Raw genomic sequence first — 56032 nt, forward strand, 5'->3', positions numbered from 1 at the left:
TGCTCACGAACTGCAGCAGGCCCAGCACCAGGCCGACGTTGATGTTGCCCCACAGCTTGGTGGACATGAATGCGTGCGCATAGTCGGCCAACAGCACATAGGCGAAGTACCACAGCAGGAAGGCCACTGCCATCGGGAACACGAACGAACGGTGGCGCCTGCGGAGTTCGGTGAACTCCGGACTGCTCTGGACCACCTGGAAGTCCACGGCCGCGGCGGTGCCGGCGTCCGGGTTGGGGTCGTTACCCATTTTTTCCTCCTCATCGGGCACACGCGGGGTGTGACTGCGATCACTCTGCTAGCTCGCGGTTACGGAGGCCAGCAGCCGGGCGGGTCGGGTCGCCCAACGGTCCACCGGCTGCGGTGAACGGCGCTCCCCTGCGCCGAGCTGCACCCGGCCGGTCGGCCCGGAGGCTAGGCTGGAGGGCATGCTCAGCCCGGCCGTGGACATCGCGCTCATCGCCGCCCTGGCCGCGGCGGCGGTGGCGGTGATCGCGCTGGTGGGCTTCAAACTGACCCGGTCCTACCGGGACCTTGGCTCCGAGGCCGACCGCGCAACCTACGCCACGCTGCATACCGCGGGGCTCGCGGGCCAGTACCTGCGTGCCGGCCTGACGCCGGCCGGCGCGGGCAAGGCGAGCAAGCACCTGCGCGGCCTGTTGGGCTCCGAGGTGCTGGTGTTGACCGGGTTGGAGGACGTGCTCGGCTGGGACGGCGCCGGCCAGCCGCCGGAGTCGGCCCTGCGCCTGGCTGGCAAGACCATCGGATCGGGCCGCACCCAGGTTTTCCGCGGCGACCAGTTGCTGCCGGAGGGCCGGGTCCCGCGGGGGGCCGCCGCCCGGGACGGCGGCCCGACGGAAGCGGTCTTCGCCCCGATCCGGATCCGGGACCGGGTGGTCGGCACCGTCGGCGCCTACACCGGACACGTAGCGGCGTCGCTCGTGCGGGCCACCAACGAGGTTGCGGCCTGGGTGGCCACGCAGATCGAACTGGCCGAACTGGACACTTCGCGGACGTTGCTGATGGAGGCCGAGGTGCGCGCGCTCCGGGCCCAAATCAGCCCGCACTTCATCTACAACGCCCTGAACGCCATCGCCTCCTACATCCTCACCGACCCGGCGCGGGCACGGGAGCTGGTGATCGAGTTCGCCGACTTCACCCGCTACTCCTTCCGACGGCACGGAGATTTCACCACCCTGGCGGAGGAACTGAAATCGATCGACCGCTACCTGCTGTTGGAACGGGCCCGGTTCGGCGACCGGCTCAGGGTCAGCCTGCAGATCGGCCCCGAAGTCCTCAGCACCGTCATCCCGTTCCTCTCCCTGCAGCCGTTGGTGGAGAACGCGGTGCGCCACGGGATCGAAGCCAAGGAAGGGCCGGGGCAAATCACCATCACCGCCCACGACGCCGGCGCCTACGCCGTGGTGACCATTGAAGACGACGGCGTGGGCATGGATCCGGAGCGGCTGCGCACCGTGCTGGCCGGTCGCGCCGAAGGCGACCATGTGGGTTTGCGCAACGTGGACGTGAGGCTGCGGCAGGTCTACGGCGATGAACACGGCCTGGTGGTCGACACGGCGCCCGGTGCCGGCACGCTGGTCACGCTGCGGCTACCCAAGTTCCAGCCCGGGAACCTGGTGGACTGAAGCGGCCCGCGCGAAGCTTCACCCTGGGGCCTAATAGACTGTGGAGCATGGTCAATGTGGTTGTCGCCGATGACGAAGCCCCTGCCGTCGAGGCCCTGGCGTACCTGCTCGCCCGGGATTCCCGGATCGGGGAGGTCCACAAAGCCACCAGCGGCGCCGAAGCGCTGCGTGCCCTGGAGCGCCACGACGTGGACGCGCTCTTCCTGGACATCCATATGCCGGCCCTGACCGGGCTGGACATCGCCAAGGTCATTTCCCGCTTCAGCCGCCCGCCCGCCGTCGTCTTCGTGACCGCCGATGAGGACAAGGCGCTGCAGGCCTTCGAGCTGGCCGCCGTGGACTACCTGCTCAAGCCGGTGCGGGCAGATCGGCTGGCGGAGTCCGTGCGCCGGATCTGCGAACTGATGGAAGACGGCGGCGCGGCCAAGCCGGAAGTCGTCACCGTCGACCAGGGCGGCATCACCAAGATGATCCGGCGGGACGAGATCCAGTACGTGCAGGCCCAGGGCGATTACGCCCGGCTGCACACGGCCGACGCCAGCTACCTGATCCGGGTGCCGCTCAACGACCTGGAGCGCCAGTGGGCCGACGCCGGCTACCTCCGGATCCACCGCTCCTACCTTGTGGCGATGGACCGAATCCAGCAGATGCGGACCAGCGCCGGCAGGGCCAGCCTCCTGGTCGGCGGTGCCGAACTGCCCGTCAGCCGGCGTCACCTGCCCGCCGTCCGCGACCGGCTGGAGGCCACGCGGGTGAGGCCGCGCGGATGAGCAGCGGTCCCGGCCGCGGCGAGGTTCCCCCAGGTGACGACGGCGGCATCCCGCTGCACCACGGCGGCATACCGGTGAACGACGGTGGCGCTCCGCTGCCCGACGGCGATGCACAGGTTCCGTCGGCCGGTTTCCGGCAGCGGGTCCGCGTCACCGCGCCGCGTTCGGCCGCGCCCCGGCCGGCGGGCGGCTACACCTTCTCCCGCGAGGTGGCCGAGCAGTCGGAAGTCGGCGAGCTCTTCGTGCGGTCCCTGGTCCGTTCCCAATTGCGCCTGGCCGTGGTGGTGGCGGCCGGTTTCGGGCTGATCCTGCTGGGCATGGCCGTGCTGATCGCGCTGGTACCGCTCACGGGCACGTTGACCGTGTTCACGGTCCCGCTCCCCTGGCTGCTGCTGGGCATAGGGATCTACCCGATCATTTTGGCCTGTGCCGCGCTCTACAACCGTGCGGCCGCCCGCAACGAGCGCCGCTTCCGCGAGTTGACGGCCGACCGGGTTAACCCGGGGACGAGGCAGTGAACGCGGCCGCCGGGCTGGCGGCGGTAGCCGCCGTCTGCGCCGCCACCGTGCTGATCGGCATCTACGGGCTGCGGATTTCCCGCACCACCGGTGATTTCTACGTCGCCTCGCGGACGGTCAAGCCGTGGTGGAACGCGTCGGCCATCGGCGGCGAATACCTCTCGGCCGCAAGCTTTTTGGGCGTGGCAGGGCTGATCCTGGTCTCGGGCATCGACGCGCTCTGGTTCCCGGTCGGATACACCGCCGGCTATCTGATGCTTCTGCTGTTCGTGGCTGCCCCGCTGCGCCGCTCCGGCGCGTACACGATTCCCGACTTCGCCGCGGCCCGGCTCGATTCCACTGCCGCGCGACGCGTCACCAGCCTGTTGGTGATAGCGGTCGGCTGGCTTTACATCGTGCCGCAACTGCACGGGGCCGCCCTGACCATGCGCATCGCCACGGGTTTGCCGGGCTGGGCAGGCGCCCTCGCCGTCGTCGTCGTGGTGGTGCTGTCCGTGGTCACCGGCGGCATGCGCTCCATCACCTTCGTGCAGGCCTTCCAGTATTGGCTGAAACTCACGGCCCTGGCCGTCCCGGTGGTGTTCATCCTGCTGGTCCTCACCGGTTCGGGCCAGTCGGCCACCGGCGGCGGCGCGGCGTTCGACCCGTCGCTGGATGTCGTCGGCGATGCATCCCTGTACCGGAATATCTCGCTGATCATCGCCCTGCTTTTCGGGACGCTGGGGCTGCCGCACGTGCTGGTGCGTTTCTACACCAATCCCGACGGTGCCGCCGCCCGCCGCACCACGCAACTGGTGCTGGGGCTGCTGGCGCTGTTCTACCTCTTCCCCACCATCTACGGCGTGCTCGGCAGGCTGCACACCCCGCGGCTGGCCGGCGGCACCCAGTCCGACGCCACGGTGCTGCTGCTGCCGGGGCGCATTGTGGACGGCCTGGCCGGCGATCTCTTGAGCGCCTGCGTGGTGGCGGGCGCGTTCGCCGCGTTCCTTTCCACTACCTCCGGGCTGGTGGTTTCCCTGGCCGGGGTGGTCAGCCAGGACCTGTTCCGCGGCAGCGTCAGGGGCTTCCGGCTGGCCGCCGTGCTGTCGGCCATCGTGCCGCTGGGCATCGCCCTGGGCACCGAATCGCTGGCCCTGGCCGGCAGCGTGGGCACGGTCTTCGCGTTTACCGCCTCGACCATCTGCCCGCTCTTGCTGCTGGGCATCTGGTGGCGGGGTCTCACCGATGCCGGCGCCATTGCCGGCATGGTGTCGGGGGCGGTGCTCTGCGGCGGTTCGCTGCTGGCGGCTGCCGTGGCGGGACCGAAACTGGGCGCCTGGGCCGAGCCGTTGGGACAGCCGGCGGCCTGGACGGTTCCGGCGGCGTTCCTGGTGACGGTGGCCGTTTCCCGTGCGACGGCTTCGCGCAGGCCGGCCACCACCGCCCGGGTCATGGCACGGCTGCACACCCCGGAGCGGGCGGACAGTCCGGAGCCGGCCGGTTGGCCCCGTCCCGGAGACTGAACGAGGTCGGGCCCCGTCAGTCGATCGCGGCCATTAACTCGACGACGCGGTCCAGGAACGCGTCCACCTGGTTTTCCTCGTAGCCGTCTTTGCCCTTGGCCTCGCGGAACACGGCCCTGCGGACCACGTCCACGCTCATCGGCTGGTCGTGCTCGAAATAGCCCAGCAGTTCCACGCACAGCGCGTCGACGTCCTCCACGTTGTAGCTGACGGCGTTCCGCTTCGTCGGCCGGCGGAAGCGTTCGCCCGGGGCGCGGTGCAGGCGGGCGCGCAGCATCGCCGACACGCGGCCGATCTGCGTCAGCCAGGCCTGTTCGCCGTCCCTACTGATCAGCGCGTCGCGCTCCCGCTGGGCGAAGACGTCCTCCAGCCGGTCCAGCGCGGCGTCGACGGCCCGCGGGTCGTAGCCGCCCTTGGCCGGATCGAACGTCATGGCCCGGACATCGCGGCTGGTGATGGGAGCGTCGTCGGGCTCGGGGTTGTTGTAGTACTCCCGCGCCCGGCTTAGGAAGTCGTCCACCTGGCGTGCGTTGTAGCCGAAGTTCCGCCGGTCCACGTGGTCGAACGGGGCACTGCCCTTGCCGGCATCAATGGTTCGTCGCGCCATGGTGTCCTGTGGTTCCTGTTCCGTCAATACGTTCCGCTTGTCTACGGTGCCCAGTCTATGCGGGCCGCCGCGTGGCCCCGGGTATCCGCGGCCGCGCGCCTACACGGCCCCCGGGGCCAGCAACGAGGCGAGCACGAAGGCCACCGGGGCGGCAAACACGATGGAATCCAGCCGGTCCATCACCCCGCCGTGGCCCGGCAGGAAGTTGCTCATGTCCTTGATGCCAAGTTCCCTCTTGACCATCGACTCGGCCAGGTCGCCCACGGTGGAGGCGGCCACGGTGGCCACGGCCAGGACCAGCCCGAACCACCACTGAAGGTCCAGCACCAGCACCGAGCACAGGACGCCGACCAGGACGGCTCCGCCGACCGAACCGGCAAACCCTTCCCACGACTTCTTGGGGCTGATCTTCGGTGCCATCGGGTGCTTCCCGAAGAGCACCCCGATCAGGTACCCGAAGGTGTCGTTGGAGACCACCAGCAGCAGCATGGTGGCCACCTTTAGGGCGCCGGACTCCTCCAGCAGCAACAGCAGCGAGAAGCTGATGAAAAAGGGAACCCAGCAGAGGATGAAGGTGCCGCTGAGCACACTGCTGACCGCGCCGTCGGTACTGTCCAGGCACTTCCAGACCATCAGTGCCACGCAGGAGGCCACCAGGGCGAAGGCCAACCCCTCCGGCCCGCCGTAATAGGCGGCCACGGGCATCGCGAGGGCCCCCGCGAACAGCGGCGGCAGCGGCACCTTGATGTTCTTGACCGTCAGGGCCCGGGAAACCTCCCACACGCCCACGGCCGCGAAACCGGCCACCAGCACCACGAAGGCATCTGGCAGGAGGAAAAGACCCACCAGGACAACAATGAGCAGCGAGAGTCCGACGACGATGGCTGCCGGCAGGTTGCGCCCGGCACGGGAGGGCTTGGCGGCGGCACGCAGCGCCCGCCGTCCGGGTTCTGCCGGCCGCTGTCCCGGACCAGCCGCCGGAGCCGGCGTATCGCCAGCCATGGGTTGAGGCTGGTCCGTACTCATCAGACCTCGAGCAGCTCGGCTTCCTTGCGCTTGAGGAGCTCGTCCACGTTGTCGGTGTGCGACTTGGTTTTGGCGTCCAGTTCCTTTTCGGCCCTGCTGCCTTCGTCCTCGCCGACCTCGCCGTCCTTGACCAGCTTGCCGATGGTGTCCATCGCCTTGCGGCGGATGTTACGGATCGAAACCTTCGCGTCTTCGGCCTTGCCCCGCACCACCTTGACGTACTCCTTGCGGCGTTCCATGGTGAGTTCCGGCAGGACCACGCGGATCACCACGCCGTCGTTGGCCGGGTTGGCGCCCACATCCGAATCGCGCAGGGCCTTCTCGATGTCGTTCAGCGCCGACTTGTCGTACGGCGTGATCAGCAGGGTGCGCGGTTCGGGGTTCTGGAAGGACGCCAACTGCTGCAGCGGGGTCGGCGTGCCGTAGTAGTCGACCGTGACCTTGGAGAACAGTGCCGGATTGGCGCGGCCGGTGCGGATGGTGGCGAAGTCTTCCTTGGCCACTTCGACTGCCTTGTCCATCTTCTCGGCAGCTTCGCGCAGCGTCTCGTCTATCACGGTCTCTCCTTCACGTCCTTCATTCACTCCGCGATGCCCGCGGTCCTGGCTCTGCTTTCCATCCTAGGCTATCCGGCGGACGGCCCGGCGCCAGTCAGGCGGTGACGTAGGTGCCGATCCGTTCGCCCAGAATCGCACGGGTCACGTTGCCTTCGCCCTCCATCCCGAAGACCACCATGGACAGCTTGTTGTCGCGGCACAGGCTGAAGGCGGTCTGGTCCATCACCCGGATATTCCGGCGCATGGCTTCGTCATAGGTCAGGGTGTCGAGCTTCTCCGCGGCCGGGTCTTTCTTCGGGTCGGCCGTGTAGACGCCGTCCACGCCGTTCTTCGCCATGAGCACGACGTCGGCGTGCACCTCGAGGGCGCGCTGGGCGGCCACGGTGTCGGTGGAGAAATAGGGCAGGCCGGCGCCGGCGCCGAAGATGACCACGCGGCCCTTCTCCATGTGCCGGATGGCCCGCCTCGGGATGTAGGCCTCGGCTATCTGCCCCATGGTGATCGCGCTTTGCACGCGGGTGTCCACCCCGGCCTGCTCGAGGAAGTCCTGGAGGGCGAGGCAGTTCATGACGGTGCCGAGCATGCCCATGTAATCGGCTCGCGAGCGGTCCATGCCCGACGTCGACAGTTCGGCGCCGCGGAAGAAGTTGCCGCCGCCCACGACGATGGCCACTTCGACCTGGCCGACCGTGGCGGCGATCTGCTTGGCGACGCCCCGGACGGTGTCCGGGTCCACGCCCAGCTTCCCCCCGCCGAAGACTTCGCCCGAAAGCTTCAGCAGGACGCGGCGGCGTTTGGCCCCGGTATCAGCGGTGGTCTGGGTGTTCTGGGATTCCATGGTGCCTCCCGGCGTGCGTGGTTCTGGGGAAAGAGGGTGTGACTGGCCGCGGCTGCCCGACGGTTGAAGCCGCGCGGCCGATCCGGACATGAAAAAGGAGTGGTCACCCGATGGTGACCACCCCCTTGTCATCTGAATCAGCCAGTTCGCCTAAACGTTGCGACCGAGGTTACGCTCCGACGCGGAAGCGGGCAATGGCGGTGGCGTTGACACCGGCCGCCTCCAGCACCTTGCCGACGGACTGCTTCGGGTCCTTGGCAAACGGCTGGTCCAGCAGCACGATTTCCTTGAAGAAACCGTTCAGCCGGCCCTCGACGATCTTGGCGAGTGCCGCCTCCGGCTTGCCCTCGGCGCGCGCGGTCTCGTCGGCGATGCGGCGCTCGTTCTCCACGGTCTCGGCCGGGACCTCTTCGCGGGTCAGGTAGGCCGGGGCGTAGGCCGCGCTGTGCACGGCGATGTCGTGGGCTGCCTCGAAGGCCGAGTCGCCTTCGCCGTCGACGGCGAAGAGGACGCCGACCTGTGCCGGCAGGTCCTTGGACGTCTTGTGCAGGTAGGCATCGACGGTCTTGCCTTCGACGCGGGCGACCCGGCGGACGACAACTTTCTCGCCCAGCACGGCGCCTTCCTCGACGACGAAGTCACCCAGCGGCTTGCCGTCGACGTCGGCGGCCAGCAGGGCGTCGAGCTCGGCGGCGCCGGACTCAACCGCCGTGGCCAGTACCTTGTCGGCGAGTTCGATGAACTTGGCGGACTTGGCGACGAAGTCGGTCTCGCAGTTGACCTCGATCATGACGCCGACGGTTCCGTCGATGACCTTGGCGGCCACCAGGCCTTCGGCGGTGGAGCGGCCTTCGCGCTTGGTGGCGCCCTTCAGTCCCTTGATCCGGATCAGCTCAATGGCCTTCTCGGCATCCCCATTGGCCTCGTCCAGGGCCTTCTTGACATCCATCATGCCGGCGCCGGTGCGCTCGCGCAGGGCCTTGATATCAGCAGCGGTGTAGTTCGCCATTTGGACTCCAGTCCTCCCGTATTAAGTAGTGTTCGGTGCCGCTGGCGGCCGGCCTGAGCCAGGCCGGGCCGCCAGCGGAAGTCCGGCGGCGCGCAAGGCGCCCCCGGTGAGTCGGATTTACTTCTCGGTGTCCGCGGCGGGTGCTTCGGCAGCCGGGGCCTCGGCGGCAGGGGCCTCAGCGGCAGGGGCCTCAGCGGCAGCTTCGGCGGCCGGAGCTTCGGCGGCGGGGGCCTCTGTCGAGCCCTCGAGCAGTTCGCGCTCCCACTCGGCCATCGGCTCGGCCGGCGCTTCGGTGTTGCCTGCGGCGCGGTTGTTGCGGGCGATGAGGCCCTCGGCAACGGCGTCGGCGATCACGCGGGTCAGCAGGTTGACGGAGCGGATGGCGTCGTCGTTGCCCGGGATCGGGAAGTCGACTTCGTCCGGATCGCAGTTGGTGTCCAGGATGGCCACCACGGGGATGCCGAGCTTCTGGGCCTCGTCGATGGCGAGGTGTTCCTTCTTGGTGTCGACAACCCACATGACCGAAGGAGTCTTGGTGAGGTTGCGGATGCCGCCCAGCGTGGTTTCCAGCTTGGTCTTCTCGCGCTGCAGCAGCAGCAGTTCCTTCTTGGTGCGGCCGGAAGCGGCGACGTCGTCGAAGTTGATTTCTTCGAGTTCCTTCAGGCGCGAGATGCGCTTGGAGACGGTCTGGAAGTTAGTCATCATGCCGCCGAGCCAGCGCTGGTTGACATACGGCTGGCCGACACGGGTGGCCTGCTCGGCGATTGCTTCCTGGGCCTGCTTCTTGGTGCCGACGAACAGGACGGTGCCGCCGTGGGCGACCGTGGCCTTGACGAACTCGTAGGCGCGGTCGATGTAGGACAGCGACTGCTGCAGGTCGATGATGTAAATGCCGTTGCGCTCGGTGAAGATGAAGCGCTTCATCTTCGGGTTCCAACGGCGGGTCTGGTGACCGAAATGTACGCCGCTGTCGAGCAGCTGGCGCATGGTAACGACTGGCATGTCGTCACTCCTTCCGGCAGCACCGGGCTGGGCCTGGGCTGCTGCCTGTAGACGGTTGTTAGCTTGTCGCCCGGCGGGCTAAGCTCCTGGCGTCTGTCGGCGCCGCCGCTCGGCGGCGCATGTGCCCGGACCGGTTTCCCGGACCGCCTGGGCACACTTCCATCGCTGAGATCAAGCCGATGGATTTCAGACACGCGTAGTCAGCCTCCGTCCGGACATGGGTCATGGACGGAAAACTGCTTCGTCCAGTGTACTACAGGCGGCACCCTGTTCCTGCGCGTTCCCGCCCTCCACAGCCGGCCGGGCCAAGGCGTTGCGCACACCGTCCGGCGCCGCCGCGGCACGGACCACGGGCAGCGGCGAGGATCGGTTGCATGACGCCGTCCGTGTTGCGCTTGGCCGCCGCCGCGGCCTCTGCTGTGCTGCTGGCCGCGGCCGGGTCACCCGAGCCGGCAGGCCGATCCGGTTATTCGCCGCCGTGGGGCTGGCCCGCCAGCCCGCAACCCGCCATCGTGCGCGGCTTTGACCCGCCGCCGAAGCCGTGGTTGGGCGGACATCGCGGCGTCGATCTGGCGGTTCCGGGCGGGGCGACGGTCCTCTCCCCCGCCGACGGCCGGGTCAGCTTCTCCGGCCGGGTCGTCGACAGGCCGGTGGTCACCATCGATCACGGCAACGGCCTGCGCAGCAGCCTGCTGGCCGTCGCGTCCGAACTGCAGGCCGGCGATACCGTCGCGTCGGGCGATCCGGTAGGAACGGTTGCCGCGAGCAGCCATTGCGCATGCCTGCATTGGGGCGTCCGTCGCGGCGACGTTTATGTCAACCCTCTGCAGTTCGTCATGGACCTGCGGCCTTCGGTATTGCTGCCGGTGCCGGATGGCTAAACGAACGCCGCCAAGCCGGTGATCGCCCGGCCTGCCACCAGGGAGTTGATTTCGTGGGTTCCCTCGTAGGAGTAGATGGCCTCGGCGTCGGCGAAGATCTTGGCCATTTCGTAGTCGGCCACGATGCCGTTGCCGCCCAGGATGTTGCGGCCCAGGGCCACACTTTCACGCATCCGCGCAGTGGTGAACGCCTTGGCCAAAGCGGACTGCTCGTCCTTGGCCTGGCCGGCGTCTTCCAGCTGCGCCAGGCGGACCATCATGCCCATTGAGGCGACGGTGTTGCCGAGGATCTGCACCAGCTGGTCCTGCACCAGCTGGAACGATGCCAGCGGCTTCCCAAACTGGTGCCGCTCCACGGCGTAGCGCCGTGCCACATCGAAGGCAGCCATCTGCTGCCCCACCGCCTGCCAGGCTACGGCAAGCCGCGTCACCTTCAGCACCTTGTTGGTGTCGCGGAAGCTGTTGGCGCCCTTGAGATGGAAATCATCGGGGACCAGCACGTTTTCCAGGGTGATGTCCGCGTTCTGCACGGTGCGCAGGCTGATCTTGTTCTCGATCTTCGTCGCGGCATAGCCGGGGGTGGCCGTGTCCACGAGGAAGCCCTTGACCTGGTTGTCGGCCAGGTCGCGCGCGTAGATGACGACCCAGTCCGAGAAGGTCGCGTTGCCAATCCAGCGTTTGGCCCCATTCAGCACCCAGCCGTTCCCGTCGCGCCGGGCCGTGGTGCGCGTGCCGCCGGCGACGTCGGAGCCGCCGAGCGGTTCCGTCAGTCCGAAAGCGCCGATCTTCTTGAGGGCGTAGATGTCCGGCAGCCAGGCCTCCTGCTGCTCCTTCGACGCGAGGACTTCGATCGATCCGGCGAACAGGCCGTCGTGGACCCCCAGGAACGTGGCGATGGATGTGTCGGCGCGGGTGAACTCCGCGTGGACGAGGCCGGCGAACAAGTTGGAGTATCCCTGCCGCCTGACCGGGCTGACCACGTCCAGGTCCGCCAGTTTCGGGATGATCTCCAGGGGGAACTCAGCCCGGTTCCAGCAGTCGACGGCAATCGGCCGGACTTCCTTGGCCAGCCAGTCGCGGATGTCGTGCAGCCGCGAGCGTTCGGGTTCCGAGAGCATCTCCTCGAACGAGTAGAAGTCTCCATCGGCGTAGGGAAGGTCGTTCGGATCGATGACGCGCTGGCCCATAGTGGCTTCCTTTTCTGTGAACAGGTCGCGGCCCCGGGCAGGAGGCGCCGGGGAGAAGATCAAGTTACTGATCAGTAACTTAGCGCAGAACCGGTCATCGGGCAACGGCCGAACGCGTGCGGCCGCAGCTTCGGCCGGGGTGCCGGGGCCGCCGCATCCCTGGAGTCCCGCGGGAGTCCGGCGGGCGGCATGACGAAGGCCCCGGACCATTCTGGTCCGGGGCCTTCTCTCGACGTAGGGCGGGTGGGGCTTGAACCCACGACCAAAGGATTATGAGTCCTCTGCTCTGACCGGCTGAGCTACCGCCCCGCGCTGCCGGGCGGCGCCCCGCAGCGCGGGGACCGTTACCGGCACCTTAGACATACTAAGTCCTCCCGACCGGCGGGCGCACGTTGGCCTAGTCGAGGAAGTCGTCCGCCGAGGCTCCGCGGTAGAGCTGCTCGAAAGTGTCCATCGTCTTGTCGATGCCGTGCCGCATCGCCTTCGCGTGGCTGGCTTCGCCCATGGCCTCGATCCGCTCGGGACTCTGGCCGAGTACGGCGTTGAGCTTGGCCGCCAGGTCGGAGGGATCGCGGGGGGCAAACAGGTAGCCGTTGACACCGTCCTCCACGAGGTGCGGCAGGGCCATCGCATTGGCCAGCACCACCGGCTTGCTGGCGGACATCGCTTCCAGAGACACCAGTGACTGCAGTTCGGCGGTTCCGGGCTGGCAGAACACAGCCGCGCGCAGGTACGCCCGGCGCAGTTCGGCGTCGTCCACATGGCCCAGGAAAGCGATCCTGCGCCCAAGCCCCATCGCGGCGACCCTCGCCTCGAGGTTCTTTCGCTCGTCGCCGTCGCCGATGATCTCCAGATGGACGTTGAGCGCCGGGTCCGTCATGGCCAGCGCCTCGATCAGCGTGTCCACGTTCTTTTCCACCGCCAGCCGGCCCACAAACAGCACCGTGGGGTGCTCCGGCCTCTCAATCGTTTCCCCGGGGGCCAGCTCATAGGCGGCGGCATCGATGCCGTTGGACAGCGGCATCACCTTGTGCAGGAACGCGTGATCACGCATCGCCTTGGCGGCCAGCGGCGTCGGCGTCGTTACCACGGCTGCCTTGCCCATGATCTTGCCCATGTCGCGCCAGGAGTTCTTCGCGACGATGTCCAGGAACCACTGCGGGAACGGCAGGAACGGCTCCAGGTTCTCCGGCATGAAGTGGTTGGTCGCTATGGTGCGGATGCCCCGTCGCACTGCTTCGGCGATGGTGGCCTGTCCGATCATGTAGTGGCACTGGATGTGCACGACGTCCGGCTGGACCTCATCGAAGATCCGTTTGATGTCGCGTTTGATCTCCCAGGGAAAGCAGATGCGCCACGTCTCGTGCGTCGGCACCGAGTGTGAGCGGAGCCGGTGCACCGTCGCCTCCGCACGGTGTTCCACGAAGGTCGGGCCCTTGTCATACCGCCCGGCGATGATGTCGACGCTGTGTCCGCGCTTGGTCATCGCGGTGGCCAACCGGTACCCGAAGACGGCCGCCCCGTTGACATCCGGCGGGTAGGTATCGGCTGCAATCAGGATCTTGAGGGGTTTCGGTCCGATGTCGTCGCTCACCTGCGGCAGGACTCCTTGTTTCGTGGTCACGGTATTGGTCATCGCGCCGGCCCTATGGTTTCTTGCCCGAGGCTTGGGCCCGGCGCCGGGCTTCTTCCTGTTTCTGCAACACGTCCGGATGGTGCCTCGAGAGGGCAATGACCCCAACAATAGCAACCAAACCTGCCCCCACCATGCCAATCGCAAACACCGGTTCGACGTCGGGCCTGAGTTCTCCGAGGATGAAAATGCCGATGGCGATGCCGACCAGCGGATCGATCACCGTCAGCCCCGCGATGACCAAATCGGGCGGGCCGCTGGCATAGGCACTCTGGACAAACCAAGCCCCCAGGCCGCCGGCCGCGGCGACCGCGATGACCGTGTAGATCGGTACGTTGGCTATGAAACCGCCGCCCGGCTCCAGCAGCCGCAGGCCGATAATCCTCACCAGCACGGCAACGAAACCGAACAACATGCCGGCTCCCAGAATGTAGGCGAAGGCATTCAGCCTGTGCCGGAACATCAGTTCCAGCGAGAGGAAGACGGCAACGACGACGGCCAGCAGCAGGACCGCTGAGAGTTCCTCCTCGGCCCGCACGCGATGGCTAGCGCCCGTGACGTTGACGGCCAGCAGTACGAAAACGGCGCTTCCTGCCACACACGTTGAGATCGCCACCACCGTCACGCGGTTCAGCCGGATCCCCTGGTCCTTGGAATTGATGATCGTGGTGATCACCAGCGCGATGGCGCCGATCGGCTGGACGACGGTCAACGGCGCGCTCACCAAGGCAAACACGTTCAATCCCATCCCGACGGCCAACAGCAGCAGTCCCAGGACCCAGCGGGGATTGCGGAGCATCCGCAGCAAACCGGCGACGCTCATCGCCAGGCCGCCCGTATTGGCTTGGACGGCACTGGCTTGGCGCTGGGTGCCGAGGGCGAGGAAGAAGGCACCGAGCAGGGCACAGAGTATGGCTAACCAGACCATGGGGTCCCGTCAGAAAATGTCCGTTTCCGCCCGGAGCGCGGGTCAACCATGGAGTGGATCGTTCTGCCTGGCCTCGCGCCGGCGCTTGTACTTGCCCCAGGCCGCCCGCATGTAGCCCAGCCACGCAAGGACGTGCCCCGCACAGCCCGCGGCGAGGATGGCGTAGGCGAGGGTCAGCAGCCAGTCGTGCCCGAAGCCCTCCACCCGATGGAGCAGCAGCAGCGGAGTGCCTGCCAGCAGCAGGGCCGTCCGGACCTTGCCGATGAGTGTCACGGGAAGGTCGGGGCTGCCATGGAACAGGAGCAATGAGAACACGAGCAGGATCGCGTCGGGGATGATGATGGACAGCAGCAGCCACCACGGGGCGATGCCGGCCGCGACAAAGGTCGTGGCCACGATGATGAGGGCCAGCCGGTCGGCCACCGGGTCCAGCCACTTGCCGACCGAGGAGATTTGGTCGAGGCGGCGGGCGAGGTAGCCGTCCACCCAGTCCGTGGATCCCAGCACGACCAGCGTGATGGTGGCTGCCCCATACGAGTGCCGGGCGATCAGCCAGACAAATAGCGGCACCGCAAGGAAACGCAGGACGGTGATGAGGTTCGGGATGGTCCAGAACGTGTGCAGCTCGCGGTACTCGAAGTCGCGCCGCGTCCCGGCACCGATGATCCTCAACGCCGTCCCTCCCCTCAGTCGTCGTTCCACGCTGGGCAGCCGGCTGCGCTGCAGCCGGCTTCCGTGCCGCCGTGCGACGGTGGTAATGGTTATTTTTTCAGCAGCCGCCGGAGCATGACGCCCATGGCGGTCAGCGAAACCGCCAGCGTCGCCAGTGGCTTCCAACGCTCCCTCAGCTCCGGGCCGGCCTCGCTGACGGCTTCGGCGCCTGCCACCAGGCGTTCCGTGGCAGCATCTGCCGCATGCTTCGCCCGGCGCTTGGCCTGCTCCGCACGGGGCTTGGGGTCGACGCGGCGGCCGAGATCGTCCCTGACTGCCGCCAAATGGTCGCGGCGTTCCGCGGTACGGGCACGCAGTTCGTCCATCGTCGGAGCCGGCTCCTGCGGTTCCTTGCGCTCCGCCTTTTCCGCCTTGGTCTCCTTCCGGGGCTTTTCGTCCAGTGTCGCCGGATTGAAGCTGCTGCCCTCACGCAACACGCCGACGTCGTACTTGACGCCGCGGATGGCCTCGGCGGGAAGGAGCGGCATGGCCTTCTTGCCCCTCGAGATTCCAATGAGCGCCAGGATACCGCCGAGGATCAGGAACACGGCTGCGACGAGCAGCGCCGCCAGCCAGGCCGGCATGATGAGGGCCAGTCCCATGATTGCGGCGACCAAGAGGGAGATGGCCATCAGGACCAGGAACACCAACGCGACCGCAAGGATCGCGGCGGCAATGCCTGCCTTGGTGCCCTTGCCCTTGAGCTCGAGCAGGGCCAGCGAGAACTCGTCCTGAAGCTGGCGGGGGGTCAGCTGGCCGGCGAGCCGTGCCAGCCCCGCGGTCGACAACCTGGCGCCGGCGGCGGAGCTGCCTGGCTGCCCGGCGCGGGCAGCGGTGCTCCCTGGCTGCCCGACACGGGCTGCAGCGCTCCCGGGCGGCCGCAACCCGGTGACGGTGCTGCCGGGAGTCGCCGCACCGGTTGCGGTGCTCCCGGACGTCCTCTCACCGGTTGCGGTGCTTCCGTGGCTTTCCGGACCGGTCATGGGCTCTGCCTCCATCTTGTCGGTAGTGCGCGAGTGTCCACACCTTCAAATTATCATTCTGCCCCAGTCTGGCCTCTCAGCCGTAGGGAGTAGTTTCACTGGAGGGCTGTGGAACAAAAAATATGAGTAAACGCTTACGTTCACCTGCCCTGCGAACTAGGCTGGCAGGCAGCCCGTGTCCGCGCCCGTTTCCGCAAGGGACCAGTGATGAGCAAGGTCGTGCAATTCCCGAAGCAGTTCCTGTGGGGCGCCGCGACGGCCGCCTACCAAATCGAAGGTGCGTCCCGGGACGACGGCCGCACCGATTCCATCTGGGATGTCTTCTGCCGGCTGCCGGGGGCCACCGTGGGCGGCGGGACCGGCGAACGGGCCTGCGACCACTACCGCCGCTACCGCGAGGACGTCGCGCTGATGTCAGCCCTGAACCTGGGTGCCTACCGGTTTTCCACGTCCTGGCCGCGGGTCAAACCGGACGACGCGGTCGTGAACCCGGCCGGCCTGGATTTCTATTCGCGCCTGGTGGACGAACTGTGCGCGGCGGGCATTAAGCCCTGGCTCACGCTGTACCACTGGGATTTGCCGCAGGCGCTGCAGGAGAACGGCGGCTGGGCGAACCGGGACACCGCCTACCGCTTTGCGGAATACGCCCTGGCGGTCCATGAGGCGCTCGGTGACCGGGTACGCGTCTGGACCACGCTCAACGAGCCATGGTGCTCGGCGTTCCTCGGCTATGGTTCGGGCGTCCATGCGCCGGGCATCCAGTCGAGGCCGCAGGCCTTGGCGGCCATGCACCATCTGCTGCTGGCGCACGGGCTGGCCTCCGACGAGCTGCGCCGCCGCGATCCGGCCGCAGAGCTGGGCCTCACCCTGAACTTCACGGTGGCGGATCCCCTGAATCCGGAGGATCCCGTCGATGTGGACGCCGCCCGCCGCATCGACGGCCAGTTCAACCGCGCCTTTCTAGACCCCGTCTTCCGCGGTTCCTACCCGGCGGATTTTCTGGTGGACGTGGGGCCGTACGGACTGGAAGCCAGGATTCGGGACGGCGACCTGGCTCTGATCGGAACCAGGATCCAGGCGCTGGGCGTCAACTACTACCACGGTGAAGCGGTGACCGGGCACCCCCGCCCGGACGCGGAAAACACGCATGCCGCCCCGGTCGAGCGTCCGCTGGCGCCGCCCTACCCCGCGGCCGACCATGTCAGCTCTGTTCCCCGCGGGCTGCCCACGACGGCGATGGGCTGGGAGATCCAGCCGGAAGGACTGCACCGGCTGCTCGTCCGTTTGCAGCACGAGTACAGCGGCCCGGCCGGGACGGCGCTCTTCGTCACCGAGAATGGGGCGGCCTTCGACGACGAGGTCTCGGCCGACGGCGCCGTGCATGACCGGCAGCGGCTGGAGTTCCTGCGCGCACACATCCTGCAATGCCACCGTGCCATCCAGGACGGCGTGGACCTGCGCGGCTACTTCGGCTGGTCGCTGATGGACAACTTCGAGTGGGCCTGGGGCTACAGCAAACGCTTCGGCCTGACCCGGGTGGACTACGCCACCCTGAAGCGCACCGTCAAGGACAGCGGCCGCTGGTATGCGCAGGTCGCGGCCTGCAACCGGGTCTCCCCGGCCTAGCCAAAGAAAAATCCCGCAGCCGGCGCGGGGTGCGGGATTTTGCCTTGCAGCTCCCCCGACTGGACTCGAACCAGTAACCCTTCGATTAACAGTCGAATGCTCTGCCAATTGAGCTACGGGGGATTGAAGCGAGTAAAACTCTAGCAGGACGGCGGCGCGGAGACGAAATCGGCCTCGCGCCGAGGGCCCCCAAACGCACTGGATCCCCGCCTCCTGCAGAAGGCGGGGATCCAGTGTTTGTCCGCTCCCCCGACTGGACTCGAACCAGTAACCCTTCGATTAACAGTCGAATGCTCTGCCAATTGAGCTACGGGGGAAAGCTGCCATCCGCCACCGGCGGTTTGGCCTCCAACAGCATACTCAATGCAGGCCGGAACTTGCCAATTGAAGGCCCGGCCTACTCCGCGCGGAGGGCCCGCCGCTGCATTTCCAGTTCCATCAATTCACGGTTGATCTGCTGGAAACTCTCGGGATCGGACGCTGGATCCATCCGTTGCAACTGGCCCAGCTTGTCGGCCTTCAGGTGGGTGATCTGCAGGTCCTGCAGCCGGTTCAGGATCCCCCGGCAATACAGCCGCAGGGCGTCGTCGTTTTGTGCAGGCAGCGGGGTCACCGCAAGTTCCGAGACGAAGGTGCGCAGCTCCTCCGGGACCTCCTGGCGGATGGTCTCCACCCACTGCGAGGGTGTGGCACCGGAAACACCCGCAGCCCGGACGGCGCCGTGGATGGCCACGTGCACGGGCGCCAGGAAGCGGGCCTGCATGAACTGTTCCCACTGGTTGGCATCGAGGAGGCCGGGCTGCTGGATGGCCACTTCCAGTGCCTGGTGTTCCAGGCGGACCACGGGATCACGCAGGTCCGGCCGCGGAAAGGCCGGGGGTGCCGCGTACTGGCCGGATTCCCGGGCGTAGCCCGTTTCTCCGGCGGCCTCGGCGCCCCGGCCGTAGCCGTGCTGCGCGGCGTGCCCGTAGGCAGGCCGGCCGTCCTGTTGCCGGGAGGAAGGATTTCCCGGATTCCATGCGTCCCGGCCCTGCTGACCGCCGCCGCGCCGGTACGGTCCGGACGGCTGCTGGTTGCCGCGGTTCGATTCCTGCCCGCGGTCCTGCTGGCCCCGCTCGCGGCCCGCCGCCCGGGTCCCGGCTTCCTGTCCCCGTTTAGCGGCCCCGGCCACCGCCCGGGTGACGTCATCGATGTCCATGCCCAGCCAGCCGGCGAGCTCGCGCGAGTAGCCGGGACGCATGGCGGGGTCCCTGATCTCGGCCACCACCGGGGCCGCGGCACGGAGGGCCTGGACCCTTCCTTCGACCGTGTCCAGGTTGAACTTCTTCAAGGTGGCCTTGATCGCGAACTCGAACAGCGGACGGCGGGAGCTGATCAACTCGCGCACCGCACCCTCGCCGTGGCTCAACCGCAGGTCGCATGGATCTGCGCCGCTCGGCTCGACGGCTACGTAGGTCTGGGCGACAAAGCGCTGGTCTTCCTCGAAGGCCCGCAGCGCGGCCTTCTGGCCCGCCTCGTCACCGTCGAAGGTGAAGATCACTTCCCCTCCGGTCCCGTCGTCGGAGAGCAGGCGCCGGGCGATCTTGATGTGGTCGGTGCCGAAGGACGTGCCGCACGTCGCCACGGCCGTCCCGATGCCCGAAAGGTGGCAGGCCATCACGTCCGTGTAACCCTCCACGACCACCAGTTGGCGGTTGCGGGCGATGTCCCGTTTGGCCAGGTCGATCCCGTACAGGACCTGCGACTTCTTGTAGAGCGCCGTCTCCGGCGTATTGAGGTATTTGGGCCCCTGGTCATCCTCGAAGAGCTTGCGGGCACCAAATCCTATCGTCGCCCCCGTCAGGTCGCGGATGGGCCAGATGAGTCGGCCACGGAAACGGTCATAGATCCGGCTGTTCCTGCCGTCGGATCCGTCCGATCCGCCGGAGAACATGCCGGTCATCCGCAACTCGTCCTGGGTGAAGCCGCGGCCGGTCAGGTGCTTGAGCAGGCCGTCCCAGCCCTGCGGGGCGTAGCCCACGGCGAACTGCTCCGCGGCGGCCTGGTCGAAGCCCCGTCCGGAGAGGAACTCCCGGGCCGCCGCGGCACCCGGGCTCTGGAGCTGCTCCCGAAAGAACTCCGCGGCAACCTTGTGTGCGTCCAGCAGCCGCTGCCGCTTGCCCACGTCTTCCCGGCGGGGGCCGGTGCCGCCGTCTTCGTACCGGAGCGTGTAATTGATGCGGTGGGCGAGTTTCTCCACGGTCTCGCTGAACGTGGTGTGATCCATCTTCTGCACGAAGGAGATGACGTCGCCGCCCTCGCCGCAGCCGAAGCAATGGTAGGTGCCCACCTGCGGACGGACGTGGAACGACGGCGACCGCTCGTCGTGGAAGGGGCACAGGCCCTTGAATGAACCGATGCCGGCCGACTTCAGCGTGACGTAGCCGTCGATGACTTCCTTGATGTCGGTACGCTGGCGGACTTCATCGATGTCTTCACGCTTAATGAGTCCGGCCATAGTCCCATGGTATGCAGCCGCGCCAAATCGGCGCCGGAACCGCGGCGGCCTGTGCCCCAGGCACCGCGCGCAGCCGCCTGTGGAGGGAAGCTGCTTGCGGCCCGCAACCTCACAGGAGGGTGCGGTGGGCCCCCATCAGGCGTTCGTGCAGCGCCAGGGCGGAGACATCGGTGAGCGAGGCGATCTGGTCGATGACCACGCGAAGGCGGCCGCCGTCGTCGTCCGCATCCCGCCAATCCGAGGCAAAGGGCTCCTCCAGATGCTTCTCCCCCGTGGCATGGAGCTCGCTGACCAGGTCGTGCAGGATCTCCTGCTGGTGTTCGTAGACCGGCTGGCGCAGGTCCGCGGTCATCACGAACGTGGTGGCCAGGCCCTTCATCACCGCGATCTCGATGGCGGTTTCCTGCGGCACCACCAGCTCCGCTGCGTAGCGGGTCAGCTGCTGCGGGCCGTAGATGGAGCGGGTGGCTTCCATCGCGCTCGAGCAGAAGCGGCCGATCAGCTGGCTGGTCATGTCTTTCAGCGCCGCCATGGCCTTGCGGCTGCCGTCGGCCTCGCGCACCCAGACGCCGGATTGCTCCAGCCGGGTCAGTGCTTCGTCCACCTCTTGAGCGTCGCTGGAGGGCAGGTACCACTGCTGGGTGTAGCCGATGACCCGGCTGCGGGTGTCGGGGCTGTCCAGCCACTTGAGCTGGATGCGCCCGGCCACGATGGCGTCTTCGACGTCGTGCACGGAGTAGGAGATATCGTCGGCGAGGTCCATCACCTGGGCCTCCAGGCAGGACCGGCGCTCCGCGGCGCCTTCGCGCAGCCAGTTGAACACGGGAAGGTCGTCTTCGTAGGCGCCGAACTTGCTGGTGCGCTTGCCGTGGATCACCGGCGCGTCGTCGGCGGACCACGGGTATTTGCAGGCCGCGTCCAGGCTGGCCCGGGTCAGGTTCAGCCCGGCCGGCGATCCGTCCGGGCGCAGGATCTTGGGCTCCAGCCGGGTCAGCAGCCGCAGGGTCTGGGCGTTGCCTTCGAAACCGCCGATGGCGTGGGCCGCGGCGTTGAGCGCGGTCTCCCCGTTGTGGCCGAACGGGGGATGGCCCAGGTCGTGGGACAGGCAGGCGGCGTCCACCACGTCGGGGTCGCAGCCCAGGGTGCGTCCCAGTTCGCGGCCGACCTGGGCCACTTCCAGGCTGTGCGTCAGCCGCGTCCGCACAAAGTCGTCCGTGTCCGGGGACACCACCTGGGTCTTGGCGCCCAGCCGCCGCAGTGCCGACGAGTGCAGAACCCGGGCCCGGTCGCGTTCAAACTGCGTGCGGTAGGTGCTCTTCGGCTCCTCGGTGTACCAGCGTTCCTGGTCGAACTCCGTGTATCCCGGCGTGGGCGGGGCCGGGCGCCCGGTGCGTACCTTAGCCACCGGAGACGTCCAGTTCAGCGGCGGCGATCATGGCCTTGTGGTCCGCGTTCAGCTCCCGGCTGGAGAGCCAGCCGTCGGGCAGCGCCGTGCGTTTGGGCGAACCGGCCCGGCCGCGCGGGCCCTCGGCGTCCGCCCCCGGGTAGGGAGCGTCGGCATCCAGTTCGGCCAGCAGTTCGCGCAGCACTTCGAGGGTAGGCACCTGGGCCAGCGCGGCACGCAGCTCTCCGCCCACCGAGTATCCCTTGAAGTACCAGGCCACGTGCTTGCGGATATCCCGCAGGGCCTTGCCCTCGTCCTCGAAGTAATCCACCAGCAGCTCGGCATGCCGGTAGAAGCTGTCCGCGACGTCCTTCAACCCCGGGCGGAAGCGCCTGTCGGTTCCTTCGAAGGCGGCCTGCAGGTCGCCGAACAGCCACGGGCGGCCTTGGCAACCACGGCCGACGACGACGCCGTCCACTCCCGTTTGTTGCACCATCCGCACCGCATCCTCGGCGCTCCAGATGTCTCCGTTGCCCAGCACCGGGATGTCCGGCAGGGCTTCCCGCAGTTCCGCGATCGCGTTCCAGTCGGCCTTGCCCGAGTAGAACTGGCTGGCGGTGCGGCCGTGCAGCGCCACGGCCGCCACCCCGGCGTCGCGGGCAATCTTGCCGGCCTCGATGAAGGTCAGGTGCTCGTCGTCGATCCCCTTGCGCATCTTGATGGTCAGCGGCACGTCGCCCTTGGCCGCCTCGCGCGTCGCGGCCTGGATGATCGCGGTAAACAGTTCGGTTTTCCAGGGCAGCGCCGAGCCGCCGCCGCGGCGGGTGACCTTCGGCACCGGGCAGCCGAAGTTCAGGTCGATGTGGTCGGCGCGGTCTTCCTCCACCAGCAGGCGGACGGCGGCGCCGACGGTTTTGGGATCCACGCCGTAGAGCTGGACGGACCGCACGTCCTCGTCCTCATCGTGCGAGATGATCCGCATGGACTCCCGGTTGCGTTCGACCAGCGCGCGGGACGTGACCATTTCCGCCACATACAGGCCGCCGCCGTACTGGCGGCAGAGCCGGCGGAACGCCTTGTTGGTGATGCCGGCCATGGGTGCCAGCACTACCGGGGTGTCGACGGTTATCGGGCCGAGTTTGAGCGGTGGAAGCTCGAGCTTGGCGGCCGATTCGGGGGCAGCGGTAAGTGTCACCCCACCATTCTCTCAAAACCGGGCAAATCCGTCCGCCGGCACCCGCGCCAGTGGACTAACGGCCCCGGTCGGCTTCGCCGCCGTTCCTCCGCGCCGCCGGGGTTCGTCCGCGTCCGCGGGACAGCCGGGCCGCGCGCCGGCCGTGGAGCGCAGCACACCGCCTGCCTGCCGCGCGCGCCGGCCGTCAGGCGCGCAGCAGGCCGCCGAGCGCGCTGTCCGTGAAGTGTTCGAGCAGGTCCTGCGGGTCCCGGTACACCTCTGCCGCACCGGCGTGGATTAGGGTCGCAGCGGGGGTCCCGCCGCATTCGAGGCCGATGCACGGAATCCCGAGGTCTCCGGCCGCCTGGACATCCCACACGGCATCGCCCACGAAAACGGTGTCTGCCGGCTGCAGGCCCGCCGCGTCCAGGGCCGCCTGCAGGATGTCCGGCGCCGGCTTGCTGTTCTCCGCGTCCGCGGAGCTGGTGGCGGCGGTGATGGACCCGTCGGCGTCGATCACGCGGCGCAACACTTCCAGCTCCGTTCCCTCGGCGGAAGAGGCCAGCACGACGGCCAATCCCTCCTCGGCGGACCGGCGCACCAGCTCACGGGCACCGTCGAAGCGGCGCAGACCCGGCCAAAAGGTGGAGAAGACGGTTCCGTGGGCGGCCTTGAGGCCCTCGTCCCGGGACTGGTCGCGGTCCTCGTCGAGCAGCTGCGCTATGAGCCTGCCGCCGCCCATTCCCACGCAACGGTGGATGGCCGCCATCGGGACGTCGAGACCCGCCTGCCGGAAGGCCTGCCACCAGGCCAGCACGTGCAGGTAGTTCGAGTCCACTAGCGTCCCGTCCACGTCAAACAGCACGCCCTTCATGAGCACTCCTCCCGACGACGGCGATGGTTTCGTTCGGCACCTGCCCGGGCACGGCGCCAATGTGTGCAGTCTAGCCGCTCGGGTCTGCGGGCCTGCCGTGGCCCGCCGTGGCTTCCGCCCCGGGGTCCCGCACCCCTGCGTCGGCGGGCGCGCGGGTTGCGGCGGCTCCGCCGGGCCCCCGTACCCCCGCGTCGGGATCGGCGGCGGCTCCGGCCATGAGGTGCCGGGGGCCCGACCGCTCCCCCGCCGCCACCGGGCCGCGGATGCCGGTGGCCTTGACCACCAGCACCGCGATCAACGTGGTGATCGGGATAGCCAGGACGAGGCCGATGGAGCCGACCAGGGTGCGCACAATCTCCTCGGCCAGTTCCCCGCTGGTCAACGTGGCGAACAGCGGCCGGTCGTGCAGCGACACCAGGATCAGTACCGGAAGGGACGCGCCGGCGTAGGCGAAGGCAATGGTGTAGACGGTGGAGGCGATGTGGTCCCGCCCCACGCGCATGGCCCCGGTGAACAGGCGCCTGGCAGAGGCACCGGGAGCCAGTTCGTACATCTCCCACACCGCCGACGACTGGGTGATGGTGACGTCGTTGAGCACGCCCAGTCCGGAGATGATCAACCCGCACATGATCAGCCCGGAGACGGAGAGGCTGCCGCCCAGATTGATCAGCTGGTAGGTGTAGTCGTCGTCCACGCCGGTCAGGTAGGCGGCGTCGGTGGCCCAGGCCGCCAGCAGGGCGGTCACGCCCAGGCCGAACAGGGTGCCCAGCAATGCGGTGGACGTGCGGGCGGAGAATCCGTGGGCGAAGTAGAGCACCCCGACCATGATGACCACCGAGCCGATGAGCGCCAGCAGCAGCGGCGGCTTGCCTTCCATGAGGCCCGGCAGGATGAACTGCGCCAGGACCAGGAAACCGCCCGCCAGCCCCAGCATCGCGCGGAAGCCGCGCCAGCGGGCCACGGCCACCACGACCAGGGCGTAGAGCACGGCCAGCAGCACCATGGGGACGCTGCGCACGAAGTCCACGAAGACGTAGGCCCCCTCCTGCCCGCCCATGACGCCGGAGAGATTCAGGTAGCGGATGGTGTCGCCGGCCTCGACGCCGCGCGAGGCCGCGATTTCGGGCGTGATCTCCACGGGCAGCGGCGAGCCGCCGGCGTCGGGCTGGGTGTAGGCGACCAGGCACTCCTGTGCTTCCATGCCGGCGTCCACCGCCGCCTGCGAGGTGGGGCAGTCTTCCAGCTCCACCCTCTGCACGGTGCCGACGTCGAAGGTCACCCCGGGCGCCGCGGCATAGGGGTCGGGGACCTCGGCTCCGGCTCCGTCCCCGGAGGGCCAGAGCAGGATCATGCCCACCAGGGTCAGGACGGTGACCGGCAGCAGGATGGCCGCCAGGAGCAGGTTGGCCCGCCGCCGGGCGGCCAGTGCGGCGGCTCCGGGCGTGGAGGATCCGTGGCTGTGGCTGTGCCCCATGCGTCAGTCGCTGACGATGGAGGTTTCCGGACCCAGCTGGCGCGCGAGACCGGAGTCCAGCAGCGGCTGCAGCACGGCCAGCACAGCGGTCATCGAGTCGTCCACCTCCAGCTGCACCGGGTACTGCGCCACCAGCATGGCCAGCAGCGCCCGCACCGCGGCCTCGGCGTCCTCGGCCGGAAGCGCGGTGTCGTATCCCAGCAGCACGTCCGCCGGGGCGTCCGTGCGCTCGTGCGTGTAGCTGACGGCGAAAGCCTGGATGGTGCCGCCGTCGGACTTGGGCGCGCTGCGCAGCACCACCGCTCCGCCGGCCCCCGCGCTCTCGCTGAGCAGCATCTGCTGGGCGCGTCCCACGGTCATGTCCGCCCGGTCCCACACGTGCACCGAGTTGTAGAAGTCGGCCACGGCCCGGGTCAGTTCCACCGACCCGGTGGCCGCCTCCTCCAGTTGCGGACCGGTTTCCCCGAGGTCGGGCAGCGGCAGCGCGCCGGGTGAGACCAGCACCACGCGCGAGCTCTGGATCTGGGTCAGGCCGGCGGCCCGGGCGAAGGCGGCGCCGGAGGTGTCCGGCTCCACCTTCGCCCGCAGCTTCCGCACGCCCGACGGCGCGTGCTCGGCCTCGGCGCGGAGCCGTGACATCAGGTCACGGGCGACCCCGGCGCCGCGGTGGTCGCGGGCAACCTCGACGTACACCCACAGCCGGTCCGGATGCAGGCTGGTCTCGTACACGGTGCCGGCGGCAACGGCTATCCCCTGGTCCTCGGCCACGATGCACCGCGACCACGGCTGGTCGGCGGACGGGCGGAGCATGGCACGGAAGTGACCTGCCTGGCCGGTTTCCGGGTCGCCCCAGATCTCCAGCAGGGCCAGGTCATCGTCCTCGCGCCAGTCACGGTAAGTCAGCTGGGCCATGGTTCTCCTTTAGGGGTGGGCTGCCCTGATCGGGCGGCCGGACGGTTGCCGCAGCGGCTGCGGACGCGCGGTCCGCGGCCGGTTCAGGCTCCGATCAGGCGGGCTGCCAAATATGCTTCGACCTTGTCCAGGGAGACCCGTTCCTGGGCCATCGAGTCACGTTCACGGATGGTCACCGCCTGGTCCTCGAGCGTGTCGAAGTCCACCGTGATGCAGAACGGCGTGCCGATCTCGTCCTGCCGGCGGTAGCGGCGGCCGATGGCACCGGCGTCGTCGAAGTCGATGTTCCAGTTCTTGCGCAGCGCCTCCCCCAGCTCCTTGGCCTTGGGCGAGAGGTCCTCGTTGCGGGACAACGGCAGCACGGCGGCCTTGACCGGGGCCAACCGCGGGTCCAGCCGCAGCACCGTGCGCTTGTCCACGCCGCCCTTGGCGTTCGGCGCCTCGTCCTCGGTATACGCGTCCACCAAAAAGGCCATGAAGGACCGCGTGAGCCCGGCGGCCGGCTCGATCACGTACGGGGTGTAGCGCTCGTTGGTGGCCTGGTTGAAGTAGCTCAGGTCGGTGCCGGAGTGCTTGGAGTGGGTGGACAGGTCAAAGTCCGTCCGGTTGGCGATGCCTTCCAGCTCGCCCCATTCCGAGCCCTGGAAGCCGAAGCGGTATTCGACGTCGGTGGTGCCCTTGGAGTAATGGCTCAGCTTGTCCAGCGGGTGCTCGAAGAGGCGGAGGTTGTCGCGTTTGATGCCCAGGTCCACGTACCACTGCAGCCGGGCGTCGATCCAGTACCGGTGCCACTCTTCGTCCGTCCCGGGCTCCACGAAGAATTCCATTTCCATCTGCTCGAACTCGCGGGTGCGGAAGATGAAGTTGCCCGGGGTGATCTCGTTGCGGAAGCTCTTGCCGATCTGGCCGATGCCGAACGGCGGCTTCTTCCGCGAGGTGGTCAGGACATTGTTGAAGTTCACGAAGATGCCCTGCGCGGTCTCCGGGCGCAGGTAGTGCATGCCTTCTTCCTGGGCGACCGGGCCCAAAAAGGTCTTCAACAGGCCGGAGAATTCCTGGGGTTCGGTCCACTCGCCCTTGGTGGCGCAGTTGACGCAGGCGATGTCCTTCAGCCCGTTTTCCGGGGCGCGGCCCTTTTTCTCCTCGTACTCTTCTTCGAGGTGGTCGGCGCGGTAGCGCTTGTGGCAGTTCAGGCACTCCACCAGCGGGTCGGAAAAGACGTCCACGTGGCCGGACGCTTCCCAGACCTGGCGCGGAAGAATGACCGACGAATCCAGTCCGACCACGTCGTCACGGCCGCGGACCATCGTCTGCCACCACTGGCGCTTGATGTTTTCCTTCAGCTCGACGCCGAGCGGCCCGTAATCCCATGCGGAGCGGGATCCACCGTAAATTTCACCAGCCTGGAACACGAAGCCGCGGCGCTTGGCCAGCGAAATAATCGAATCGAGGGCTGATTTGGCTGCTGCCATGAGGTGGTTCTCCGTATCTCTCCAGGGCCGCTGGGTGCGGTCCGAGGGTTGTCATGGCACAGATCCGCCCGGCTGCTGCAGGCACGGATCGGCGCATAGCGAAGCTACAACGTTAGCCTACCGAAAACGGGAACCCGAACCCGAACCGCGCGGATGCATCGACAGGCATCAGGCATGATGGTTCCATGGCTTCCGACGATATCCATGACGTGCCGATCCGCGACGAGATGATCCGGCTGGGCCAGCTGCTGAAGCTGGCCAACCTCGCCGACGACGGGATCCAGGCCAAGGAGTTCGTCGAGAACGGACTGGTCCAGGTCAACGGCGACATCGAAACGCGCCGCGGCCGGCAATTGCACGCCGGCGATACGGTCAGCTGCAACGGCCAAACGGTGCGGGTCAGCCGCGACTGACCCGCACGGGCCGTTTGCTACTTCCCCTGCAGCACCTTGTAGGTCAGGAACTCCTTCACATGCGCCAGTTCCTGGGCGTTGATGCTGTGGCCGATGCCGGGGTAGAGGACCTTGGTCAGGTCCACATGCTCGTTCGTCCAGGCGTGGGTGAACTCAATCTTGTCCGGGGTGATGACCTGGTCCGCCTGGTCCCGGCCCCAGAAGAGCGGGGGCTTGATCGCCTTGACCGCATCGTCGCGGAAGAAATCGTTGCCCGCGGCCGGCACGGCGAATCCGGACAGGCCGACCACCGCGGCGATTTCCTCCGGGCGGTGCCGCAGCACCGAGGTGGCCACCGCCATGCCCATGGAAAAGCCCAGCACCGAAACGCTGCTGTGCATGTCCTTGACTCCGTCCAGCCAGGACACCACGTCGCTGACGGCCTTCGTGACCTTGTCCACGGAAAAGTCCGGCTCGTGCATCAGGGGGAACCAGGTGAAGCCTGGCCCCATCGCCACCGGCGCGCGCACCGCCGCCACGGTGAATTCCTCCGGCAGTCCGGGCACCAGGCCCATCAGGTCCTGCTCGTGGGATCCGTAGCCGTGGAAGAGCACCAGCAGGGGCGTCCCCGCCCGCTCCTGTTCGGGTTTGGACCAGGCAACGACGGGCTGATAAGCAGTTTCAGTCATGGGTTCCATGATGGCACAAAGAGCCCATTGCTTGAAAGTTAAAGCTTCTTAAGGTGTCGGATCTCCCAGGGCCCGGGCCCCCGAGCCGGTGCCCGGGAGGCCTCAGACCGCGGGCTGCCCGGCCCCGCCGCTCCGTTCGACGTGCGCCGTCAGCTCGGCGACGAACCGTTCCGGATACTCCACGTGCGGCGAATGTCCGCAGTTGTCGAGCAGCACCTCCGTGAAGCGCCCGCCGTTGGCCTCATACTTTTCCAGCACCGCCCGGGTCTGCGCGACCATCGGCTGCGTCGGGGCCGCCTCCTCCCCCGGCCAGCCGGGCACCAGACCGGCCTTGCCGAGGCAGTTCAGGTCGAAGAAGGAAGCATCGGAGACAATTGCGTCGCTGTCGCCGTGGATCCAGAGGATGTCCGGCTTGTCCGTCAGGTCAACAATGCCGCTGGCTTCGAAGACCCCCGGCGCCATCGTGTTCAGCACCCCCCTGCGTCCGGGAGCGAAGCCGGGCCAGTTCGGCGAGGGGACGGAATCGCCCGGATAGTTGTCGGGGCCGGTCTTGGTGCTGAGCATCGATTCAACCCAGATGCGTTCGTAGGGCGACTGGAACCCGGCGTGCACATAGGTCGAGCGGTACACCGACAGCGGCGAGGCAGGCGCGTCGCCGCTGGTGTCCCTGGCTTCCAACCGCGCCACGAAGTCGGGGTTGGCGCCCCCGCCGCCGGTGCCGGCGTCGTCCGCGGTGAGCCTGCGCCCCTCCGGTCCAGCCGTCCCGCCGAAGCCGTACGGCGAGACCGGAGCCTGAAGCGTGAGGCTACGGACCGGATGCTCCAGCGCGTATTGCATCACCACGCCACCGCCCATGCTCCACCCCACCAGGTGCGCGGGCGCCAGTTGCAGGGTTTCCAGCGTGGCATGAAGATCGTCCGAAAAGTCACGCAGCCCGCGGCCGGCGTCCACCGGCGCCGGGTCCGTCTGGCCGAAACCCCGCAGGTCCACGGCGAGCACGCGGTAGTCGGCCGGCAGCGCCTGCATCGCCTCCTGCCAGAACAGCGCGGAGGAAACATTCCCATGCACCAGGACCACCGGCGTGCCGTCGGGCCGGTCGCCGTCGCGCTCGAGGATGTTCACCGTCAGCCGCTCCGTCGGCACACGCCGCGCCACGATTCCCGCCAGCAATTCCATCCCTGCTCCTCGAGGTCGAGGCGGCCGCCGTTGGCCGCGTCAAGCACACAGTAGTCGGTAAACCGAGCGCTGACCATCACTTTCTGAAAGGTGATTCAGCTATTGGTTCCCACCGCCTGTGCATCCCCGCGCCTTCTTGGGAGAATGTACTTGTGAGTAACTTGTCCCTTTCCGAAACACAAGCGCCCATCGCTGCGGCCCGCCATCCCTGGAGCCGTTACGTTGCCCTGGGTGACTCGTTCACCGAAGGCATCGGCGACCCGGACCCCGGGAGCCCGGGCGGACACCGCGGATGGGCCGACCGCGTGGCCGAGGAACTCGCCCGCGGCCACCATGACTTCGCCTACGCGAACCTCGCGATCCGCGGCCGCCTGCTGCAGCAAATCATCGATGAACAGGTCGAACCGGCCCTGGCCCTGCAGCCGGACCTCATTTCGATCTGCGCGGGCGGCAATGATGTGATCCGGCCGGGCGGCGACCCGGACGCCCTGGCCGAGAAGTTCGACCGCGCCGTCACCCGGCTGGCAGCGTCGCAAGCCACCATCGTCCTGTTTACCGCGCCCGACATCGGCGATACGCCCGTCATCGGCAGTGTCCGCGGCAAGGCGGCCATCTACAACGAGAACCTGCGCACGGTGGCGGCACGCCATAACGCCGTCGTGGCCGACATGTGGGCGCTGCGCCAGCTGAAGGCACCGCAGATGTGGGCACCTGACAGGCTGCATTTCTCCCCGCTGGGGCACCACACCATCGCGGCCATGGTGCTGGACGCCCTCAACGTGGAGCATTCGCTGCAGCCCGAGACGCCCAAACCGTTGCCACCCAAGAACTGGCGCACCGCCCGCACCGAGGACCTGGTATGGGCCCGCCAGCACCTGGTCCCGTGGGTCCTGCGCCGGGTCCGCCACCAGTCCTCGGGCGACGGGATCCTGCCCAAGCGGCCGGCCGCCGACCCCTTCTTCGGTCCGGGCATGCCTCCCGGCGCGGCCGGGTAACAGGAGCAGCCGGTGCAGCAGCCGAGTCCCCAGGAGATCCGCCGTCACCGGCTGCGGGCACAGCGGCTGTGGGACAGCCCCCGGGACGACGCCGCCGCCGCCCTGCGCTGGCTGCTCGCCTTCCAGTCCCAGGAATATGCCTATGCCCGCTGGTCGCTGGCCCAGCGCTGCGGCGGACCGGCACGGGACAACGCTGCGGAGGTGGATGCGGCGATCGCCGGCGGACGCATCCTGCGCACGCATGTCCTGCGGCCCACCTGGCACTTTGTGGCGGCCGGGGACCTACGCTGGCTGATGCTGCTCTCCGGCCCCCGCCTCAAGGCAGGGAACAAGGGCCGGGACCGGCAGCTGGGACTGGATGAGGCAACGGTGGCGCGCAGCAATGACGTGCTGGCCGCGGCCGTCGCCGGAGGCCGGCACCTCACCAGGGACGAGCTCGCCGCCCGGCTCGCCCAGGCGGCGCTGCTGAAGGACGACGGCGCGAGGCTGAACGGAGCGACGCTGCGCGGGCAGCGGCTGGGGCACCTGGTGTTCCATGCGGAAATGGATCGGGTGCTGGTGAACGGGCCTCCGCGGACGGCCAGGTCGGGCGCCGTGCAGCAAACGTATGCGGCCTTCGACGAGCGGGTACCGCCGCTGGCCGCGGACTTCGACCGCGACGCGGCGCTGGCCCAACTGACCGGGCGGTACTTCACCAGCCGCGGACCGGCGACCTTGAAGGACTGTTCCGACTGGTCCAAACTGCCTCAGGCGGACGTCAAGCGCGGCCTCGAAGCCGGGGGCCGAGACGGACTGGAACTGTTCGAAACCGAGGGGCAACAGCTCTGGTACTCCCCCGCCGCCGGGACGATCGGCGGCGCCGCAGCCGCGGCGGGCGACGGACACCCGCGGGCGGACCTGATCCAGTGTTACGACGAATACGTCATGGGTTACACCAAAACCCGCGGCTATCTGGGCGGCAGCGCGCCGGCGGCGCCGGGCGGCGACGTGCCGATCCACGTGCTGCTGTTGGACGGACGGATGGCCGGCAACTGGAGACACGTCCTCCGGCCCGGCTCCGCCGAGCTGCGGCTCAAGCCGCTGCGGTTCTTCACCGAGCCGGAGCGGCAGGCCGTGGACGACGCGGTGGAACGGTACGCGGCCTTCCTGCGGCGGCCGGTATCGCTCGAACTGACCTGACGCTCCGCTCCCCCCCCGATCGGGCGCGGCGGTGGCAATCGGCGCGGAGGGCGCGCACCGACGTCGTACCGAGGCCGCTGTCACGCGGGCCGAAAAGTCAGGCGGGCGCGAAGAACGCCTCGGTGAGGGCCTCGTGCAGCTGGTGGATGTCGGTGAGGAAACCGTCGTGGCCCAGCGGCGTCTCGATGGTGTGGACCTTGACCGCCCCGGGCAGCGCCTCGGCCAGCTGCCGCGACTGTTCCGGGAAGTACAGGCGGTCGGAATCCACCGCGGCGACGAAGAACTGCGTGTCGGTGAGGCCGCCCAGCGACTGCTCCAGCGAGCCCCGGCCCCGGGCAACGTCGTGGCTGATGAGGGCCTCGGTGAGCAGTATGTAGCTGTTGGCGTCGAAGCGCGCGACGAGCTTGTCCGCCTGGTAGTCGAGGTAGCTTTCCACGGCATAGCGGCCACGGGCGGACGGCGTAATGCCGCCGAACGGCTGCTCCTCCGCCTGCGCCTTGCGGCCGAACCTGTACTCCAGCTCCGGCTCCGAGCGGTAGTTGATGTGCGCGATCCGCCGGGCGATACCCAGTCCAGCCTCGGGAGCGGGGCCCCCGTAATAGTCGCCGCCGGAGAAGTACGGGTCCAGCCGGATGGCCGCGACCTGCGCCTGCGCGAAGGCAATCTGTTCGGCGGTGCTCGCGGCGCCGCACGCCAGGACGGCGCACCGGGCCGTGCGCTCCGGGAACGTAGCCGCCCATTCAAGCGCGCGGGCGCCACCCATCGACCCGCCGAGCACCGTGTGCCAGCGCCGGATCCCCAGCGCGTCGGCCAGCCGCGCCTCGGCCCGGACCGAATCGCGGATCGTGACGAACGGGAAGCGTGAACCCCACGGCGTCCCGTCCGGAGCCGGCGACGAGGGACCGGTGGAGCCGTAGCAGCCGCCAATCATGTTGGCGGCCACGACGAAATAGCGCTCCGTGTCGATCGTGGCACCGGGGCCCACCAGATCGTCCCACCAACCGTCCTCGTCCGAGCAGCCGCGTGCGACGTGCGTGCTGCCGGTCAGGGCATGCTGAATCAGGACGGCGTTGGACGCGTCCGCATTCAAGGTGCCCCAGGTTTCAAAGCCGAGGACCACCTCGGGCAGATAGCCGCCGGCTTCCAACTCCAGCGCACCAACCGGCATCCGGCGCAGGATGCCGTCGGTCGCCTGTTCCACCAGTTCCTGCGGTTGCACTATCGTCACGCTGCGCTCTACCTGCTTGCCTAGTCGTCCGCACCCTTGGCGGCGCGGAAACCGGCCTCCAGGTCGGCGATGATGTCGTTGACGTTCTCGATGCCCACCGACAGGCGGACCAGCCCGTCGGTTACCCCGGCCGCGACCCGCTCCGCGGCCGAGAGCTGGGCGTGGGTGGTCGACGCCGGGTGGATCACCAGCGAGCGCACATCGCCCAGGTTGGCCACGTGCGAGTGCAGTTCAAGGCCGTCCACGAAGCGCTTGCCGGCCTCGATGCCGCCCTTGATTTCGAACGCGACGATGGCGCCGGTCCCCTTCGGGCCGTACTTGCGGCCGCGCTCATACCAGGGGCTGGAGGGCAGGCCGAGGTACGCGACGGAGGCAACGTCGTCGTGCTCTTCCAGGAATTCGGCCACCCTCTGAGCGTTGGCCACATGCCGCTCCACGCGCAGGCTCAGCGTCTCCAGCCCTTGGGCAATCAGGAAGGCATTGAACGGCGAGATGGCGGACCCCAGGTCGCGCAGCAACTGCACCCGGGCCTTGAGGATGTAGGCCAGGTTGGCGCCCAGAGCGCCGTTGACGCCGAGGTCGCGGGCGAAGACCAGCCCGTTGTACGTGTCGTCCGGCGTGTTGAACCCCGGGAACTTTTCGGGGTCGGCGGCGAAATCGAACGTGCCGGCGTCGACGATCACGCCGCCGATCGCCGTCCCGTGGCCGCCGAGGTACTTGGTGGCCGAGTGGAGCACGATGTCGGCCCCCCACTCGATCGGGCGGATCAGGTACGGGGTGGACAAGGTGTTGTCAACGATCAGCGGCACGCCGTTTTCGTGGGCGATGGCGCTGACCGACTCCAGGTCCAGCACGTCCTGGCGCGGGTTGGAGACGACCTCGCCGAAGAACGCCTTGGTGTTCGGCTTGACGGCATCGCGCCACTGCTGCAGGTTGTCCGGATCCTCGACGAAGGTGACCTCGATGCCGAACTTGGGCAGCGTGGTGCGCAGCAGGTTGTAGGTGCCGCCGTACAGGCTGGGGCTGGCCACGATGTGGTCGCCGGCCTCGGCCAGGTTGAGGATGGAGAACGTCGACGCGGCCTGGCCCGAAGCAAGCAGCAGGGCGCCGACGCCGCCCTCCAGGTTGGCGATCCGGGTCTCGACCGCTTCCTGGGTGGGGTTGCCGATCCTGGTGTAGATGGGTGCCAGTTCGGACAGGGCGAACCGGTCGGCCGCGCTCTGCGCGCTGGGGAACACGAACGACGTGGTCTGGTAGATCGGCAGTGCGCGGGCGCCCGTGGCGGCGTCCGGCTCCTGCCCTGCGTGGATCTGACGGGTTTCAAAGGACCAATCGGCGTTGGACATGGTGCAACTCCTTCACTGGAAGGGGCCATCCGGGATCCGGCCGTGCCGGCATGTCTGTCCCGGGTGTGACCCGCGCTTGCGCACCGCCTTATGGCGGCTGCCTGGTCTTCACCCGGGGCACCCCACCGCGGTTGGAGGGTTGCCGGCCAGCAAACCGGGGTTTTGCGCTGGCACTCATGACCTGCCTCCAGTCTCCGCAGACAAGCCGGCGGCCGCAACAATATGACACCTTATGACTGGGCACCGGTCTCCGGACCGCCTGTCCGACCGTCCGCTTCGTCACTGTTGCCGGCGCGTGCCGGGGAGGCGGATTTGCTGTCCGGAACGGCGCGTTCACCACGAGCCGCAAATTGAGTGACTTAGGTCACCCTAAGTCGAGAGCGGGTTCACAAAGTGCCAAGATAATGCCATGCGCTTCGACCATGTTTCTTATGCCGCTGAACCCGACGGTCTGGCTGCCACCTCAGAGCGGATCTCCAAAGCCCTGGGCATCGACGCCGTCAAGGGCGGGGTTCACCCCCGCTTCGGCACCCGCAATATGATCTTCCCCCTCACCGACCACCACTACCTGGAGGTCGTGGAGGTGCTCGACCACCCCGCTTCCGACAAGGCCCCCTTTGGCCAGGCAGTGCGGGCGCGGTCGGAAGCCGGCGGCGGTTGGATGGGCTGGTGCGTGGCGGTCGACGACCTGACCCCGTTCGAAGAACGGCTGGGCCGCCACGCGGTTCCCGGCAACCGCAAGTTCCCGGATGGGCAGGAACTGAGCTGGCAGCAGATCGGGATCAAGGGCCTCATCGCCGACCCGCAGGTGCCCTACATGTTGCGCTGGGATGACGGCACCGAACCGCTGCACCCGTCCAACGCCCGCCCCGCCACGGTCAAGCTGATCGGCCTGACCATCGCCGGCTCTTCCGAGCGGGTGGCGGACTGGCTAGGCACGCCGGTCGACGGCCTGCTGGACGACGTCAAGGTCGCCTGGACGGCACCGAACGGTACGCCGGGCATCCTGTCCGTCCGCTTCGAAACCGCCAACGGAATCGTCGAACTGTAAGTCTTTCGAGAGGATCGACGTCGTCGATCGCCGCAGCGGCGCCCTGATCGCAAGGCCGGGCGCCGCTGCGCTGCCCGGCCGGTTTCACGTGCCGATGCCGATGGCCGGCCCCAGCAGTGTGTAGCCGACGAAACCGGCAATATCCAGCAGCGCGTGCGCCACCACCAGCGGCATCACCCGCTTGGCCTTTGTATAGGCGTAGCCGAAGACCAAACCCATGAGGAAGTTCCCGATGCCCGGCCCGATGCCCTGGTAGAGGTGGTAGGTCCCGCGCAGGGCGGCGCTGACGAAGATCGCGGACCAAATGCCCCAGCCGAACCTCGCGAAGCGGTTGAAGAGATAGCCCACCATGACCACCTCTTCGAGGACCGCATGCCGCAGCGCGGACAGGATCAACACCGGAACCGTCCACCAGTATTCGTCCAGGGCCGCCGGGACAATGGCGGTGGTGATACCCAGGGCCCGGCCGGCGGCATAAACGCCCAGCGTCCCGACACCGATCACCAGCGCGAGCAGGAAGCCCAAGCCGAAGTCCAGCCGGGGCCGGGAAAACGTGAACCCGATCGCCCGGAAGGCCGACCGTCCGGGAACGGTCATCAAAAACAGCACCAAGGCCACCGGCACCAGCGCAAAGACGATGCCGAGCATTTGGTACACGAAATCGAAGAGCTCCCGCTCGTTCAGCACCGGGTTCAGCGTGGTCGTCTGCGAGGCCAGCGGAGCGCGGGTCATTTTTTCCAGCAGGTTCACCACGGCATAGACCGCCGACTGCCCGAGCGAGAGTCCCAGGACGATGAGCACTTCCGCCCGGTAGTACTTGACCGTGCGCGGCGTGCTCGCGGTGGCGACCTTCTGCTTGTCCATAGCCCCCATCTTCCCAAGAGAACCGCGGGCGCAGATACAAGGCGTGGAGTGCTTTCAGAGGGAGACGCAGATCCTCATGGGGTCTCCGGCCTCGCGTTCATCGTCGGAGAGCAGCGGGTCGCGGTGATCGATCTCGCCACCCAAGACGGGAGTCCATTAGAAACCGGCTAGGTGCCAGTAGTGTAATGACCGCCAGGAATCGCGCGGCTAGAAATCAGGTTTCAAGGTTTCCGTCCGATCCATTTTTAGAAGGCTGGCTGCCAGCACATGCACTCCTCTACTGATGTGCACGGCGTCTGTCCACTCTTCCGGGCAATGGCTTCGGCCGTTGTGAGATGGGATGAAGATCATTCCAGCAGGGCAGCGGGCTGCCAGGTGCGCAGCGTCGTGACCGGCGCCACTCGGCATGGGCATCCAGGGGAGCCCGAGGCCATCGAGTGCTGATGCCGTCACGTTCTGTACTGATGCGTTAGCCGGTACGACAGGAGTTTCCGCCGCCCAGTCAAGGAGTGCTTCCACTCCGCTTTCGGCGCTCTGCCGAAGGATTTGATCGGCTACCCTTCTCCGCACACCAGAGAGCCAGATCTGATTGTCGCTGCGGAATTCTGCCATCAGCGTTGTTCGACCCGGAATCACGTTTCCAGAACCTGCTTCAACGAGCAGGTTGCCGCTGGTCGCGACCGCATGGACAGGTGCTTCACAGGCCTCCCGTTCGACGGCCAGGACGGCCTTGGCTGCAGCGACCAATGCATCCCGCCGGTCATCCATGTTACGAGTGCCGGCATGATCCGATCTGCCGAGAAAGGTGGCGAGCAGCGTGTGAACGCCAACGATTGAGGTAACAATTCCTACATCGATTCCCTTCTGCTCAAGGATCGGGCCTTGCTCCACATGCAGTTCGAGGTACCCGTGTAGTTCGTTTTGCGCCCACGAGCGTGCAAGCATGCCGTTTGGATCCACGCCGAAGCGTGCCACCGCGTCGCCCAGTCTGTTGCCAACTGAGTCTGTACGGTTCAGATCCTCCGTCCTCATCGCGCCAGCTGCCGCACGGCTACCGAGGCAGTATCCACCGTAGGGGTTCGCTTCTTCACCCAGAAAGTCGACGACCAGCAGATCATGATTGAGCATCGTGGAAGTCTCGCGGAAGCGGCGCGCAGCTTCTATGCCTCCAAGCACTCCGACGATCCCGTCGAATCGTCCGCCTCCTACCACGGTGTCGGTGTGTGACCCGGTGACTAGCGGCGGGCCGGAATAGCGCCCTCGGAGTCGGCCGACGATGTTTCCTGCAGGGTCAACAGTGACTTCGAGGCCGGCGTCCCGCATGCGGGATTGTACCCAGATGCGGGACGCCGAATAAGGATCGCTGAAGACCGGGCGGCTCCACCCAGGTGAGTCGGATTCTCGTAGTTGTGAGAGATCTATCAGATCGGCCCATAGACGTTCCTGGACCGGCTCCAGCGATGCCGCATCCTGCATGTTTCTACTCCTAAGGCGGCGTTTTACGCACTCACCCTTAAGGCTGCCGTCTGTTCACCGGCTGGGGGAAGGGCCTGGTGTGAGATGAAGGGCTGTGGTGCCTTCGGCTGCAAGGCGCTCGCCTACAAATCCAGCAGCAGACGCTTGCCCTTGCACCGGGAGACGCAGATCATCATGGTGTCTCCGGACTCGCGTTCGTCGTCGGAGAGCAGCGAGTCACGATGGTCGATTTCGCCGCCCAGCACAGGAGTTTCGCAGGTGCCGCAGATTCCCTCCCGGCAGGAGCTCAAAGGGGTGATCCCGACCGACTCAAGGGCCTGCAGGATGGTCTCATCCGAGCCCACCGGGACCTCCGTCCCATCGGCCAGTTCAACGATGAACGCCGAATTGCCGCCCACCGGCATACGTAAGTTATCGCCGGTGGCGGTGAAGCGCTCACAATGAAAACGCGCAGGGACTTCCCACCCGTCGGCAATCGTCTGGATGACATTTAGCAATGGCCCGGGACCGCAGGCGTAAACGTGTGTTTCCGAGGGTAGGTCCCCCAACAGTTCTGCCAACGGGTAGAAGCCGCTTTCGTCATCCGCGTGGATATGGATGTCTCCCCCAAGCGACTGGATCTCATCGAGAAACGCCATCGACGAGCGGCTCCGCCCCAGATAGAGCAGACGCCATGGGACTCCGAGGGCGGCGGCCTCGCGGATCATCGGCAGGATGGGGGTAATGCCAATGCCGCCGGCGATGAAGGCATAGCTGCCGGCAGGTGCCAGGACGAAATTGTTGCGCGGTCCCCGGACCTGAATTTTGGTTCCCGGCCTCAGCATGTCGTGCACGTAGGCCGAGCCGCCGCGCCCGTCGGGTTCGCGGAGTATGCCCAGCCGCCAGGCAGCACGGTTCGTCCGCTCAGAGCAGAGCGAGTATTGGCGCAAGAGGCCGTTGGGAAGGAGGACGTCCACATGTGAGCCGGCGTCCCACTCCGGCAGATCCTCGCCCAGCGGATGTTCCAACTGCAGGGAGACTACACAGTTGGACTCCTGCCGGATTGAGCGAACTTCGACGTCAAAAAAATCTTCATTCATGATTGCCCTCACGGTGGGTATCAGGCTGCTGCCGGTTCGGCGAGAACAGAGGCCAGGAAGGCCTTGGTGCGATCGTTCTTCGGGTTGGTTATCACCTCGCGGGCCGGCCCCTGCTCCACTACGTAGCCGTCCGCCATAAACACCACCCGGTCCGCGACGTCCCGGGCAAAGTGCATCTCGTGCGTCACCACGACCATCGTCATGCCGGAGTTGGCCAGGTCCTTCATCACCTTCAGGACCTCACCCACCAACTCCGGGTCAAGGGCCGAGGTCGGCTCGTCAAAGAGCATCAGCCGTGGCTCCATGCACAGGGCGCGCGCAATGGCCACCCGCTGTTGCTGGCCGCCGGAGAGCTGCCTCGGGTAAGCCTCGGCTTTTTCCGCCAGACCTACTTTTTCCAACAGTCCCATCGCCCGGGCCACGGCCGTGGCTTTCTTTTCCTTTCGGACAAGCCGTGGTGCTTCGATCAGGTTCTCCAACACCGTCATGTGCGGGAACAAGTTGAACTGCTGGAAGACCATTCCCACTTCGGTACGGCTGCTGCAAATGTCGTTGTGGCTCTGTTCGTACAGCTTGCTGCCTTTAAGGTCGTAACCCACGATCTTGCCATTCACCCACATGCGGCCGCCGTCGACTGTTTCCAAATGGTTGATGCAGCGCAGGAACGTGCTCTTGCCGGATCCCGAGGGGCCGATCAGGCAGACCACTTCCCCCGGCTGCACTTCCAAATCAATGCCCTTCAATACCTGATTGGAACCGAAGTTCTTGCAGATCGCGTTGGCCCTCACCATCGGTTCAACGCCGTGGGTAACCGTCATTTCTTGCCGCCTTTCAAGGAGAGCGCGTCATGGGTGGCGAAAAACCGCTTCAACTGCTGCAGCGGCGTCGGCGGCAGGTTCCGCTGGTTGCCGCGGGCAAATCGCCGCTCCAGGTAGTACTGGCCGATGGTCAGGACCGAGGTAATCAACAGGTACCAGAGGCTTGCGACGATCAGCAGCGGGACGGTCTCGAAGGTCCGCGCGTAAATAATCTGCGCCGAGTACAAGAGCTCCGGCACCGAGATCACGCTGACCAACGCCGTGGTCTTGAGCATGCCGATGGTTTCGTTGCCGGTGGGAGGGATGATGACGCGCATTGCCTGGGGCAGCACCACCCGCCGCATGGTCTGCATGCGGGTGATACCCAGGGCCTCGGCTGCCTCTGTCTGCCCGTGGTCAACGGACAGTATGCCCGCCCGGACAATCTCGGACATGTAGGCACCTTGGTTCAGGCCAAGACCGAGGATCGCTGCCGTCATGGGAGTGATCAACTGGTTTGCGTCCAGTTCAATGCCCGGAATGCCGAGGGTGATAACCGGGTACAGCGCAGCCAGGTTGAACCAAAACAGCAGCTGCACCAGCACCGGCGTGCCCCGGAAAAAGTTAACGTACGCAAACGCGGCACTACGTACCACCGGATTGACGGAGAGCCGCATGACTGCGAAGACGACCCCGAGCACGATGCCGATGGCCATGCTGATCGCCGTCAGGCCAAGCGTGACGAGGATGCCGCGGCCGATGGACACGTCGCGCAGGTACAGGCCCACGACGTCCCATCCGAAGTTGGGGTTCGTCATCACGGATCGTAAAAGCAGCCCGGCGATCACTATGATGACGGCTGCGGACAGCCACCGACCGGGATGCTTTGCCTTGACGACGGTGTAACCATCGCCGGCAGGGGCTACTTGCTCGTTTCGGGTAGTCACGGCAGTCATGCGGATGCTTCCTCTCCGCTACTTCTTGTCGAGGGCTTCGGAGGTGATCAGAACCGACTCCGGGAGGGCCCATTTGGCGCGCATTTCCTCGTAGTAATCGCTGTCCAGAATGCCTCGGGTGGCCTCAGTAACCGCTTCCTGCAGCCCGCCGTCCTTGGCAAGGGCGATGCCGGTGGGGATCGGGTCGTAGTCCTCGCCGGCGGCCAACTCGAATTTATCCCCGGCTTCCTTTGCCTGGTAGGCCAAGGAAACGCTGTCTGCGACCACAGCGTCTACGCGACCGGAAGTCAGGGCAAGGTTGGCGTCCGTCTGCCCGGGAAAGTTCTGAATAGTGATGGGTTCCTTGCCCGCTGCCGTGCATTCCTTGGAGAATTCGGGCAGGTACTCCATGGATTGGATCGATCCCTTTTGGCCGGCGATCTTCTTGCCGCACATGCTCATGGGATCCATCGAGATCTTCTGGGGGTTCCCGGGAAGGACGGCGACGCCAGAGCCCCCGTTGAGGTACGGCACGAAGTCAACAATTTTCTCGCGTTCCGGGGTGATGGAGAAGGTCGACATGGCCATGTCGTACTTTCCGGAGGCCAGGCCCGGCAGGATAGTGTCGAAGGTCGCGGGCACGTGTTCAATCTCCAAGCCCAGGGCAGCACCGATGGCGTCCGAGAAGTCGACGTCGTAGCCGATCATGGTCTTGTTATCCGTGTCGTAGTACTCGAACGGCGCGTAGGTCGGGTCGGAGGCAACGCGCAGGGTTCCGGCGGCCCGGATCTCCTCCGGCAGCAAGTCTCTGGCCGCCTCGTTGAGGGCCACAGCCTCCGAGGAAGCATTGGAGCCGCCCGGAGCAGCGGAACCTGCAGGTTCCGGCACGGCCTGGGACGCGTTGGTGCAGGCAGCCAGTGACAGGGCCAGCAGGACTGAACCGGCGAGGACGGTTGATCGGGGGGCGCGTTGACGTGAATGACGCATGGATTTTCCTTTCGAAGTCCGGACAGCGTTGTCCGGTTTTGGATATCCGCACTGACCAGGAGACGGTCAGTGCCTCGGTGCTTCAATTTCGGGTGCTACGTGCAGCATGTAGTTGCCGAGCGAGACGAGTGCGGGCCTGCGCAGGATGGCCACCATGCCGTTCACCGGGGCGGTGTAGGTTTGCGGCGGCCGCTGCAGGTCATCGATGGCATGGACCCGTGCAACCGGGTCACCGGCCCGGACCCGGTGGCCCAGTTCCACCAGGGGTTCGAATAGCCCGGCAGTGGTGGCCATCACTGGGGAATCGGGCACCAACTCCAGCCAGACGGGTTCGGCTGCTTCCGCGGCTGCCGGTTGCAGGACGGTGTCGTACTGTGCCGGCATGATTCCCACGTGGGCCAGCAGCGAGCGTACGCCGCGCCGCCCGCCCGCCAAGACGCCCGGATGTATCGTGCCTCCCCCGCCGAGTTCGGTGGAAAGCGTCAGTGCACCTGCGTCGTCGCCGGCGGAACTGAGCGAACCAGGTTCAAGCCGGGGTGGCACGGCTATCGCATAGGGCAATCCCATCGCCCGAGCCGCGGCCACTTTCCGCGCCCACGCCTGCTCGTCCGGGCCCCGGTACAAAAACATGCTTGGCAGGTACGTGGAATTGGATCCGCCCGAATGCAGGTCGATCACAACGTCGGCTAGCGGCAGCAGCGTCCCTGCGATCAGGTCGGCAACTTGGTCGGTGGGTCCCCCGCGCCGCCCGCCCGGGTAACTACGGTTGAGGTTCCCCCCATCGATCGGCGACACCCTTGTACCGGCACGCACTGCCGGCGCGTTCGCCGCCGGCACGATGATCACCGTCCCGGTCACGTCCTCGGGCTCCAAAGAACGGATCAGTTCATGCAACACGACTTGGCCTTCATACTCATCGCCATGCGTGCCGGCGACCAGCAGCGCCGTCGGTCCCGGCCCCGAAGAAATCACTGCCAGGGGAACCGGGATCAGCCCGTTGTCATGGACGTTGTCTGAATGCGACAGACCGGCAAAACCCAACTGCTTGCCGGGCCTGCCAAGCTCGATCCCATGCAGGGCATGATCCGTGATGCGCCGGGCAGCGTCGACGCTGCCACCGGCGGTCAGGGGACCCACCGCAGCACCTTGGCCTTCCGCGGGGCGAGGGTGATGACCTGGACCGCGGATGCGCCCCCGGCCAGTGAAAGCCGGATCTCCTCGCCGTCCTCGCCTTCAACAATGAAGGTGTCACCGGCGCGCAGCCAGCGCTGCCAGGGGCCGCCCTGCGCGGCGACGAGCGCCTCGCCGGCCAGTCCGGTCACAATCAACTGCTCGCCGGGCCCGCGCTGCAGCGTGCCGGTGTGGTTGCCGGTGTAGCGCCGGCTTTCGGAGGCAATGTAGTTGTCGTCGGCTTCAAGCGCGACTGCGGGCTCCGGGCCGGATTCATCCAGCGCAACCGTCCAGCGCCACGGGTCGCCGCGCTCCGCCGAATCCGGACACGCCGCGAGGATCTTGGCGCCCGACTCGGCCGAGGTCTCCGCGCCGAGCGCATTGGCCCTAATCAGCATCCACATGCGGGTACCTAAGCCGTCCTGGGAGCAACCGGCTCCCGGCGGGGAGCCGAACCGAGGGCGGACTTGGCCTGCTGCTCCTTCTTGAGCAGCGCGGCCAGGATGCGCCGCGCCTTCGCGACCCCGCCGTCCTGGGCGATCAACACATCGAACTCGCCCTCGGGCCGGGTCTGCATGCCGATCTCCTGGGCCTCCAACGCGGATGCGTCCTCGTCCAGCACGGTGGCCAAACCTACCCGGAGATCCTCGGTCGCCTGCTCGTTGTCGACGGCGAAGTTACGACTGAAGGCGTAGTAGTACCAGGAATTGTGCTGGTCAATGGGTGTGATCCCGTTGAGAACCTTGATCAGGAAGCCCTCTTCGCGCGGCTTGCCCTCCCCGGTGATGCCGGAGTGCAGAACGTGCAGGTTGGGCACGAAGAACTCGGTGCAGTGGAAACGGTCGAACAGCCCGCGGGCGTCCATGGTTTCGGCATAGAGCGGCGGCGCTTCGACCGAGGGCATCAGGCGGTCGACGCTGACCACGTTGCCCTCGACCTCCACGGTGATGCCGTGCTCGTAGATGTAGTCATCGCCCACGGTGGTCTTGTGCAGGAAGGACTCATGGGTCAGGTCCAACAGGTTGTCGTGGATCAAGTCGGCACGGCACTTGAAGTGGTAGGAATGGGTGACTGTCGCCCACTCGGGATCCACCATCCAGTGGGTATCCGGGACATCGGCCGGGTCGGCCAGTTCCGGATCGCCGGTCCACACCCAGATCCACCCGTCCTGCTCCACCACCGGGTATTTGCGCACCTTCGCGCGCTCGGGGATGGTCGACTGGGCCGGCACTTTGGTGCACATGCCGTCCGGGCCGTAGGTGAAACCGTGGTAGCCGCACTCCACCGAATCGCCGATCGTGCGGCCTTCCGAGAGCGGGAAGGCGCGGTGCGCGCAGCGGTCCGCAAGGGCAATGGCTTCGTTGTCCTGGGTTCGGAACAGGACGATCGGCTGCTCGCAGATGACCCGCCGCACGGGCTTGCGCGTGACCTCCGTTGACCACGCCGCCACGTACCAAGTGTTCAGCACATACATTTTTAGGTTCTCCTCCATCGCGTGTGTATACACTGTATTCAGAGGCTGAGTGTGACGTCAAGCACTTTCAGTTGGAAATTCACAGGTGACGCATTTCGCCGCTTTTTGCCTCGAAATCCATGTCCTGCCAAGCGGCAGGGCTATAAAGTGCACTCATGAAACGCAGAAGGAGGCCATCGTGGCTGCGATACCGAATGACGTGAGGCCGCTGTCGGTCCGCGTCTACGAGCAGTTAAGCGCCGACATCATCAGCGGATCCATCGAACCGGGTTCAGCCCTGGCCCAGGAGTCCGTGGCGGCACAATACGGTGTCTCCCGCACGCCCGTCCGCGACGCGCTCACCCAGCTGACGCTGGAAGGACTGACCACCCTCGTCCCGGGCAAGGGTTATATCGTCAACCAGCTCGACGAGCGTGAGATCGAGAACGTCTTCAAGGTGCGTTACGCCCTGGAATCACTCGCGGTCCGGGACGCCATTGGGTCCTACACACCGCAGCAGCTCGTGCGGCTCGGCGGCCTCGTGGACGAGACGGAAATCGTCGACCCGCAGGACAGCGGTGAACTCTTCCGGTTGGGCAGGGCCTTCCATCTGGCCCTGATCGAACCCTCGGACAACGACTACCTGCGCGGCGTGATCTCCTCCATCTGGAACCATCCCATCCAGCACCGGATCACGTTGACGTACCGGCAGGGGCCGGAGCACCAGGCCAAGGTCATCCACGATCACCGCAGCATCCTCCAGGCACTGAAGGACCATGACGCCGAGCGTGCCGTCGAGGTCCTTGCCCACTGCCATGACGTGAAAGACCCCAACCGCTACGAACATATCGGCTGAGGACCGCTCCCGGCCTTCAGGATCCCGGGGTTTCGGCTGAGGACCGCTCCCGGCCTTCAGGATCCGGAGCGGGCCGGACCCGGCCTGCAGGATCCCGGGGCGGGCCGGACGCCCTAGGCCCCCACGGCCGAGCGCACGCCCGCCCGCCACACCGCGGCGGTCAGGGGCATTCCGGGTCGGTAGGCGAGGTGGGTGGCCGACGGGGCGTTGAGCAGGTGCAGGTCGGCCCGATGGCCGACGGCGAGGGAACCCACGGCACGCTGGCCCTCGGCATCGACCCCGGCATGCCGCCCGAGCGCCAGCGCCCCGCCATAGGTGGCGGCCCGGACCGCCTCGTGCACGCTGAGTCCCATCTGCAGGACGGCGGTGGTGACGCAGAAGTTCATGGAACTCGTGAACGAGGTCCCCGGGTTGCAGTTGGACGCCAGGGCGATTTCCACGCCGGCATCGAGCAGTTGCCGGCCGGGCGCCAGCGGCTGGCGGGTGGACAGGTCGCAGGCCGGCAGGCAGGTGGCCACGGTGCCGCGCTCCCCCGTGCCGCTGGCCCGGTCCCAGCCGGCCCAGCTGCCGGCGAGCGCGGCGACGTCGTCGTCGTTCAAATAGTTGACGTGGTCCACGCTGGCCGCCCCAAATTCAACGGCCAGCCGCACGCCGGGACCTTCACCCAGCTGGTTGCCGTGCACGCGCAGTCCCAGGCCGGCGTCGCGGCAGGCCGCCAGCACGCGGCGCGACTGGGCCTCGGTGAAGGCCCCGCGTTCGCAGAACACGTCGGCCCACTGCACGTACGGCCTCACCGCCGCGAGCATGTCCCCGCAGACCAGGTCGGTGTAGTCGTCGGCGTCGATGCCGGCCGGCACCAGGTGTGCCCCGAGGTAGGTGACCTCGTCGGCCACGGTGGACGCGATGCGGGCGCTGCGGGCCTCCTGCTCCACGTCCAGGCCGTAGCCGGTCTTGGTCTCCAGGTAGGTGGTGCCGCCGGCGGCCGCCTCCGCCACCCGGGCCAGCAGCAGGCGCGTGAGGTCGTAGTCGCTGGCCTCGCGGGTGGCGCCGGTGGTGACGGCGATCCCGCCGGCCTGGTAGGACTGGCCGGCCATCCGTGCCTCGAACTCGGCGGTGCGGTCTCCGGCAAAGACCAGGTGCGTGTGCGAATCCACCCAGCCCGGCAACACCGCCCGCCCGCCGGCGTCGAACTGTTCGTCGGCATCGGGGGCCTGCGCCGCGGGCCCGAGCCAGGAGATGCGCTCCCCCTCGATGATCACCGCGGCGTCGTGCAGCACGGAGTCCGCGCCGCGGGCCGGGTCCTGCGTGTGCAGTTCGCCGATGTTGGTGACGACAGTGCTCATTCAAACTCCTTCAGGGCGTCGGCCAGCAGCTCGGCCGGCCAACCCAGGCGCCGGTGGCGGCCGTTGACGGCCAGCAAGTCACCGGCAACGACGACGGCGGAAACGTCCGCTGCGCTGGCGCTCAGCGGCAGTTGCCCGGGCTCCGAGCCTACCGTGCGCACGCTGCCGGGGTTCACCGCCACCAGATCGCAGGCCATTCCGACGGCGATGCCGGCCACCGGGGTGCCCATCGCAGCGGCCGCTCCGGCGGACACCGAATCCAGCAGCTCGGCCGGCGTAAACCGGCCGCGCTGGCCGCTGGCCAGCCGTTCGCCGTGTTCCAGCGCCCGCATCTCCAGCCAGGGATCGATGACGGCGTGCTGGTCGGTGCCGACGGCGATCCGGGCGCCGGCGTCCGCCAGCTCCCGGGCCGGGCCGATACCGTCGGCGAGATCGGCTTCCGTGGTCGGGCACATCACCACGGTGGCACCGGCTTCCCCGAGCAGCGAGATGTCCCCCGTGGTCAGGTGCGTGGCGTGGACGGCGCTCAGGCGTGGCGACAGCAGCCCGTGCCGGGCCAGCAGGCCGGCCGGCGTCACCCCGTAGGCGGCCAGGCAGGCCTCATTCTCGGCCGGCTGCTCGGAGAGATGGATGTGCAGCGGCAGGCCCTCGGGCAGGTGCTCGGCGATGAGCGGAAGCGCGGCTTCGGGCACCCCGCGGACCGAGTGCAGGGCGGCGCCCACCGTGATCCGCGCCGGGTCGAACCGGTCCGCGACCACGCGGCGCAGCGAGTCGAGCCGGGCCAGCCAGGCCTGCACGTCGCCGTCGCCGAAGCGCTGCTGCTCCGGCGCCAGCGGGACGCCGATGCCGCCGGCCAGGTAGCAGGTGTCCAGCAGGGTCAGCCGGATGCCGGCCGCCTCGGCGGCCCGGCACAGCGCCAGTTCCATCGCGTGCCCGCCGTACCCGGGGGTCTCCGGATCATCGCCCGCCGGACCGGACCGGTGCCCGCCGCGGCTCCCGCCGGCCGCGCTTCCGGGCCCGTACGGGCTGCCGTCCGGGCGGTGGTGGACGTAGTGGAACTCCGCCACGCTGCTGAAGCCGGCCGCCACCATCTCCGCGAACACCGCCGTCGCCAGGCGCTCGTAGTTCTCCGGGGTCAGCGTCCCGGCCGCGCGGTACATCTGCTCCCGCCACGTCCAGAAGTCGCCCCGGCCGGCGTGGGTGCGGCCCCGCAGCACCCGATGGAATGCGTGCGAGTGCGCGTTGGCGGCGGCGGGAAAGACCACGCCGTCGAGCACCAGCACGCCGTCAGCCGGATCGGGCCGGGGCGCCGTGCCCACCTGTGTAATCATCCCGGCGCCGTCGCAGCCCAGCAGGACTCCCTCGGCCACGCCGGCGGGGCCCAGCCAGGCGCGCTCACACCAGATGCTGCTCACAGCAGTGCCTCGAGCACGTCCGCCAAGGCTTCCGCGCCGGCGTCCGCGTCCCAGGGCTCCACGTATTCCTCCGGGGAGTGCGAGATGCCGGAGGGGTTTTTCACGAACAACATGCCGGACGGCACCCGCGCGGCCAGCACGCCGGCGTCGTGCCCGGCACCGGTGGCCAGCACCGGCGCGCCGGGCAGCGCGTTCTCCAGCTGGCGCTGCAACGCGGAGTCGAAGTGCACGGTTCCGCTGTAGGACTCTTCCGTCAGCGAGACGGAGCAGCCCTCGAAGGCGGCGATCTTCTGGGCCTTCCCGTGGATGGCCTCGACGAGGTGCGCGGTGACGGCGTCGTCCGGGTGGCGGGCATCCAGCCACAGGTCCACCCGCGAGGCGATCACGTTGGTGCCGCCGGGCACCGGCTGGAGGCGGCCGACCGTGGCGCGGGCGTCGGGCTGCTTGGCCGCGGCCTGCTGTACGGCCAGGATGATCTGCGCCGCGGCGACCATCGGGTCGGCACGGTCGGCCATCAGCGTGGTGCCGGCGTGGTTACCCTGGCCGGTGACACTGATCCGCCACCGCCCGTGGCCCAGGATGGAGCTGCCGACGGCGATGGTCGGGCCGTCCTCGCCCAAGCCGCGGCCCTGCTCCACATGCAGCTCGATGAAGTCGCCGATCCGCGCCAGCGCCTCCTCGTCGCGCCCCAGATGCGCAGGATCCAGCCCGTTGGCCCGGGCGACGTCGGCGAACGTGTCGCCGCTCTCGTCGCGCAGGTTTCGGGCCTTGTCCGGATCGATGGCGCCGGCCAGCAGCCGCGAGCCCAGGCAGGCCACACCGAACCGCGATCCTTCTTCTTCCGGGAAGACCGTGACGGCCAGCGACCGGTTCGGCTCGACGCCGCGCTCCTTGAGGAGGTCCACGGCGGCGAGCGCGGAGGCGACGCCCAGCGGCCCGTCGAAGGCGCCGCCGCCGGGAACCGAATCCAGATGGCTGCCGGTGACCAGGGCGCCGGGCTGCGGCTCGCCCCACCACGCCCAGATGATGCCGTTGCGGTCCGTCTCCACGCCCAGCCCGCGGCGTTGGGCCTGTTCGATGAACCAGTCGCGCAGGCCCAGTTCCGCGGTGGAATAGACCGGCCGCGAATACCCGCCGCGTTGCGCGTCACCGCCGACGTCGGCAATGGATTCCAGGAGGGAGGACACAGTTTCCATCTGCGCCTACTTGCCCATCGGGATGTGGACGCCCCGTTCGGCCGCGACCTCGACGGCGCGGTCGTAGCCGGCGTCCACGTGGCGGATCACGCCCATCCCCGGATCGTTGGTCAGCAGCCGCTCCAGCTTCTGCGCCGCCAGCTCGGTGCCGTCCGCCACCGACACCTGGCCGGCGTGGATGGAGCGGCCGATGCCGACGCCGCCGCCGTGGTGGATGGACACCCAGGTGGCCCCGGAGCTCGCGGCGGTCAAGGCGTTCAACAGCGGCCAGTCCGCGATGGCGTCCGAGCCGTCGGCCATCGCCTCGGTCTCCCGGTACGGCGAGGCGACGGAGCCGGAGTCCAGGTGGTCGCGGCCGATCACGATCGGCGCCGAGACCTTGCCCTCGGCCACCAGCCGGTTGAAGAGCAGCCCGGCCTGGTGGCGCTCGCCGTAGCCCAGCCAGCAGATGCGCGCCGGCAGCCCCTCGAACTCCACCCGCTCGGCCGCGGCATCCAGCCACCGGTGCAGGTGCTCGTTCTCCGGGAACAGTTCCTTCAGGGCTGCATCGGTCACCTCGATGTCCTTCGGGTCACCGGAGAGCGCCACCCAGCGGAACGGGCCCAGTCCCTCGCAGAACAGCGGCCGGATGTAGGCCGGGACGAAGCCCGGGAACTCGAAGGCGCGCTCGTAGCCGCCCTTGCGCGCCTCGTCGCGGATCGAGTTGCCGTAGTCGAACACCTCGGCTCCGGCGTCCTGGAACTCCACCATGGCCTGCACGTGCCGGGCCATGGACGCCTGCGCCTTCTTGGTGAAGCCGACCGGATCGGCCTGGGCCTCGCGCTGCCAATCCGCCACGGAAATGCCTTCCGGCAGGTACGACAGCGGATCGTGGGCCGAGGTCTGGTCGGTGACCACGTCCACGGTGATCTCGCCGGCCCGGTGCCGGCGCAGGATCTCGGGGAACACCTCCGCCGCGTTGCCCACGTAGCCCACCGACCAGCCGCGGCCTTCTTCCTTGGCCTTCATGGCCTTCGCGACGGCGGTGTCCAAATCCGTCTCCACCTCGTCCAGGTAGCGTTTGCCCACGCGGCGGCGGAGCCGGGCCTCGTCCACGTCCACGATCAGGCAGGCGCCGTCGTTAAGGGTGACCGCCAGCGGCTGGGCTCCGCCCATGCCGCCGCAGCCGCCGGTCAGTGTCAGCGTTCCGGCCAGCGTGGGCGACGCTGTCTTGCCGGCCTCGTGCAGCTTGGCGCCGACGGCGGCGAAGGTCTCGAAGGTGCCCTGCAGGATTCCCTGGGTGCCGATGTAGATCCAGGACCCGGCCGTCATCTGGCCGTACATCATCAGCCCTTCGGCCTCCAGGCGGCGGAATTCCGGCCAGTTGGCCCAGTCGCCCACCAGGTTCGAGTTAGCGAGGAGCACGCGCGGGGCCCAGGGGTTGGTGCGCAGCACGCCCACGGGCTTGCCGGACTGGACCAGCAGCGTCTCGTCGTCTTCGAGTTCCGCCAGCGTCTTGACGATCGCGTCGTAGGCTTCCCAGGAGCGTGCGGCGCGGCCGGTGCCGCCGTAGACCACCAGGTCCTCGGGGCGTTCCGCCACTTCGGGATCCAGGTTGTTCATCAGCATCCGGAGCGGAGCCTCGGTCTGCCAGCTCTTGGCGGTGAGGGTAGTGCCCCGGGAAGCCCGGATGCGGCGGGAAGGGTCGTGCTGGGTGAACGTCATCGTCATGCCCTTTCTGGCGTGGAGGTACTTCTCTGGTTATGTTCTTCGGTCCCATTGGCCGCCGAGCCCTCCGGCGCGGCGAAGAGCGTGCCGGCTTGTTCGGCCAGCAGCAGCCCGAATTTTTCGGCGGCCTCTGCCGTCGTGCGGTAGCTGGGCGCGACGATGCTCACCGCGGCAACCACCTTGTCGCCGGCGAAGACGGGAGCCGCGACGGCGGTGACGTCGGCCTCCACGCTGTCCGCCTGCACGGTGTACCCGCCCCGGCCCACCTGTCCGCTGAGGGCCGCCCCGGCCGCGCTGCCCGCCATCGGGAAGGTCCGGCCCACCCAATTCACGTGGCGCACGGTATGGGTACCCTCTTCGATGGCTATGTACAGCCCGTGGTCGTTGCCGGCGGTCACGCTCAGGTACGCCGACTCCCCGGTCTGGTCCACCAGGCTCCGCAGGACCTCCCGACCCGCATCCACCAGCGACTCGTGGCTGAGCGCCTGGACACCCAACTGCACCATCCGGAAGCCCGGCCGGTAGAGCGCGTTGTCGCGTTTCGCTGCGAACCCGTTGGCTTCCAGCGTGCGCAGCAGGCGCAACGCGGTCGACGCCGACAGGCCCACCGCCTTGGCCGCATCGGCGAGCTTGACGCCGTCGTGCTCGCAGACGATGCGAAGCAGCGCCAGGGTGCGGTCCGCCGCCCTGGTCGTAGGATCCGCTGCCGTTCCTGACGCCATCTCTGCTCCTCGGTAACCATCCAATGTTGCAGTCAGTAAAACATCAATTTCATGCAGCGGCAAGGAATTAGCAAAAAACCCTTGACCCCGGCAGCGCGGATGGGTAGCTTCAGGTAGCAAGCCACGCTCGTTTTACTGATCGAAACAGGTATGCCGCGTACCGGCAGAAACAAGGAGACCCTGATGCGCCCATTGATGTCCGCGGCCACCGCGCCCCGCCGCCCCCTGCTGGCCACCGCCTCGGCCGCGGTGCTGGCCGGCGCCCTCCTGCTGACCGGGTGCGGCTCCGGCAGTCCGTCCTCCACCGGCGGCGGAACGGAAACCGCAGGGGCGCCGGCAGACGCCAGCCTGGACCAGGTGAGCCTGGGCCTGATCCCGATCGCAGACGTGGCCCCGGTTTACCTGGGCATGCAGGAGGGCTACTTCGAGGAGGAAGGCATCCAGCTGTCCATCCAGCTGGCCCAGGGCGGGGCGGCCATCGTTCCGGCGGTGATGACCGGCGAATACCAGTTCGGCTACTCCAACGTCATCTCGCTGCTGATCGCGCGGGACAAGGGGCTGCCGATCACGGTCGTCTCCAACGGCTCCAGCTCCACCAATGAGCCCGGGAAGGATGGGACCGAGGTGGCGGCCATGCCGGACAGCGGCATCGAGAGCGCCGCGGACCTGGTGGGCAAGACGGTCGCGGTGAACGCGCTGAACAACTTCGCCGACGTCACCATCCGGAACTCCGTCGAACAGGCGGGCGGCGACCCGGACGCCGTCGACTTCGTCGAGATGCCGTACCCCAACATGCCCGCGGCGCTGGAGCGCGGCGACGTGGACGCGGCGTGGACCACGGAGCCGTTCCGCACGCAGATCCTGGACGCCGGCGGGAAGATCGTGGCCAGCCCCATGACCGACCTCGCCGACGACTTCGATTCGGCCTTCTACTTCGCCTCCGAGCAAACCCTGCAGGAGGACCCCGAGCTCGTGGAGCGCTTCCGCCGGGCGCTGGAGAAATCTTTCCAGTTCGCCTCGGAGAACGAGGACGAGGTGCGCACGATCATCCAGGATTATGCCAAGGTCACGCCCGAATTGGCCGAGAAGATAGTGATCTCCCGCTGGTATCCGGAGGTCAACATGGAGGGCCTGCAGAAGTTGGGGTCGGCGGCCACCAAGTACGGCGTGCTGAAGAACGAGCCCGACTATGACGCACTGATCGCGGACTGATCCCCGCCCCTCCCATACCCGCCACTCCCACCTTCACCCGCACCCGAACCCGCACCCGAAAGGCACCATGTCCCAGCTCCAGACCGCCACCGTCTCCGTCTCCGTCGGACCCCTCTCCCCCGCCGACGTCGTCGCCGTCGCCCGCCACGGCGCCGCCGTCGAGCTCAGCGAGGAATCCCTGCAGGCCATGGCCGAATCCCGCAAGGTGATCGAGGCCCTGGTGGACGACGACGTGCCGCACTACGGGGTCAGCACCGGCTTCGGCGCCCTGGCCACCAAGCAGATCCCGGTTCAGCTGCGCACCCAGCTCCAGCGCAGCCTGATCCGCAGCCACGCGGCCTCGTCCGGGGCCGAGGTGGACCGGGAGGTGGTGCGCGGGCTGATGCTCAACCGGCTGGCGACGATGGCCACCGGCCGCACCGGCGTCCGCCCGCTGGTGGCCCAGGCCTACGCGGGCATCCTCAACGCCGGCATCACCCCGGTGATCGGCGAATACGGCTCCCTGGGGTGTTCCGGGGACCTCGCGCCGCTGGCCCACTGCGCACTCGCCCTGATGGGTGAGGGCCAGGTCCGCACCCAAGACGGCGAGCTGGTGGCGGCCGCCGACGCACTGGCCGCCGCGGGCCTGGAGCCGGTGGAGCTGCGGGAGAAGGAAGGGCTGGCACTGATCAACGGCACCGACGGCATGCTGGGCATGCTGATCATGGCGTCGGCCGACCTGCACCGGCTGCTGAAGACCGCCGACCTCGCCGCGGCCATGAGCATCGAAGGTTTGCTCGGCACGGACTCCGTGCTCGCCGAGGACCTGCACGCCCTCCGGCCGCACCCCGGCCAGATCGCTGCCGCGGCCAACATGCGCACCGTCCTGGCCGGTTCCGTCCTGATCGCAGAGCAAAAGTCGGCCGGAGCCGATGCGCAGCACCGGTTCACCCGGGTCCAGGATGCGTACTCCCTGCGCTGCGCACCCCAGGTGCACGGCGCGGCGCGCGCCACGCTTGCCCATGTGGAATCGGTGGCCGGCTACGAACTGGCCTCCGCCGTCGACAATCCCGTCGTCACCCCGGACGGCCGGGTGGAGTCCAACGGCAACTTCCACGGCGCCCCGGTCGGCTACGCGCTGGACTTCCTGGCCATCGCCGTGGCCGACCTTGCCTCGATGAGCGAACGGCGGACCGACCGGTTCCTGGACACCGCCCGCAGCCACGGTCTGAATGCTTTCCTGGCCGATGATCCGGGGGTGGACTCCGGGCACATGATCGCCCAGTACACCCAGGCCGGCATCGTCAGCGAGCTCAAGCGGCTCGCCAACCCGGCGTCGGTGGATTCCATCCCGTCCTCGGCCATGCAGGAGGACCATGTGTCCATGGGGTGGTCCGCGGGGCTGAAACTGCGCCGCGCCCTGGACGGGCTCACCCGGGTGCTGGCCATTGAACTGCTCACCAGTGCCCGCGCCCTGGACATGCGCGACGGCGGGGTGGAGACCTCCCGCAGCGCCCCGGCCGTCACCGCGGTGCGCCGGGAGATCCGCAAAACCGTCGCCGGTCCGGGCACCGACCGCTATCTCTCGCCGGAGATCGAGGCGGTCCGACTGCTGGTGGACAGCGGCGTGCTGGTGGACGCCGTCGAACAGGCGGCGGGCACGGCACTGAACTGATGCGTTCGGCATAGACTGGTGCCGACAATCGCCGCGTCCGGCAGGCCGGACCGGATGCGGCGCAGGGACTCTGGGGGCCGGCACCGGGAGGACGTGCTGCATGGCCGCCAACACGCCCGAGGGACAGCCGAGCCGGCGCAGACTGCTGCAGCAGACGGTCCCCGTCTTGGCGGCCGGCATCGGGGCCGGGGCGTTGGGCACGGCCGGGGCGGCCGCCGCAACCCGGCCGGATTCCGCACCGGATGACGAGCGGATTGCGCGCTTGGTGGCGGACCCGACGTCGGCCACCCACCGGGAGCTGCTGCAACTGCTGGCCCCGACAATCGCGGCTGCGGCCCAAACGGCGGCCAACGGGCGCGTCGATCCGCGCCAGGCCGGTTACGACGTCGTCCTGCTGCTGGGCCAGTCCAATATGCAGGGCTGCGGCCTCCCCTTCGATCCGGCCATCGACGTGGAGCTCGACGGGATCGACCAGCTGGCGGGGTCCGGCCCGTCCGCCGGCCGGGTCATCACGGCCAGCGAACCGCTCTGCCATGTCGCCAGTGTGTGGGTGGACGGCCGGCCCGCGGTGGGACCCGGCCTCGAATTCGCGCGGCAGCTGTGGCTGGCCCAGCCGGCCGGCCGCAAGGTGTTGCTGGTGCCCGCGGCCCTGGGCGGCACCTCGATCACCGGCAACGCCGACTACTCCTGGGATCCGGACAACAAGACTGCCCGAACGAACCTGTACCACCGCACGCTGGATGCCGCCCGGCAGGCGCTCTCGCTGAATCCGCGCAACCGTTTGGCGGCGGTCCTGTGGCACCAGGGCGAGTCCGACGCGGTGCTGGGTGCCTCGGAAGGCTGGTACCGCCGCAAGTTGCTGCAGATTATTGATCTGGTCCGCGACGCGCTGGGGCCGGCGCCGTTTCTGATCGGCGGGATGGTGCCCGAATGGCTGCCCGATGACCGGCGGCGGCGCGGCATCGAGGCCGCGCACCGCTCCGTGGCGGCGCAGCGGTTGCGGACGGCGTTCGTGGCGGGCCCGTCCGGCGCCAGCCAGGATGCCGAACAGATCCACTACAGTGCCGCCGGCGCCCGCGAGCTCGGCCTGCGCTTCTACCGCGCCTTCGAGGCCCAAACCTCGGACCGGGCCCGGTAGCCGGGCCGGCGGGCCGGGAAAGGGCGCCACGCCCCGCCCGGTCAGGCCTGCCCGACCGCCTGTCGGGAGGCGACGAACGCCGCGACGCAGGCCTCGACGTCGTCGGCGCTATGGGCCGCCGAGAGCTGCACGCGGATCCGCGCTGCGCCCTTGGGCACCACCGGATAGCTGAAGGCGGTGACGTACACGCCGTGGGCGAGCATGGCCTCGGCCACCCGCCCGGCGAGGACCGCGTCGTGGAACATGACCGGGACGATCGGGTGCACGCCTTCGAGCAGGTCGAACCCTTCCTCCGCCATCCGCCGGCGGAACAACGCGGTGTTGTCCTGCAGCCGCGACCGAAGGTCGGCCGAACCGCCCACCAGTTCCAGCGCCTTCAAGGTGGCGGCCACGATGGCCGGCGCGACGGAGATGGAGAACAGGTACGGACGGGCCTTTTGCCGCAGCACGGTCACGATTTCGCGGCGGCCGGACACGTAACCGCCGGAGGCCCCGCCGAGCGCCTTGCCGAAGGTCCCGGTGTAGATGTCCACCCTGTCGGCCACCCCGGCATGCTCCGGGGTGCCGGCACCGTTGGCCCCCATGAAGCCGACGGCGTGCGAGTCGTCGACCATCACCAGCGCGCCGTATTCTTCGGCCAGTTCGCAGATCCGTTCCAGCGGCGCCAGGTAACCGTCCATGGAGAACACGCCGTCGGTGACGATGACGGTCCGCCGTGCGCCGGCGCCGTCGTTCATTGCCGCGGCCTGTTGCAGCCGCTC

At 67.9% G+C, this 56032-nt stretch carries 52 protein-coding genes, 3 tRNA genes and 1 riboswitch (2 of these 56 only partly in view); of the genes, 14 read left to right on the plus strand and 41 right to left on the minus strand.

All coding sequences use genetic code 11. The features are described from left to right. A protein-coding gene (locus AC5RTY_RS12965; RefSeq protein WP_494002459.1) for a DUF485 domain-containing protein crosses the window boundary here: on the minus strand, nucleotides 1–250 show its 5' portion. 119 nt of this gene lie to the left of the window's left edge; 250 of the gene's 369 nt are visible here — the first part of the coding sequence; its start codon is at nucleotides 248–250; its stop codon lies off the left edge, out of view. 178 nt (nucleotides 251–428) lie between these two features. Here AC5RTY_RS12965 and AC5RTY_RS12970 point away from each other — a divergent pair, with 178 nt between their 5' ends. The 4 genes from AC5RTY_RS12970 to AC5RTY_RS12985 are packed head-to-tail and all read left to right on the plus strand — an operon-like array spanning nucleotide 429 to nucleotide 4436. Further along, on the plus strand, nucleotides 429–1646 hold the full coding sequence (locus AC5RTY_RS12970) for a sensor histidine kinase (RefSeq protein ID WP_494002460.1): 1218 nt from the start codon (nucleotides 429–431) through the stop codon (nucleotides 1644–1646). Nucleotides 1647–1693: 47 nt separating this feature from the next. Beyond that, entirely contained in the window at nucleotides 1694–2416 is a 723-nt protein-coding gene (locus AC5RTY_RS12975) for a LytR/AlgR family response regulator transcription factor (protein ID WP_494002461.1), read from the plus strand. Then, on the plus strand, nucleotides 2413–2934 hold the full coding sequence (locus AC5RTY_RS12980) for a DUF485 domain-containing protein (RefSeq protein WP_494014216.1): 522 nt from the start codon (nucleotides 2413–2415) through the stop codon (nucleotides 2932–2934). Before AC5RTY_RS12975 ends, AC5RTY_RS12980 begins: the two co-directional genes overlap by 4 nt. Beyond that, nucleotides 2931–4436 carry a sodium/solute symporter gene (locus tag AC5RTY_RS12985; protein WP_494026386.1) on the plus strand — a complete coding sequence of 502 codons (1506 nt, stop codon included), beginning with the start codon at nucleotides 2931–2933 and terminating at the stop codon, nucleotides 4434–4436. The genes AC5RTY_RS12980 and AC5RTY_RS12985 overlap by 4 nt, the downstream gene beginning before the upstream one ends. 16 nt (nucleotides 4437–4452) lie before the next feature. Here the strand turns inward: AC5RTY_RS12985 and AC5RTY_RS12990 are convergent, their stop codons facing one another. The 6 genes from AC5RTY_RS12990 to rpsB form a co-directional block, all read right to left on the minus strand. Further along, nucleotides 4453–5043: a DivIVA domain-containing protein gene (locus AC5RTY_RS12990; RefSeq protein WP_494002464.1), complete on the minus strand. Its 591-nt coding sequence runs from the start codon at nucleotides 5041–5043 to the stop codon at nucleotides 4453–4455. A gap of 99 nt (nucleotides 5044–5142) precedes the next feature. After that, complete coding sequence (locus AC5RTY_RS12995; protein WP_494002465.1) at nucleotides 5143–6045, minus strand: phosphatidate cytidylyltransferase; 903 nt, start codon at nucleotides 6043–6045, stop codon at nucleotides 5143–5145. Nucleotides 6046–6068: 23 nt separating this feature from the next. Beyond that, nucleotides 6069–6626 (minus strand): ribosome recycling factor, encoded by a 558-nt coding sequence (frr, locus tag AC5RTY_RS13000; RefSeq protein ID WP_494014218.1) that lies wholly within the window; start codon nucleotides 6624–6626, stop codon nucleotides 6069–6071. A gap of 94 nt (nucleotides 6627–6720) precedes the next feature. Beyond that, entirely contained in the window at nucleotides 6721–7464 is a 744-nt protein-coding gene (gene pyrH / locus AC5RTY_RS13005) for a UMP kinase (RefSeq protein WP_494023778.1), read from the minus strand. A 169-nt stretch (nucleotides 7465–7633) separates the two neighbouring features. Next, complete coding sequence (gene tsf / locus AC5RTY_RS13010; RefSeq protein ID WP_494002467.1) at nucleotides 7634–8473, minus strand: translation elongation factor Ts; 840 nt, start codon at nucleotides 8471–8473, stop codon at nucleotides 7634–7636. Nucleotides 8474–8590: 117 nt separating this feature from the next. After that, entirely contained in the window at nucleotides 8591–9475 is an 885-nt protein-coding gene (rpsB, locus tag AC5RTY_RS13015; protein WP_494002468.1) for a 30S ribosomal protein S2, read from the minus strand. A 374-nt stretch (nucleotides 9476–9849) separates the two neighbouring features. On the opposite strand from rpsB, the gene AC5RTY_RS13020 reads away from it, so the two are divergent. After that, nucleotides 9850–10356 (plus strand): murein hydrolase activator EnvC family protein, encoded by a 507-nt coding sequence (locus AC5RTY_RS13020; RefSeq protein WP_494023777.1) that lies wholly within the window; start codon nucleotides 9850–9852, stop codon nucleotides 10354–10356. Here the strand turns inward: AC5RTY_RS13020 and AC5RTY_RS13025 are convergent. From AC5RTY_RS13025 to AC5RTY_RS13050, 6 genes are all read right to left on the minus strand, one after another. Further along, on the minus strand, nucleotides 10353–11543 hold the full coding sequence (locus AC5RTY_RS13025) for an acyl-CoA dehydrogenase family protein (RefSeq protein WP_494014220.1): 1191 nt from the start codon (nucleotides 11541–11543) through the stop codon (nucleotides 10353–10355). The two genes, AC5RTY_RS13020 and AC5RTY_RS13025, sit on opposite strands and share 4 nt — an antisense overlap. Nucleotides 11544–11778: 235 nt before the next feature. Then, nucleotides 11779–11852 (minus strand) — tRNA-Ile (locus AC5RTY_RS13030). Between the two features lie 88 nt (nucleotides 11853–11940). Further along, nucleotides 11941–13137: a glycosyltransferase gene (locus AC5RTY_RS13035; protein ID WP_494002539.1), complete on the minus strand. Its 1197-nt coding sequence runs from the start codon at nucleotides 13135–13137 to the stop codon at nucleotides 11941–11943. Between the two features lie 52 nt (nucleotides 13138–13189). Next, nucleotides 13190–14104, minus strand: coding sequence for a DMT family transporter (locus tag AC5RTY_RS13040; RefSeq protein ID WP_494002471.1), 915 nt, complete (start codon nucleotides 14102–14104; stop codon nucleotides 13190–13192). Between the two features lie 42 nt (nucleotides 14105–14146). Beyond that, nucleotides 14147–14776: a CDP-alcohol phosphatidyltransferase family protein gene (locus tag AC5RTY_RS13045; protein WP_494023776.1), complete on the minus strand. Its 630-nt coding sequence runs from the start codon at nucleotides 14774–14776 to the stop codon at nucleotides 14147–14149. Between the two features lie 89 nt (nucleotides 14777–14865). Further along, nucleotides 14866–15798 carry a phage holin family protein gene (locus tag AC5RTY_RS13050; RefSeq protein ID WP_494002473.1) on the minus strand — a complete coding sequence of 311 codons (933 nt, stop codon included), beginning with the start codon at nucleotides 15796–15798 and terminating at the stop codon, nucleotides 14866–14868. Between the two features lie 207 nt (nucleotides 15799–16005). Between AC5RTY_RS13050 and AC5RTY_RS13055 the strand changes: the two genes are divergently transcribed. Beyond that, nucleotides 16006–17424, plus strand: a complete 1419-nt coding sequence (locus AC5RTY_RS13055; RefSeq protein ID WP_494023775.1) for a GH1 family beta-glucosidase — start codon at nucleotides 16006–16008, stop codon at nucleotides 17422–17424. A gap of 50 nt (nucleotides 17425–17474) precedes the next feature. Here the strand turns inward: AC5RTY_RS13055 and AC5RTY_RS13060 are convergent. The 9 genes from AC5RTY_RS13060 to AC5RTY_RS13100 all read right to left on the minus strand — a co-directional run bounded on the left by AC5RTY_RS13060 (nucleotide 17475) and on the right by AC5RTY_RS13100 (nucleotide 27211). Further along, nucleotides 17475–17547 (minus strand) — tRNA-Asn (locus AC5RTY_RS13060). A gap of 121 nt (nucleotides 17548–17668) precedes the next feature. Next, nucleotides 17669–17741: transfer RNA gene (locus tag AC5RTY_RS13065), tRNA-Asn, on the minus strand. Between the two features lie 80 nt (nucleotides 17742–17821). Further along, complete coding sequence (gene dnaG, locus AC5RTY_RS13070; protein WP_494023774.1) at nucleotides 17822–19921, minus strand: DNA primase; 2100 nt, start codon at nucleotides 19919–19921, stop codon at nucleotides 17822–17824. Between the two features lie 109 nt (nucleotides 19922–20030). Then, nucleotides 20031–21326, minus strand: coding sequence for a deoxyguanosinetriphosphate triphosphohydrolase (locus AC5RTY_RS13075; RefSeq protein WP_494023773.1), 1296 nt, complete (start codon nucleotides 21324–21326; stop codon nucleotides 20031–20033). Beyond that, nucleotides 21319–22500, minus strand: a complete 1182-nt coding sequence (dusB, locus tag AC5RTY_RS13080; protein WP_494014226.1) for a tRNA dihydrouridine synthase DusB — start codon at nucleotides 22498–22500, stop codon at nucleotides 21319–21321. Before dusB ends, AC5RTY_RS13075 begins: the two co-directional genes overlap by 8 nt. 184 nt (nucleotides 22501–22684) lie before the next feature. After that, a complete protein-coding gene (locus AC5RTY_RS13085; protein WP_494023772.1) occupies nucleotides 22685–23353 on the minus strand; it encodes an HAD family hydrolase in 669 nt (222 codons plus the stop codon). 70 nt (nucleotides 23354–23423) lie between these two features. Continuing rightward, nucleotides 23424–24827, minus strand: a complete 1404-nt coding sequence (locus AC5RTY_RS13090) for a YibE/F family protein (RefSeq protein WP_494023771.1) — start codon at nucleotides 24825–24827, stop codon at nucleotides 23424–23426. A gap of 3 nt (nucleotides 24828–24830) precedes the next feature. Then, the gene (locus AC5RTY_RS13095; RefSeq protein WP_494023770.1) at nucleotides 24831–25739 is read right to left on the minus strand and encodes a GNAT family N-acetyltransferase; all 909 of its coding nucleotides are present in this window, start codon (nucleotides 25737–25739) and stop codon (nucleotides 24831–24833) included. Nucleotides 25740–25822: 83 nt separating this feature from the next. Next, a complete protein-coding gene (locus AC5RTY_RS13100) occupies nucleotides 25823–27211 on the minus strand; it encodes a glycine--tRNA ligase (protein WP_494139634.1) in 1389 nt (462 codons plus the stop codon). A 185-nt stretch (nucleotides 27212–27396) separates the two neighbouring features. Here AC5RTY_RS13100 and AC5RTY_RS13105 point away from each other — a divergent pair, with 185 nt between their 5' ends. Further along, nucleotides 27397–27624 carry an RNA-binding S4 domain-containing protein gene (locus AC5RTY_RS13105; protein WP_494014231.1) on the plus strand — a complete coding sequence of 76 codons (228 nt, stop codon included), beginning with the start codon at nucleotides 27397–27399 and terminating at the stop codon, nucleotides 27622–27624. Between the two features lie 17 nt (nucleotides 27625–27641). Here the strand turns inward: AC5RTY_RS13105 and AC5RTY_RS13110 are convergent, their stop codons facing one another. After that, a complete protein-coding gene (locus AC5RTY_RS13110; RefSeq protein ID WP_494023769.1) occupies nucleotides 27642–28292 on the minus strand; it encodes an alpha/beta hydrolase in 651 nt (216 codons plus the stop codon). A 102-nt stretch (nucleotides 28293–28394) separates the two neighbouring features. Then, a complete protein-coding gene (locus AC5RTY_RS13115; RefSeq protein WP_494023768.1) occupies nucleotides 28395–29468 on the minus strand; it encodes an alpha/beta fold hydrolase in 1074 nt (357 codons plus the stop codon). 152 nt (nucleotides 29469–29620) lie between these two features. On the opposite strand from AC5RTY_RS13115, the gene AC5RTY_RS13120 reads away from it, so the two are divergent. Then, nucleotides 29621–30463: an SGNH/GDSL hydrolase family protein gene (locus AC5RTY_RS13120; RefSeq protein WP_494139635.1), complete on the plus strand. Its 843-nt coding sequence runs from the start codon at nucleotides 29621–29623 to the stop codon at nucleotides 30461–30463. A 12-nt stretch (nucleotides 30464–30475) separates the two neighbouring features. Beyond that, entirely contained in the window at nucleotides 30476–31642 is a 1167-nt protein-coding gene (locus tag AC5RTY_RS13125; protein ID WP_494139636.1) for a winged helix DNA-binding domain-containing protein, read from the plus strand. A gap of 97 nt (nucleotides 31643–31739) precedes the next feature. Here AC5RTY_RS13125 and metX read toward each other — a convergent pair whose 3' ends face one another. Both metX and AC5RTY_RS13135 read right to left on the minus strand, forming a co-directional pair. After that, nucleotides 31740–32810 carry a homoserine O-acetyltransferase MetX gene (gene metX, locus AC5RTY_RS13130; protein WP_494139719.1) on the minus strand — a complete coding sequence of 357 codons (1071 nt, stop codon included), beginning with the start codon at nucleotides 32808–32810 and terminating at the stop codon, nucleotides 31740–31742. Between the two features lie 80 nt (nucleotides 32811–32890). Next, a complete protein-coding gene (locus AC5RTY_RS13135; protein WP_494014236.1) occupies nucleotides 32891–34216 on the minus strand; it encodes a bifunctional o-acetylhomoserine/o-acetylserine sulfhydrylase in 1326 nt (441 codons plus the stop codon). A gap of 67 nt (nucleotides 34217–34283) precedes the next feature. Next, nucleotides 34284–34398: riboswitch (SAM riboswitch) on the minus strand. Between the two features lie 227 nt (nucleotides 34399–34625). Between AC5RTY_RS13135 and AC5RTY_RS13140 the strand changes: the two genes are divergently transcribed. Next, nucleotides 34626–35267 (plus strand): VOC family protein, encoded by a 642-nt coding sequence (locus AC5RTY_RS13140; RefSeq protein WP_494002488.1) that lies wholly within the window; start codon nucleotides 34626–34628, stop codon nucleotides 35265–35267. Between the two features lie 84 nt (nucleotides 35268–35351). On the opposite strand, the gene AC5RTY_RS13145 is transcribed toward AC5RTY_RS13140, so the two are convergent. From AC5RTY_RS13145 to AC5RTY_RS13185, 9 genes are all read right to left on the minus strand, one after another. Further along, nucleotides 35352–36131 (minus strand): CPBP family intramembrane glutamic endopeptidase, encoded by a 780-nt coding sequence (locus AC5RTY_RS13145; protein WP_494139637.1) that lies wholly within the window; start codon nucleotides 36129–36131, stop codon nucleotides 35352–35354. 207 nt (nucleotides 36132–36338) lie between these two features. Further along, nucleotides 36339–37607, minus strand: coding sequence for a M20 family metallo-hydrolase (locus AC5RTY_RS13150; RefSeq protein ID WP_494139638.1), 1269 nt, complete (start codon nucleotides 37605–37607; stop codon nucleotides 36339–36341). A gap of 122 nt (nucleotides 37608–37729) precedes the next feature. Then, the gene (locus tag AC5RTY_RS13155; protein ID WP_494139639.1) at nucleotides 37730–38686 is read right to left on the minus strand and encodes a PDR/VanB family oxidoreductase; all 957 of its coding nucleotides are present in this window, start codon (nucleotides 38684–38686) and stop codon (nucleotides 37730–37732) included. A 20-nt stretch (nucleotides 38687–38706) separates the two neighbouring features. Beyond that, nucleotides 38707–39504, minus strand: a complete 798-nt coding sequence (locus AC5RTY_RS13160) for an amino acid ABC transporter ATP-binding protein (protein WP_494139640.1) — start codon at nucleotides 39502–39504, stop codon at nucleotides 38707–38709. Then, a complete protein-coding gene (locus AC5RTY_RS13165; protein WP_494139641.1) occupies nucleotides 39501–40439 on the minus strand; it encodes an amino acid ABC transporter permease in 939 nt (312 codons plus the stop codon). Before AC5RTY_RS13165 ends, AC5RTY_RS13160 begins: the two co-directional genes overlap by 4 nt. 18 nt (nucleotides 40440–40457) lie before the next feature. Further along, nucleotides 40458–41405 carry an ABC transporter substrate-binding protein gene (locus AC5RTY_RS13170; RefSeq protein WP_494139642.1) on the minus strand — a complete coding sequence of 316 codons (948 nt, stop codon included), beginning with the start codon at nucleotides 41403–41405 and terminating at the stop codon, nucleotides 40458–40460. Nucleotides 41406–41471: 66 nt separating this feature from the next. After that, entirely contained in the window at nucleotides 41472–42542 is a 1071-nt protein-coding gene (locus tag AC5RTY_RS13175; RefSeq protein WP_494139643.1) for a succinylglutamate desuccinylase/aspartoacylase family protein, read from the minus strand. Beyond that, nucleotides 42530–42979: a hypothetical protein gene (locus AC5RTY_RS13180; protein WP_494139644.1), complete on the minus strand. Its 450-nt coding sequence runs from the start codon at nucleotides 42977–42979 to the stop codon at nucleotides 42530–42532. The genes AC5RTY_RS13175 and AC5RTY_RS13180 overlap by 13 nt, the downstream gene beginning before the upstream one ends. An 8-nt stretch (nucleotides 42980–42987) precedes the next feature. Then, on the minus strand, nucleotides 42988–44067 hold the full coding sequence (locus tag AC5RTY_RS13185; protein WP_494101335.1) for an aromatic ring-hydroxylating dioxygenase subunit alpha: 1080 nt from the start codon (nucleotides 44065–44067) through the stop codon (nucleotides 42988–42990). A gap of 160 nt (nucleotides 44068–44227) precedes the next feature. Here AC5RTY_RS13185 and AC5RTY_RS13190 point away from each other — a divergent pair, with 160 nt between their 5' ends. Further along, complete coding sequence (locus AC5RTY_RS13190) at nucleotides 44228–44884, plus strand: GntR family transcriptional regulator (RefSeq protein ID WP_494101336.1); 657 nt, start codon at nucleotides 44228–44230, stop codon at nucleotides 44882–44884. A gap of 113 nt (nucleotides 44885–44997) precedes the next feature. Here AC5RTY_RS13190 and hutI read toward each other — a convergent pair whose 3' ends face one another. The 5 genes from hutI to AC5RTY_RS13215 are packed head-to-tail and all read right to left on the minus strand — an operon-like array spanning nucleotide 44998 to nucleotide 51267. Beyond that, nucleotides 44998–46227 (minus strand): imidazolonepropionase, encoded by a 1230-nt coding sequence (gene hutI, locus AC5RTY_RS13195; protein ID WP_494002498.1) that lies wholly within the window; start codon nucleotides 46225–46227, stop codon nucleotides 44998–45000. Further along, a complete protein-coding gene (locus AC5RTY_RS13200; protein WP_494139645.1) occupies nucleotides 46224–47642 on the minus strand; it encodes a formimidoylglutamate deiminase in 1419 nt (472 codons plus the stop codon). Before AC5RTY_RS13200 ends, hutI begins: the two co-directional genes overlap by 4 nt. Further along, nucleotides 47639–48838, minus strand: a complete 1200-nt coding sequence (locus AC5RTY_RS13205; protein WP_494139646.1) for an allantoate amidohydrolase — start codon at nucleotides 48836–48838, stop codon at nucleotides 47639–47641. The genes AC5RTY_RS13200 and AC5RTY_RS13205 overlap by 4 nt, the downstream gene beginning before the upstream one ends. Nucleotides 48839–48844: 6 nt before the next feature. Next, a complete protein-coding gene (gene hutU / locus AC5RTY_RS13210; RefSeq protein ID WP_494014386.1) occupies nucleotides 48845–50542 on the minus strand; it encodes a urocanate hydratase in 1698 nt (565 codons plus the stop codon). Between the two features lie 2 nt (nucleotides 50543–50544). After that, the gene (locus tag AC5RTY_RS13215; protein ID WP_494002501.1) at nucleotides 50545–51267 is read right to left on the minus strand and encodes an IclR family transcriptional regulator; all 723 of its coding nucleotides are present in this window, start codon (nucleotides 51265–51267) and stop codon (nucleotides 50545–50547) included. 183 nt (nucleotides 51268–51450) lie between these two features. Between AC5RTY_RS13215 and AC5RTY_RS13220 the strand changes: the two genes are divergently transcribed. The 3 genes from AC5RTY_RS13220 to AC5RTY_RS13230 all read left to right on the plus strand — a co-directional run bounded on the left by AC5RTY_RS13220 (nucleotide 51451) and on the right by AC5RTY_RS13230 (nucleotide 55271). Then, on the plus strand, nucleotides 51451–52479 hold the full coding sequence (locus AC5RTY_RS13220; RefSeq protein ID WP_494073664.1) for an ABC transporter substrate-binding protein: 1029 nt from the start codon (nucleotides 51451–51453) through the stop codon (nucleotides 52477–52479). 67 nt (nucleotides 52480–52546) lie between these two features. Beyond that, the gene (gene hutH, locus AC5RTY_RS13225; protein WP_494026409.1) at nucleotides 52547–54133 is read left to right on the plus strand and encodes a histidine ammonia-lyase; all 1587 of its coding nucleotides are present in this window, start codon (nucleotides 52547–52549) and stop codon (nucleotides 54131–54133) included. Between the two features lie 100 nt (nucleotides 54134–54233). Further along, nucleotides 54234–55271, plus strand: a complete 1038-nt coding sequence (locus tag AC5RTY_RS13230; protein WP_494073663.1) for a sialate O-acetylesterase — start codon at nucleotides 54234–54236, stop codon at nucleotides 55269–55271. Nucleotides 55272–55312: 41 nt separating this feature from the next. Here the strand turns inward: AC5RTY_RS13230 and AC5RTY_RS13235 are convergent, their stop codons facing one another. After that, a protein-coding gene (locus AC5RTY_RS13235) for a glycine C-acetyltransferase (RefSeq protein ID WP_494139647.1) crosses the window boundary here: on the minus strand, nucleotides 55313–56032 show its 3' portion. It continues 498 nt past the right edge of the window; only the last 720 of its 1218 coding nucleotides appear in the window; its start codon lies off the right edge, out of view — the gene reads right to left on this strand; its stop codon occupies nucleotides 55313–55315.

It is taken from the genome of Arthrobacter sp. Y3224055, from assembly GCF_059090825.1.

What these genes read in the sequence shown, in the direction of transcription:
- AC5RTY_RS13185 (WP_494101335.1), bottom strand. Translation starts at nt 44,067, where the DNA reads ATGGAGGAGAACCTAAAAATGTATGTGCTGAACACTTGGTACGTGGCG.
- AC5RTY_RS13040 (WP_494002471.1), bottom strand. Translation starts at nt 14,104, where the DNA reads ATGGTCTGGTTAGCCATACTCTGTGCCCTGCTCGGTGCCTTCTTCCTC.
- hutI (WP_494002498.1), bottom strand. Translation starts at nt 46,227, where the DNA reads ATGAGCACTGTCGTCACCAACATCGGCGAACTGCACACGCAGGACCCG.
- AC5RTY_RS13110 (WP_494023769.1), bottom strand. Translation starts at nt 28,292, where the DNA reads ATGACTGAAACTGCTTATCAGCCCGTCGTTGCCTGGTCCAAACCCGAA.
- metX (WP_494139719.1), bottom strand. Translation starts at nt 32,810, where the DNA reads ATGCCGGTTGGTGCGCTGGAGTTGGAAGCCGGCGGCTATCTGCCCGAG.
- AC5RTY_RS13095 (WP_494023770.1), bottom strand. Translation starts at nt 25,739, where the DNA reads ATGGCCCAGCTGACTTACCGTGACTGGCGCGAGGACGATGACCTGGCC.
- AC5RTY_RS13115 (WP_494023768.1), bottom strand. Translation starts at nt 29,468, where the DNA reads ATGGAATTGCTGGCGGGAATCGTGGCGCGGCGTGTGCCGACGGAGCGG.
- AC5RTY_RS13205 (WP_494139646.1), bottom strand. Translation starts at nt 48,838, where the DNA reads ATGGAAACTGTGTCCTCCCTCCTGGAATCCATTGCCGACGTCGGCGGT.
- AC5RTY_RS13165 (WP_494139641.1), bottom strand. Translation starts at nt 40,439, where the DNA reads ATGACTGCCGTGACTACCCGAAACGAGCAAGTAGCCCCTGCCGGCGAT.
- AC5RTY_RS13160 (WP_494139640.1), bottom strand. Translation starts at nt 39,504, where the DNA reads ATGACGGTTACCCACGGCGTTGAACCGATGGTGAGGGCCAACGCGATC.
- AC5RTY_RS13140 (WP_494002488.1), top strand. Translation starts at nt 34,626, where the DNA reads ATGCGCTTCGACCATGTTTCTTATGCCGCTGAACCCGACGGTCTGGCT.
- AC5RTY_RS13020 (WP_494023777.1), top strand. Translation starts at nt 9,850, where the DNA reads ATGACGCCGTCCGTGTTGCGCTTGGCCGCCGCCGCGGCCTCTGCTGTG.
- AC5RTY_RS13025 (WP_494014220.1), bottom strand. Translation starts at nt 11,543, where the DNA reads ATGGGCCAGCGCGTCATCGATCCGAACGACCTTCCCTACGCCGATGGA.
- tsf (WP_494002467.1), bottom strand. Translation starts at nt 8,473, where the DNA reads ATGGCGAACTACACCGCTGCTGATATCAAGGCCCTGCGCGAGCGCACC.
- hutU (WP_494014386.1), bottom strand. Translation starts at nt 50,542, where the DNA reads ATGACGTTCACCCAGCACGACCCTTCCCGCCGCATCCGGGCTTCCCGG.
- AC5RTY_RS12970 (WP_494002460.1), top strand. Translation starts at nt 429, where the DNA reads ATGCTCAGCCCGGCCGTGGACATCGCGCTCATCGCCGCCCTGGCCGCG.
- pyrH (WP_494023778.1), bottom strand. Translation starts at nt 7,464, where the DNA reads ATGGAATCCCAGAACACCCAGACCACCGCTGATACCGGGGCCAAACGC.
- AC5RTY_RS13055 (WP_494023775.1), top strand. Translation starts at nt 16,006, where the DNA reads ATGAGCAAGGTCGTGCAATTCCCGAAGCAGTTCCTGTGGGGCGCCGCG.
- AC5RTY_RS12995 (WP_494002465.1), bottom strand. Translation starts at nt 6,045, where the DNA reads ATGGCTGGCGATACGCCGGCTCCGGCGGCTGGTCCGGGACAGCGGCCG.
- AC5RTY_RS13145 (WP_494139637.1), bottom strand. Translation starts at nt 36,131, where the DNA reads ATGGACAAGCAGAAGGTCGCCACCGCGAGCACGCCGCGCACGGTCAAG.
- AC5RTY_RS13105 (WP_494014231.1), top strand. Translation starts at nt 27,397, where the DNA reads ATGGCTTCCGACGATATCCATGACGTGCCGATCCGCGACGAGATGATC.
- AC5RTY_RS12975 (WP_494002461.1), top strand. Translation starts at nt 1,694, where the DNA reads ATGGTCAATGTGGTTGTCGCCGATGACGAAGCCCCTGCCGTCGAGGCC.
- dnaG (WP_494023774.1), bottom strand. Translation starts at nt 19,921, where the DNA reads ATGGCCGGACTCATTAAGCGTGAAGACATCGATGAAGTCCGCCAGCGT.
- AC5RTY_RS12980 (WP_494014216.1), top strand. Translation starts at nt 2,413, where the DNA reads ATGAGCAGCGGTCCCGGCCGCGGCGAGGTTCCCCCAGGTGACGACGGC.
- AC5RTY_RS13180 (WP_494139644.1), bottom strand. Translation starts at nt 42,979, where the DNA reads ATGTGGATGCTGATTAGGGCCAATGCGCTCGGCGCGGAGACCTCGGCC.
- AC5RTY_RS13090 (WP_494023771.1), bottom strand. Translation starts at nt 24,827, where the DNA reads ATGGGGCACAGCCACAGCCACGGATCCTCCACGCCCGGAGCCGCCGCA.
- AC5RTY_RS13220 (WP_494073664.1), top strand. Translation starts at nt 51,451, where the DNA reads ATGCGCCCATTGATGTCCGCGGCCACCGCGCCCCGCCGCCCCCTGCTG.
- AC5RTY_RS13135 (WP_494014236.1), bottom strand. Translation starts at nt 34,216, where the DNA reads ATGTCCAACGCCGATTGGTCCTTTGAAACCCGTCAGATCCACGCAGGG.
- AC5RTY_RS13215 (WP_494002501.1), bottom strand. Translation starts at nt 51,267, where the DNA reads ATGGCGTCAGGAACGGCAGCGGATCCTACGACCAGGGCGGCGGACCGC.
- AC5RTY_RS13100 (WP_494139634.1), bottom strand. Translation starts at nt 27,211, where the DNA reads ATGGCAGCAGCCAAATCAGCCCTCGATTCGATTATTTCGCTGGCCAAG.
- AC5RTY_RS12990 (WP_494002464.1), bottom strand. Translation starts at nt 5,043, where the DNA reads ATGGCGCGACGAACCATTGATGCCGGCAAGGGCAGTGCCCCGTTCGAC.
- AC5RTY_RS13230 (WP_494073663.1), top strand. Translation starts at nt 54,234, where the DNA reads ATGGCCGCCAACACGCCCGAGGGACAGCCGAGCCGGCGCAGACTGCTG.
- AC5RTY_RS13150 (WP_494139638.1), bottom strand. Translation starts at nt 37,607, where the DNA reads ATGCAGGATGCGGCATCGCTGGAGCCGGTCCAGGAACGTCTATGGGCC.
- AC5RTY_RS13085 (WP_494023772.1), bottom strand. Translation starts at nt 23,353, where the DNA reads ATGAAGGGCGTGCTGTTTGACGTGGACGGGACGCTAGTGGACTCGAAC.
- hutH (WP_494026409.1), top strand. Translation starts at nt 52,547, where the DNA reads ATGTCCCAGCTCCAGACCGCCACCGTCTCCGTCTCCGTCGGACCCCTC.
- AC5RTY_RS13050 (WP_494002473.1), bottom strand. Translation starts at nt 15,798, where the DNA reads ATGACCGGTCCGGAAAGCCACGGAAGCACCGCAACCGGTGAGAGGACG.
- rpsB (WP_494002468.1), bottom strand. Translation starts at nt 9,475, where the DNA reads ATGCCAGTCGTTACCATGCGCCAGCTGCTCGACAGCGGCGTACATTTC.
- AC5RTY_RS13155 (WP_494139639.1), bottom strand. Translation starts at nt 38,686, where the DNA reads ATGAATGAAGATTTTTTTGACGTCGAAGTTCGCTCAATCCGGCAGGAG.
- AC5RTY_RS13170 (WP_494139642.1), bottom strand. Translation starts at nt 41,405, where the DNA reads ATGCGTCATTCACGTCAACGCGCCCCCCGATCAACCGTCCTCGCCGGT.